The organism is Paraburkholderia sp. NMBU_R16, from assembly GCF_013282575.1.
GTDB lineage: Bacteria > Pseudomonadota > Gammaproteobacteria > Burkholderiales > Burkholderiaceae > Trinickia.
The window spans coordinates 57,314-114,448 of record NZ_JAAAYE010000012.1 but is presented as its reverse complement, the minus strand read 5'-3'; the positions used below and the strand labels follow the sequence as shown (position 1 = coordinate 114,448).

Here is a 57,135-nt window from a genome sequence, read left to right as displayed (position 1 = left end):
TCCAAGTCGATCGGCGCAACCTTGCCGCCCGGCAATCTGCTACGGCGTGCGCTCGAACAGCACGGTTCCGGCGACTTGCGCATGCAGTCGTACATGGACGACCAGGACCGCATCGTCAGCTACCGGAAGCTTGCCGGCTACCCGCTTGCCGTGGCGGTCGGCTACTCCACGCAGGAATTTCTCGCGCCGTGGCGTTTGCGCGGCATGTTCTTGCTGATCGCGGCAGTATTGTTGTCGCTGTTGATCGTTCTCGCCGATCGTCGCACTCGCGGTCTCGTGCGCAGTCTCGCCGCCGCGCATCAGCGCGAGATAGCCAAAGCCGAACAACTGGACCAGGCCCGGTCGGACGCGGAATCGGCCTCGCGCGCAAAAAGCGCGTTCCTTGCAACGATGAGTCATGAAATCCGCACGCCGATGAACGGTGTCATCGGCATGACGGAAGTGCTCGCGCGCTCGCCCCTGACAGCCGATCAAAAGGAAATGGTATTCACGATCCGCGATAGCGCGTCCGCGCTTTTGCAGATCATCGACGACATTCTCGACTTTTCGAAGATCGAAGCCGGCAAGCTCCAGGTCGAGTCGGTGCCGGTTGCGATCGAGGATGTCGTCGATGGGCTGGCCGCTTCCCTTGCCACAGTGGCCGATGCGCGCGGCGTCGCGCTGCGCACCTATGTGTCGCCCGCGCTGCCCGCGCTCGTGCTCTCCGACGATACCCGCCTGCGGGAAATCCTCTACAACCTCGTTGGCAACGCAATCAAATTCTCCGGCGGCCGGGAAGGTGTCGCTGGCCATGTATCGCTGCGGGTGGAGCCCGAGGCTCCGGATGGCGCGACGGTTCGCTTTGCGATTTCGGACAACGGCATCGGCATGTCGCAGGACATGCAAGCCCAACTGTTCCGCCCCTTCAGTCAGGCCGAGAGTTCGACAACACGCCGCTTCGGCGGCACAGGACTTGGACTCGCGATCTGCCGCCGGCTCGCCGCACTGATGGGCGGCGACATCGCGGTGACGAGCGAACTCGGCGCGGGGTCCACGTTCATCGTCAGACTGCCGCTCGAAAGCGTTCCCGATGCACCGGCGCGCCTCCAGCAGGACCTGTCCGGACTCACGTGCGTCGTTGCGCCCTCGACCGAATTCGATGCCGACGATATTGCCACCTACCTGCGCAGCGCCGGGGCCGACGTGCAACTCGCCGAGGATGTCGAGGACGCTCAGCACCGCCTCGCCATCGCCGGCGGCGCCGCACTCCTCGTATGCGGCGAAGCGATGCGGCACAACGCAGCCATCTCGGCGAAGGGCCGCGTCCTGATCTCCTCCGGGCGCAGCCTCGTGCTGCAGTCGGAACCCGATGGCACGGTGGTGGCGGGCGCGCAGGCATTGCGCCGACGCGCACTCGTCGATGCGCTGGCTTTGGCAGCGGGGCGCAGCGCGCCGCAATGCAGCGCCGGCGGCGACGCCGCGGTGACCGAAGGTCAGCATGCGCGGGTGGCGCCGAATGCACCGAAAATACTCGTCGCGGAAGACGACCAGATCAATCGCAAGGTCATCGGGCGACAGCTCGAATTGCTCGGCTACACGGCCGATATGGCAACCGATGGAGAAGAAGCGCTGCAAATGTGGCTCGCGGCACCGTACGGCCTCATTCTCACCGACTTGCACATGCCGAACCGCGACGGCTATGAACTGGCGCAGACGATCCGCGCCCAGGAGGCAAGCGTTGCACGCAAGCGCGTGCCGATCGTCGCGCTGACGGCCAACGCGATTCATGGGGAGGCGAGCCGCGCGAAAGCGCTCGGCATAGACGACTATCTGACGAAGCCGCTCAAGCTCGTACTTCTGCAGCAGGCTATCGAACAATGGCTTGCGCCCCCGCAGCACACTGCGCCGCCCGATAACCCCTCCGCCGAGCCGGCCGGCGCTCGGCAAGACACAGCCGTCATCGAATCGGCGCAAACGTGCGATTTCTCGGCCGTCGTCGACCTGAGCGTCCTGCGTGGGATCGTCGGCGACGATAACGAAACGGTGCAGGCGTTGCTTTCGGAGTACGTCGAATGCTCCGCCGCGCTCGCGCAACAACTGCTCGAGCATCTGAGCGCGCGACGCGCCGCTGAGGCCGCGGCCGTCGCTCATAAGCTGAAATCCTCGTCGCGCTCGATCGGCGCGCTCGCCCTCGGCGAGCTCTGCGCGCGCATCGAAAGCGATGCAAGGGAAGCGGTGGATATGTCTTTTACCGAACTGAGCACTCGATTCGGCGCGGCCTACAGTAAGGTCGTCGAAGCCGCACGCGCGCTCTCGCAAGCCTTGCCGTCCTAGCCACGAGAGTTGGCTGGCAGGGATTGGGGCCGCACCCGCGCTCGACGCGCCGAGGGGTGAGCCCGTTGAGAGACGATCCGCGTATTCTCGTTGCAGCCGATACCGTGCACCACGCCGTGCCCGTCGCGCGGAGGCTGGCCGATACATTCGCGGCAGTGCGCGTCTCGACGAACCCCGCCGACATCGCGTCGGACTTCGAAGCCTATGGCCCAAACGTGCTCGTGCTGGCCTTCGATACGCTCGATGGCGCGAAGCGTTGCTGCGATCGGCTTTACGGCGAGAGCATGCTCGTTCATGAGACCGCTCACAAGACGATCGTGCTGTGCGGCCCTGACGATGTTCGGCGCGTCTACGACGCGTGCAAGGAAGGCACATTCGACGACTACGTCGTCTTCTGGCCCGCGACCCACGACGGCCCGCGCCTCGCGCTGGCCGTCGACCATGCGCTGCACCTGCTGTCGAACGCCGCATCGGACGCGCCGGCCGCGGGCCGGCTGGCTGCATATGCGCGTCATCTGGCAAGCCTCGAGCCCACCTTGGAACGCTACGCCCGCGCCTTCGCCGCACAAGTCGACGTCACGCACACGGTGGCCGCGGCAACGCCTTGCCTCAACAGCGACGCGCTGCGTAGCCACTTCGATCGGCTAGGAGAATCGGTGGACGCGCTTTGCCGCGCCGCCCAGGCGTTGGCGAGCGCGCTCGGGCCGCAATTGCGCGCGGCGCACGCGATGAACGCCATCACGGGCCACCTGCGCCCGCATGTGCTCGCCGTCGACGATGATGGATCGCAGCGCTGCACGCTCGAACGGTTGCTGGCAGGCACGCGTGTCGATCTGAGTTGCGCTGCGAACGGCGCGCAGGCCTTTCGCGCGATCCGGGCTCACCGCCCGGATCTCGTGCTCATGGATGTGGACCTGCCCGACCTGAGCGGAATGGAGTTGACCCGCCGCATCAAATCCGTCGAGCCCCTGGCGCAGATTCCGATCATCATGGTGACCGGCGAAAGCCGGCGCACCGTGGTCCTGGAAAGCGTTCGAGCGGGCGCGGCCGATTTCATGGTGAAGCCGTTTTGCCGCTCGACGCTGATCGACAAACTCGAGGCATTCCTGCCCGGCGCCGTCGTCTGAGCGGCTCCCAGCGAGAGCGGGCTTTAGCGCGAGACGCGGAACTGCTCGGGGTCCTTCCCTTTCAGCCAGCGAGGCCGCGGTCCCCGGCCGCCCCAGGTTTCGCCGGTTTCCGGATCCCGAAATTGCGGCACGCGATTGGTTGGTTTGCCCTTACGGCGCGCACCGAAAACGTCTTCGGGCGTAAAGCCGAATGCCGCAATCGTTTCACGAATCTGTTGCAGGGCATGGTGTGCTTCGGCTCGGCGCGCATCTTCGATTTGCGCATCCAATTCCTGTTTTTTCGCAAGTAGTTCTTTGTAGGTCGACACGGACTCTTTCCTCCAATATCAGAAGCCAAACGGAACGCATTCTAGCGGTGCTTGCGGCAATTGTGGAATGGCGCGGCGAAATATTCATCCATTCGGCCAGGTTCAATTATGCGTTATTGCGCTCGACGCGCACACTAGCAATGCTTGCGCCCGCTCATTCGCACAGAGCCGCGGCGATTATTGCGAATAGTTCGTCGATATCGGAAAAAAAAGCAAAAGAAAAGACAAAACCCCCTGTTCGCGACCGCAAAGGCTCGCAAAAAGGGGGCTCGGCAGACTGGGCAGTACTGCGCTCGAGCAGCCTTACGCCGATGCCGCGGCAGTGGCGACTTCCGTCGCCACCTCGTCGACCGCTTCACGCGCGAGACGCACGATCTCGTCGACGTCGGCACGCGTCGTGACGAGCGGCGGTGCGAAGCCGAGAATGTCGCCGTGGGGCATGGCGCGGGCGATGAGTCCGCGCCGCAGCGCCGCGGCCGATACCCGCGGGCCGACTTTGAGCCCGGCATCGAACGGACGCCGCTCGTCCTTGTCGGCCATGAACTCGAGCGCGGCCAGCATGCCCGCACCACGCACCTCGCCAACGAGGGGATGAGCGTCGAACGCCGCATGCAGCCGTTCGAGCAGATAGGCCCCGCTCGACGCCGCGTTTTCGGCAATGCGCTCGCGCTCGAGAATGTCGAGATTGGCGAGCGCCGCCGCCGCGCAAATTGGATGACCCGAGTAGGTCCACCCATGCCCCATTGCGCCAAACTCACGAGAGGCTTCGTCGATGACTTCCCAAACACGTTCGCCGACGATCACGCCGGAAAGCGGCGCATAGGCACTCGTCAGTCCTTTCGCGACCGTGATCAGATCGGGCTGAATGCCGTAATGCTGGGAGCCCATTTTCGAGCCGAGTCGCCCGAAACCGCATACCACCTCGTCGGCAATCAGCAAAATGTCATGCTTTTTCAAGACTTGCTGGATGGCGGGCCAATAGCCGGCCGGCGGCGGCACGATGCCGCCCGTACCCATTACGGGTTCGCCGATGAATGCGGCGATGGTATCGGCGCCTTCGCGGGCGATGAGCATTTCGAGTTCGTCCACACAGTAGGCGACGAATTGAGCCTCGTTCATGCCGGCCGGCGCCTTGCGGTACCAATGCGGGCAAACGGTATGCTTGACGCGGTCGATCGGCAGATCGAAGCATTGATGAAAGCTCGGTAGACCGGTCAGGCTACCTGTCACGATGCCGGAACCGTGATAACCGCGATCGCGGGAAATGATCTTCTTCTTGTTGGGGCGTCCGAGCACATTGTTGTAGTACCAGACGAGCTTGATCTGCGTTTCGTTCGCGTCCGAGCCGGACATGCCGTAGTAGACCTTCTTCATGCCCTGTGGCGACCAGTCGATGATGCGTGCGGACAGCTCGATCACCGTATCGGTCGAGTGGCCGACGTACGTATGGTAATAAGCAAGCTTTTTAGCCTGTTCGTAAATCGCCTCGGCCACCTCGGTGCGCCCGTAGCCGATGTTCACGCAATACAGGCCCGCGAAGGCGTCGATATACGAGCGCCCCTCGTGGTCCTCGATACGTATTCCCTTTGCCCCGGTGACGATGCGCCCCGGCAGCACGCCGGCGGCGTGATCGTGGGCATGCGTCGACGGGTGCATGAAGTGCGCGCGGTCCGCCGCAAAGAGACGTTCGAATTCATTCATGGGATTCTCCAAAGTGTTCGGGCTGCATCGGGTTTTCAGAATGCGGCGGCTTCGCTCGCCGGGAGGCCCAGTTGGCCCAGGCAGAAATATTTGGTCTCGACGAACGGCTCGAAGCCCTCGCTTCCGCCTTCGCGGCCGAGGCCCGAAGCCTTCATGCCGCCGAACGGAATCGGCGCGCCGGTGAATCGAGCGCCGTTGACCGACACCATCGCGAAGTCGAGCCGGCGAATGAGCTGAAAGATGGTGTTCACATTCGTCGAACAGACATAGGACGCGAGGCCATAGTCGGTGTCGTTCGCCCGTCGTATCGCTTCGTCGAGCGAATCGAACGATGAAACGGCCGAGATCGGCGCGAAGTTTTCTTCGTCGTAGATACGCATGCCGGGCGCCGCATCGGCGATCACGGTCGGCTCGAAGAACCAGCCGCCCAACGGATGCGGCGCGCCGCCCGTCGTAATGCGCGCGCCGCGTTGGCGCGCGTCCGCCACGCGTGCCAGCGTCGCATCGAATGCCGCCTGGTGCATGAGCGGACCGATGTCGACATCGGCTTGGAATGCCGGACCGACGGTCAATGCGCGAACCGCTTGCGTATAACGCTCGACGAATGCGTCGTAGAGCTCGCGCGCGACGAGTATCCGATTCGCCGCGCAGCAATCCTGGCCCGAGGTCTGAAACTTCGCCGCAACGGCGACCGTCACGGCTTGCTCGAGATTCGCATCGGCCGCGACGATGAATGGAGCATTGCCGCCCAGCTCGAGCGCGATCTTTTTGATGCCGGCCCGAGCGGCTGCGCGTGTCACGAGCGCACCGACGCGTGTCGATCCCGTGAAGCTCACGGCTCGCACGCGCGCGTCGCCAACGAGCGTCTCCATTGCCATCTGAGGATCGCCGAGCACCACGTTGAATACGCCGGGCGCGAAGCCGGCCTCCTCGGCGAGCTGCGCGAGCGCCAGGGCAGAGAACGGTGTTTCGTGGGCCGGCTTGACCACGACGGTGCACCCGGCGCCAAGGGCAGCAGCGGCCTTGCGCGTGATCATGGCGACCGGAAAGTTCCACGGCGTGATCAGCGCCGCTACGCCAACCGGCTCGATGACCGTGCCGGGGTGCGCATCGTCGATATGCGTCGCGATGTTGCGTCCGGCCAGGCGCTTGGCCTCGTGAGCGAACCAGTCGATGAAACTCGCCGCGTAGGCGATCTCGCCACGCGCCTCTTTGAGCGGCTTGCCCTGCTCGAGAGAAACGATCGCTGCCAGATCGTCGCGGTGCCGCGCAACCAGCTCATGCCAACGCGAAAGCGCCGCGGCGCGTTCGTTGACGGACGTCCACCGCCAACGCTCGAATGCGCGTTGCGCCGCCGCGATCGCGCTTTCGATCTGCGAGCGCGTCAGCATCGGCACATGACCGAGCAGGCTTTGATCCGCCGGATTCAGCACGGCAACCGTTTGGGCATCGTCGCTATGCACCCACCGTCCGTCGATATAGCAAAGCGACTTCATTAGTACGGGATGACCCAGCAACATGGAAGACTCCTTCATTGATCGATCCATGTCTCTCACTGTATCGGTCGACGCACCGCGACATTTTTGGTTTTACGCTGCTGTACAAACGCTTTTTTTTGTTTGAACGGGTCGTTGCACGAACTTTTCCGAGCGCAGCGAAACCGGCATCAAGTGCCGGGCGACTCGGCGCCCGCCGCCACGACCCACTGCGGCGCGTCGCTTGGCGAAGCCTTGACGACCTTGGTCACGATGTAGGTGAAATAGCGCTCGATTCCAAGCTCGTCGGTGAGCAGTGAATCGATGAAGCGCTGGTAATGATCGATATCGCGCGAAGCGACATGCATGACATAGTCGACCCCGCCTCCCGTCGCATAGCACTGCTCGACCTCGGACGCAGCCGCGATGCGCTCCTCGAAGCGCCGCATATCGTGAGCCGTATGGCGCGCGAGCGTCACTTCGACGACGATCCGGCTGCCCTTGAATACTCCCACCCAATCGATCTCGGCACGATAGCCGCGGATGAGTCCGATGTCCTCCAATCGGCGTACGCGCTCCCATACCGGCGAGATCGAGAGATTCACTTCCTCCGCGAGACGCGACTTCGTGATCCGGCCGTCGCGCGCCAGCACGCGCAGAATGGCGAGATCGTAGCGGTCGAGCTTGTATCCGTTGCCGTTCATCGCGTGCTCTTCGTCGTGAATTCAACGCCTGCTCAGTGCGTCGCGATGCCGCGTTCGACGACTTCGGCCACCACGGCGATCGTATCGCCCACCCGCACCAGACCGGGAAAGTGGCGCGCCGCGAAGATGCCGCCGCGGCGCGCGCGGTACTCCCGGGGCCGCGCACCCGTACGCGTGATGTCGTGGACGCGCGCCAGCACTTCCCCTGCCTCGACGGTATCGCCGAGGTCTTTGCACATCTCGATCAAGCCATCGTGCTCGCTCGTCGTATAGCAATCCCCGTCAGGCATATCGAGCAACGTCGTCGTGCGCGGTGCCGCACGAGCGCCGGCATCGGCATCGCAGATGCCGGCGTGAGCGAGAAATCCACGCACGCCGCGCTCGGCAATGCGAACGCTCGACGCGCTCGCGCTTCCACCGCCGCCGAGTTCGGTCGTGACGAACACTTTGCCCGCCTCTTCCGCCGCCGTATCGAAGAGTCCGACGCTGTCGAGTTCGAGCATACGCATCGAGTAAGGCGCACCGAACGCGCGCATCGCGGCGTCGGCACGGGCCTGCTGTTGCGCATCCGGCAATACGTGAACCGCCGCAAACGGTACGAAGTCGAGTGTCTTGCCGCCCGCGTGAATATCGAGGACGTAATCGGCGAGCGGCAGCAGATGGCGCTGAAAATAGTCGGCGATTTTCTCGGTCACCGTGCCGTCGGGGCGCCCGGGAAAACTGCGATTGAGGTTGCCCTTGTCGATCGGCGAAGTACGGGTGCCCGCGCGAAACGCCGGGTAGTTCATGAACGGCACGACGATCACGCGCCCGGCGATCTCGCTCGCCTTGAGCGTCGAAGCCAGCTTCGATAGCGCAATCGGGCCTTCGTACTCGTCGCCATGATTGCCGCCGGTAATGAGCGCCGTCGGCCCCTCGCCGCGCTTGATCACCGTGATCGGGATCATGACCGCCCCCCACGCGGAGGCATCGTGCGAGTGGGGCAACTTCAGAAAACCATGCTGCTCGCCTTCGGCTTCGAAGTCGATCGTCGGTTGAATCGGGGAAGCACGCATCGTCCCTCACTCCTTCACGAAAAGCCGTCGCGGCGTATTGCAAAACGTCTCGACCCCGTTCGCCGTGATGAGAATGCTCTCCGTGATCTCGAGCCCCCAATCGTCGAGCCACAGCCCCGGCATGAAGTGGAACGTCATGCCGGGCTCAAGCACCGTCTTGTCACCGGGGCGCAGGCTCATCGTGCGCTCACCCCAATCGGGCGGGTAGCTTGCACCGATCGGATAACCGCAGCGGCTGTTCTTCTCGATGCCGAATTTCTTGAGTACGGCGAAGAATGCGTTGGCGATGTCCTCGCAGGTATTACCCGGTTTCGCGGCCTGCAGGCCCGCTTCGATGCCATCGACGACGGCGCGCTCGCCCTCCACGAAATGCTTCGGCGGCTTGCCGAGATAGACGGTGCGCGATTGCGGGCAGTGGTAGCGCCGGTAGCATCCGGCAATCTCGAAGAACGTCCCCGCATCGCGGGCGAACGGCGTGTCGTCCCAGGTCAGATGCGGTGCGGCCGCATCGGCGCCCGTCGGCAAAAGCGGCACGATGGCCGGATAGTCGCCACCGTGTTCTCCCACACCGGTCACGCCCGCCGCAAAAATTTCGGCCACGAGATCGTTCTTGCGCATACCGGGTTCGATACGCTCGACGATATGCGCGTGCATCTTCTCGACGATGCGTGCCGCTATGCGCATGTATTCGATTTCGCGCGGCGACTTGACGGCCCGTTGCCAATTGACGAGCCCTGTCGCATCGACCCACTTCGCGTTCGGCAGATTGCGCGCGAGCGACGCGAAGGCCGCCGCGCTGAAGTAGTAGTTGTCGAGCTCGACGCCGATCCGCAACCCACCCCATCCGCGCGCCTCGATCACCTCGCGCGAGAGGTAGTCCATCGGATGACGCTCGCGCGACTGGACGTAGTGGTCGGGATAGCCGACGATCTGCGCATGCTCCATGAAGACGGTGCGCTTGGCACCGTTCGCGTCCTGTCCGCGCCCGAACCAGATCGGCTCTCCGTCATGGGCCAGCACGACGCATTGATGCACGTAGAACGACCAGCCGTCGTACCCCGTGAGCCAGGCCATGTTGCTCGGATCCGTGACGATCAGCAGATCGATTCCCGAGTTCGCCATCGCGCGGCGCGCCTTGGCGATCCGCGCGTCGTATTCGCTCCGCTCGAACGGCAGACGTACGGCCGCCGCCACAGGTTCGCCTTTCAATTGCTGCAGGATGTCTTCCGCCATATGCTCCTCTCGCATCGATCCCGGTCCGCTGCGCGCCGCGACAGACCGCATTCAAACTCTCATACGTTACGAAACGCGGTACCCGCCCCTGCCGCGCGCACGCGCTCGAGCGCAAGTGCCGCGATCGCCGTGTCCTGCGCACCCGTGCCTGTCAGATCGCATATCGTCACGTCGTCGGCGCTCGTGCGTCCCGCAGCGCGGCCCGCAACGATCGCCCCGAGCTCGGGGAATACCGCATCCCGTTCGCACACGCCCGATTCGATCGCGTGGCGAAGCTCGCCCAACACGCGCGTCTGACTGAGGCGGTCGCAGATATAGCGCGCCTGTGCCAACGCGGCGGGCGCGATCTCGTTCTTGTGCTCGGCGTCCGAGCCCATCGCCGTGATATGGAGGCCGGGGTGCAAATCGCCCGGACCGACGAGCGGCTCGCAGCTCGGCGTCGTCGTGAGGGCGATATCGGCACAACGCAATGCCGCACCGACGTCCGATGCCACCTCGCAAGGCAAGCCGAGCGTCTCGCGCACATCGGCCGCCAACCGCTCGGCCGAGGCCTGCTTGCGCGCCCAGACGGTCACGGCCTCGATATCGCGAACGAGCGTCAGTGCCTGCAGTTGCAGGCGTGCCTGTTCTCCCGCGCCGATGACTGCCGCCCGCTTCGCATCCGGCCGCGAGAGCCAGCGCGCCGCAACGGCGCCGGCTGCGGCCGTTCGCACCGCGGTCAGATAGCCGTTGTCGAGCAGCACCGCCTGCGTGAGGCCCGTCTTCGCCGACAGCACCAGCATGAGCCCGTTCAAGCTGGGTAACCCCAGCGCCGGATTGTCGAAAAAACCAGGACTGACTTTGATCGCGAAGCTGTCGAAACGCGGCAGATAGGCTGTTTTCACGTCGACCTCGCCGCGATGCGCGGGCACGTCCAATCGAAGAACCGGCGGCATGGCGACCGCTTCCGTCGCCAGAGAGACAAACGCCGCCTCCACTTGATCGATGGCCGCACGATCGAGCGGCACGAGTTCGCGAAGCGTTGCTTCGCCCGCAATGAGAATGTCGCTCATGAGAAGATGTGCTCCGATTCGAAACTTGGCGCTTCGAGCAGCAAGCGTCGATGCAGATCCATGTCGATGTTGGCGCCGCTCGCAATGAGAACGATCGGACCGCCGCCCGCCTGCGTCGAAGCCGACACGGCCCCGTCAAGCACGGCGGCTATGCCGACCGCGGCGGCGCCCTCCAGAATCAGCCGCTCGTGCCGATACGCATGGACGACGGCACGTGCGATCGCTTCCTCATCGACCAAAAGCGCGTCGTCGATCAACGATCGCGTCATCGAAAAGGTGTATCGATTCGCAAGACCGATACCGCCGCCCAGGGAATCGGCCAATGTCGCGATTTCGTCGACGCATACCGGTTTGCCGGCTGCAAGGCTGGCATGCATGGCCGCGCCGCGACGCATCGTGACGCCCGTGAGCTTGACTTCGGGACAGCACTGCCGGGCCGCGAATGCAACACCGGAAAAAAGCCCGCCGCCCGACAGCGGCACCACGATCTGTGCGACGGCGGGAAGCGCTTCGACGATTTCGAGCCCGATCGTCGCCTGTCCGGCGATGACGTCGAGGTCGTCGAAGGGCGGCACATAAGCGAGCCCTTCTTGCGCCGCGAGCCGCGCCGCTTCTCGTTCGGCGTCGTCCTGGCTGTTGCCGGCCAGGCATACCTTCGCGCCGAGCGCCCGCACGGCTTGCACTTTGTTCTGAGGGACCCGCGACGAAAGGCAGACCGTGGCCTCGAGACCCAGCGCCTGCGCAGCATGCGCGACCGCCCGGCCGTGATTGCCCGTCGATGCGGTGACGACGCGCGTCACACCGCGCTCGGCCAATTGCGCGAGGGCGTTCGTCGCACCGCGGATCTTGAAGCTGCCCGTCGGCTGCACGGTTTCGAGCTTCAGGTAGACACGGGTACCGGCGAGCTCGGAAAGGCTCGCGGATTCGACGAGCGGCGTATGGGCAACACGGCCCATGAGACGGCGCCGCGCGCGGTAGACATCGGCAAGCGAAATGACGGACATAGACAGTACACCGGTAAAAGTCGAGCGCGGCCCCAGGGAGCATGCGGCTCATCAGTGCTGCCCAGTCTAATGTCCTGAAAAACGAATTCGATTGTCCTAGTTCATTTCGGATTCGGCGCACGCGCTCGATCGTAGCGTCAATCGACCGCGTGGACCTGAGGATATTGTTCGAATACCTCGCGTACGGTCTGCAGCGCCTCGGCGAAGACATCGTCGCTCACTTCCGCTCCCACACACAGCCGCACCGCATTCGGCCGGCTTTCGACACCGCGCACGAGAAACGGATCGGGCGACGTCACGGCGATATGGCGCTTGCGCAGTGCCCGCACGAGATGATCGGCCTGCCAGTGCTCCGGCACGCGCAGCCATACAGAGAGTGCGTGGGGATGGCTGCCCTGCACGTAGCTGCCGAGAATCTGCGCGACGAGCGCCTGCCTGCGCGCGAGGCGCTCGCGTTGTATCTGCACGAGGCGGGCAGCCGTACCGTCGTCGATCCAGCGCGTGGCGATCTCTGCCATCGGCGAAGTCGCCATCCAGCTCGAAACGCGCAACGTACTCTCGGTGCGCAACGCGAGCCGGCGCGGCGTGCTCAGGTAACCGATGCGCAGTCCCGCGAGCACCGATTTCGTCATGCTCGTGCAATAGAACGAGAGCTCGGGAATCATGCTCGAAATCGGCGGCAGCGGCTTCGCGAGCAGCGGACCGTAAACATCGTCTTCGATGACATGAACTCCATATCGCTCCGCGATCCTCGCGATCGCGCGCCGTCGGGATTCAGGCATGAGCGCCACGGTCGGATTGTTCAAATTGGGCGTACAGACCAGTGCCGTCACGCGTTCGCTGTCGCACAGCTCCTCGAAATGCTCCGGATGGATGCCGAACTCGTCGATCTCGAGACCTTTGAGGGTAAACCCAAGTACGTTGGCCGACCCGATCACGCCGTGATCGGTCAGGCTCTCGCAAACGACCGTATCGCCGGGCCGCACGAGCGATGCGAGCGCGAGAAAAATGCCGTGCGCAGCGCCATTCGTGACGAGCAGCGTATCGGTCGATGCCGGCATGCGAAGCGCGTCGAGCCAGGCCACACCCGCGCGTCGATGATGCTCGAAACCAGCGATCGGCCGAAACGCGCGAATCCACGGCTGATCTTCGATTTTTGCGAGCTTGGCGCAGATCTTGCGCCACATCGCATCGTGCTCCGGCGTGTGGATGATGCGTGCGATCGAAAAATCGATGACGGAGCGCTCGGCCGTATCGAGCATATAGTTGGCCATCTTTTCGGTGACGCGCGGGGCGACGAAGCTGCCCCGCCCTACCTCGCAGCGAATGAGCCCCTGGCGCTCAAGCTCCTTGTACGCGTTGGTGACGGTCTGCACGCTGATTTGCAGTTCGCCGGCCACGTCGCGCTGCGGCGGCAGCCGCGTGCCGGCCGTCAGCACCGAGGCTTCGATGTCGGCCGCGATGGCCTTGACGAGCCGTTTGTACTTGGATTCCACGCCGTGGACCGCCCGTACCGCATCGCGCCAATGTCCGATCACTGTCTGCCTCCTCTCGTCCCATTTCGCATGGTGTGACAAAACATATACGGAGAATTATTGTCCTAGAGCAATCGAGAACAAAAAAATGGCTTTGTATCCTGCACTCAGGACAAGGTTTCACGGCTTTGGCATCGATCTCGCCGGCCTGATAGCGGGCCTTGTCTGATCAGGCCGGCGCGCTCGTCGCCGAACGGACTCACCCACTACGCTCGGGAATGTCATGAAAGCCAATCGATTCAGTCAGTTCTCAGGATTCCTCATCGCCGGTTGCCTTGTCGCAGCCGGCTTCGCCATGCTCGTACCGAGCGCGTTCGCGGAAACGACGCTGCAACGCATTCAGCGTACCGGTGAAGTCCGCATCGGCTATGCGAACGAAGCCCCGTTCGCCTACACTGCGCCCGACGGCACCGTCACCGGCGAATCTCCGGAGATTGCGAAGAAGGTCTTTGCCAAGCTTGGGGTCAAGAAAGTCGATGCCGTGCTGACGGAATGGGGCTCGCTGATTCCGGGCCTCAAGGCGGGCCGCTTCGACGTCATCGCCGCGGGTATGTACATCACCCCGGAACGGTGCAAGCAGGTTGCGTTCGCCGATCCGCAATACCAGATCCAGGACACCCTGCTCGTGCAAAAAGGCAACCCGAAGAAGCTGCAAAGCTACAAGGACATCGCGAAACTGCCCGACGCGAAGCTGGCGGTCATGTCCGGTACCGTCGAGGTCGGCTACTCGCAGCAAGAAGGCGTGAAAACCGACCAACTCCTGCAGGTACCGGACACGACCGCGCAACTGCAAGCCGTGCGCGCCCGCCGCGTCGATGCCGCCGTCGGCACCGGTCTCACGATGAAAGCGCTTGCGAAGAAGGATCCGGGGCAGGTCGAAGTCGTCACCAATTTTACCGACGATCCGAAACACACCGGTTACGGCGCGCTGGCTTTTCGTCAGGAGGATACGGACTTGCGCGACGCAGTGGACAAGGTGCTGCACAGCTGGCTCGGCTCGCCCGATCATCTGCAAACGGTTGCACCGTTCGGCTTCGACAAGTCGAATCTGACGACCAAAACCGCGGCCGAGATCTGCAGCGGTAGCTGAGCGGCGGCGTGCCGCCGATTCGCGCGAGCTACCGTCGCCCGCTCCCGAAACATCCGGACACGAGGAAACGTCCCATGTCGGAATTGCTTCCCTTGCTATTGCGCGGCACACTCGTCACGGTGCAGATCGCCGCGCTCGGCACGCTCCTTGCGGTCGTCATGGCCTGCGTCGCGACTGCGGCGAAACTCTCGCCGTTCGCGCCGCTGCGCTGGATCGGCAACGTCTACGTCGAGGTGTTTCGCGGTACATCGTTGCTCGTGCAACTTTTCTGGTTCTTTTTCGTCTTGCCGTTGCCGCCGATCTCCATCAGCATGACGCCGTTCCAGGTGGCAATCATCGGCCTCGGGCTGCACTACGGTGCCTATGGATCCGAAATCCTGCGCGGCGCGCTGCGCTCCGTGCCCGGCGGACAATACGAAGCGGCTCTTGCGCTCAACATGCCCGCACTGACCCGCCTGCGGCGCATCATTTTGCCGCAAGCGATGATCAACGCGCTGCCGCCTGCCACGAACCTGATGATCGAGTTGCTCAAAGGTACCTCGCTCGTTTCGCTCATCACGCTCTCGGATCTCTCGTTCAGGGCTCGCCAGCTGGACCAGGCGACGTTCGAGACCGCCGAGATATTCACGCTGACACTCGTGATCTACTTCGTGCTCGCGCAATTGCTCGCCACCGTCATGCGTCATTTCGAGCGCCGAGTCAGCCATGGCTACGGTATCGCACGGGGAGGCGCCAAATGAACGGCACCGACCGCCTTTTCGATCTCGGCTATGCCGAGCGCATTCTGCCGGCCCTGCTTCACGCGTCGGTCTACACGATTTTCATCACGCTCGTCGGTTTCGCCATTGCGCTGGTGCTGGGGCTCGTTTTCGCCGTACTCCGGCGCAGCCCGATCAAGCCCCTCTCCTATACGGTGACGTTCATCGTCGAATTCATTCGCAGCACACCGTTGCTGATTCAGGTCTATGTCATCTTCTACGTACTGCCCGTCTACGGCATTACGATGTCCGCGTTGACGGCCGGTACGATCGGGATTGCGCTGCACTATGCGTGCTACACGTCCGAGGTCTATCGAGCGGGATTGAACTGCGTCGCGCGCGGGCAATGGGAAGCCGCTTGTGCGCTTTCGCTCTCGCCCTGGCGCACATATCGCAGTGTCGTGCTGCCGCAGGCCATCCGTCCCGTCATCCCGGCGCTCGGCAACTATCTCGTGGCCATGTTCAAGGACACACCCGTGTTGTCGGCGATTACCGTGGTCGAGTTGATGCAGCAGGCTAAGAATATCGGCTCCGAGACGTTCCGCTATCTCGAGCCCATCACGCTCGCCGGCGTTTTCTTTCTGATCATCAGCGTGAGCTTCGCCGCACTCGTGCGTCGCGTCGAACGCGCGGTAAGGCTGCCATGATGAAAACTTCGTCCGACGCGCCGACCAATTCAACCGCCTCTCCCGCAACGCCCGTCATGGAGCAACCGATGAAGCGAGACGACGAACACACCCTGGCCCAGCGCGGCGAGGATGCCGCGCAAATACCGCAACGAGCGCAAGTCGCACCGATGGTGCGCTTTCTCGGTGTCACGAAACGTTATGGCGCCCTGACGGTGCTCGACGAACTCAATCTCGATGTCGCACCGAATGAAAAGGTCGCGATCATCGGGCCCAGCGGCTCGGGTAAATCGACCCTGCTGCGTGTGCTCATGACGCTGGATCCGCTGACGAGCGGCATGATCGAAGTCGATGGGGAACCGCTCACGCATATGCGCAGCGGCGGCAAGCTCGTGCCGGCCTCGCCGCGCCACCTGCGCGCCGTACGCAACAAGATCGGTATGGTGTTTCAAAGCTTCAACCTGTTTCCGCATATGACCGCACTGCAAAACACGATCGAGGCGCCGATCCACTCGCTGGGTCTTTCACGCAACGAAGCGTTGGAACGCGCGCGTGAATTGCTTTCTCTGGTGGGCCTCGCGGACAAATGCAATCATTATCCGTCGCAACTTTCGGGCGGCCAGCAGCAGCGCGTCGCGATCGCTCGCGCACTGGCGATGCGGCCGAAGGTCATGCTGTTCGATGAAGTCACGTCGGCGCTCGATCCGGAGCTGTGCGGGGAGGTGCTGAATGTAATCCGCCGGCTCGGCGAGGAACACAACCTGACGATGCTGATGGTCACGCATCAAATGGGATTCGCGAAGGATTTCGCGGACCGGGTCTGTTTCTTTTCGCAGGGAAAGATCGTTGAACAAGGGCCGCCGCGGGAATTCTTCTCCGCGCCGAAACACGAGCGGACCCAGCAGTTTCTACGAGCGGTGCGCGAAGCGCTTTGAGGGCGCCGCAGCCAATCCATGCCACGCCCTAAAGCACGTTCATCATCGCCAGCGCGGTCTCCTGCAAATAAGGCAGCACGCGCTGCAGCGCGGCTTCCGTCGTTTCCTTGCCGATCGGCATGTTGGTGCTGAGCGCGGCAACCGCAACGCCCTGCCGGTTCTTGAGCGCAACAGCGATGCCACGCACGCCGACTTGCAATTGCTGTTCGACGACGGCAAAGCCTTCCGCGCGCGAGCGCCGGATCGCCTCGCGCAACTGCGCCTTGTCCGTTATCGTGTACGGGGTGAACGGCGCGAGCTCCGTCGTATCGAGCCATTCGTTCATGGCGTCCTGATTCGGCTGATGCGCGAGCAGCACGACACCCGGCGAAGCGAGCGGCGCCGGCACGCGCGCGCCCAGCACGAAACCCGTGGTCATGACACGCGACGCGCCGTTACGCGCGATGAACACCAGTTCCCATTCGTCCAGCACGCTGACATAGACCGATTCCTTCAGCGTCGCGCTCAACTGCTGCAAGTACGGCTGCACGAGACGCGGCAGACGGGCCGAATCGAAGTACGACCAGCCGACTCGCAGCACGCGCGGTGTCAAGCCGTAGAGCTTGCCGTCGGTATAGACATAGCCGAGATGCTCGAGTGTCAGCAGATAGCGGCGCGCGGCGGTACGGGAGAGGCCGGTACGCACCCCGGCTTCGGTCGCCGTCATGCGCGCGTGCTTGTCGTCGAACGCTTCGAGAATGGCGAGCCCCTTCTCGAGCCCGGCGATCCAGTCGCGCTTGTCGAGTGCAGGCGACCGCTTCATCGAGCGGCTCGCAGACAGGATGAATACGAGCGGCCCCTGGGCACGACCGCTCTCCCGGCATTGCGCAACACCGCGCTCAGCGCTTGCCCATCAGCCATGCCACGACGAATGAAAGCAGACAGCCGATGACGAGATATGCGGCAACCGGATGCCACGAACCCCCGGCGAAAGCAACGAGCGCCGCCGCGATGAACGGCGTAAAGCCCCCACCTACGACGCTCGCGACCTGATAACCCACTCCCGCACCGCTATAGCGATAGGACGCGCCGAAAAACTCGGTGAACATCGGTTGTTGCACGCTCACGACCATATCGTGCGAGATATTGGCGAGCAACACGGCGAAGATGACGATCGGCAGCGTCGCGCGCGATTCGAGCGCGAGGAAAAACGGCACGGCCGCCAACGCACCGATCAAGGCGCCGGTCAGATAAACGCGCCGCCGTCCGAAACGGTCGGCCAGCCACGCGAAGCACGGGATCGTGACGCAGCTGACCGAGCCTACGATCAAGCCGATATGCAGGAAAAGATCGCGCGACAAACCGAGGTTTGCCGTCGAGTAACTGAGCGCGAATGTCGTCACGATGTACATCGTGAACAACTCGGCCAGCCGCAGTGCAATGATCAACGCGAAGCCGCCGGGATGGTTGCGCAGCGCTTCGAGCACCGGCAGGCGCGCCTTCTTGTGCCCGATCTCGACTTCCTTGACGAACTCCTGCGACTCTTCCATGCTCGAGCGAATCCACAGCGCCACGCCGACAAGCACGACGCTGAACAGAAACGGCAGGCGCCATCCCCAGGATTTGAACGCCGCATTGTCGATCGATTGGCTGATGATCGAAACGATCCCCGTCGAAAGAATCAGGCCGACACCATAGCCCACCTGCACACCGCTGCTATAGAACGCTTTCTTGCCTTCAGGCGCGCTTTCAACGGCCATCAACGCGGCGCCGCCCCACTCCCCACCCACGGCAAAGCCCTGGATGGCCCGCAGCGCGACGAGCAGCACGGGCGCCCACCAGCCGATGCTGGCAAATGTCGGCAAAAGCCCGATCGATGCGGTGGACAGCCCCATCAGCATGACGGTCAACACGAGCATGCGCTTGCGGCCGAGACGGTCTCCGAAATGCCCGAAAACGACACCGCCCAATGGCCGGAACAGAAAACCCACGCCGAACGTCGCGAACGCGGCGATCACGCCCATCGCGGGTCCCACGCTCGGGAAAAACGCCGAGTTGAACACGAGTGCCGCCACGATGCCGTAAAGCAAAAAATCGTACCAATCGACGACGGCGCCGACGAAGCTGCCGAGCGCGGCTTTTCGCGCGCGGCTTCGCGACGGATCGATCGCGGCCTTGTCGAGTGCGTGAGCTGCTGGAATCATGACGATGTCTCCGGATTGTTCGAATCGGCGCGAACGCGCCTGGCCTGTTCGTTCGAAGCTGCGGTACCTCAAAGCACCGCGCCGTGCGACAGTTGCTCGGAGCATAAGCGGGCGAGCTTGCGCAGACAACGGATTCCCGGCGGCCGGCGTGCGATGATCGCAATTTTCCGTGCGATGATCGCACGCTTTCGGGGTTTGCACCGACCGGCCGCTCGATCGGCAAACGCTGTGCGCGCGGGCAGGCTCGCAGAGAGATGTACTGAATGGTTAAAATTAGGCATCGCGGCAAGCGCTGCATGAGCTCGAGGAGGCTGTCCCAATGATCACCGACTTTCCCGATTCGTCCGCAAAGCCGCTCGTCGGTGACAGCGCGCCGTTCAATCCGCTGGGCATCGCCGGACTCGAATTCGTGGAATTCGCGGCGCCGGCGCCCGACGCGCTTGCGCGGCGTTTCGAGCAACTAGGCTTTACGGCGCGCGCGCGACATGTCAGCAAGGCCGTCACGCTCTACCGTCAGGGCACGATGAACTTTCTGGTCAATGCCGAACCGGACTCGTTCGCAGCCCGTTATGCCGAGGAGTACGGAGCGGGCATTTGTGCGATCGGGGTGCGCGTCAACGATGCGCAACGTGCGTTCGAGCGCGCGACCGAGCGGGGCGCATGGGCCTTCGAAGGCGAAAGCGTCGGTCAGTCCGAACTCGTGATTCCCGCGATTCAAGGCATAGGCAATTCGCACATCTATTTCGTGGATCGCTGGCACGGCCGCGGCGGCGCGACGGGCGACCAGACCATCTTCGATATCGACTTTCGCCCGCTCCCCGCTGCGACCGGCAACGCAACGACCGTCAGCGGTGCCGGCCTGTTGCAGGTCGATCACTTCACGCAGATGGTCGGGGCGGGGCGAATCTCCGAGTGGCTGGACTTTTATCGGGAGATGCTCGATTTTTGCGAGATTCACGAGTTGCACGCCGACTGGCATATCTCGTCCGATTCGCGGGTCATGCAGTCGCCTTGCGGTGGGATCACGATCCCGCTTTATGAAGAAGGCACGCAGCGCACGCGGCTCTTGCACGAGTATCTGCCCGATCATCCCGGCGAAGGCGTGCAGCACATCGCCCTTGCGACGAACGACATTCTGAGCTGCGTGGATACCCTGCGTGCGAACGGACTCGAGTTTCTCGAACCGCCGCCGCGCTACTACGCGGAAATCGATGCCCGATTGCCGGGGCATGGCCTCGATATCGAGGCGCTGCGCAGCCGTAACGTCCTCGTCGACGGCGCGATCGAGGAAAATGGCCCGCCACGGCTTTTCCTGCAAACATTCGTCAAGCGGGGGCCCACCGAAATCTTCTTCGAGGTTGTCGAGCGTCGCGGTCATCATGGTTTCGGCGAAGGCAATCTGCAAGCGCTCGAACATGCCCGCGCGACGCGCTAAGGCCTGCTCGCGCGGCGCGGCCGGGGATCGGGCGCATGCTAGAATGCGCCGTCATAGAGCCGCACCCGCGCAAAATGAAAAAGGCCCCCGTCAAGGCAACCGTGTCCAACGGTAACGAGCAACCCGCCGAAGCCCGCCGCAAATACGATCCCGAAGAAACGAAGCGCAATATCCTCGAAGTCGCCACGCAGGAGTTCTCCGCGATGGGGCTTTCGGGTGCGCGCGTCGACGCGATTGCGGAGCGAACCAATACGACGAAGCGCATGCTCTATTACTACTTCGAGAGCAAGGAAGGGCTTTACGAAGCCGTGCTCGAGAAAGTCTACGGCGATATTCGCACGCTGGAGCAAGCGCTCAACGTCGAAGAACTGGAGCCCGAGGAAGGGATGCGCCGCCTGGTCGAATTCACGTTCGACTATCACGACAAGCACCGCGATTTCGTTCGGCTCATCGCAATCGAGAACGTCCACAGCGCGAAATACATCACGCAGTTGAAGGCATTCAAAAGCCGCAACGTCAGCATCGTCAATACGATCGAAAATTTGCTCGCGCGCGGTGCCGCCGAAGGACGCTTTCGGCCCGATATCGATCCGATCGACCTGCACCTGCTCATCAGTTCGTTCTGCTTTCACCGCGTGTCGAACCGTTATACGTTCGGCGCGGCGTTCGGCCGTGACCCGTCGCATCCGCGGTTGCGGACACGGCATCGGGACATGATCGTCGATGCCGTGCTGCGCTTCGTTCGCGAACCGTGATGCAATCAGCGCAGACGCACCAGCGGCGACGGCGGCATTGCGCCGCCGTAAAGTGAGGTGCCCGGGCCCCGGGCGTGATGAGCGGTTACGATGCCAGTGAAATCCGCTTGATGTCGCCGACGACGAATACGTACGAAAGCGCTCCGATCAGCGCGACCACGCCGATGAAGACGAGCGCGCCGACGAACGATCCCGTTGCCGCGACGATGAAGCCGATCACGAGCGGCGTGACGATGCCCGCGAGGTTCGCCGCGAAGTTGAAGATGCCGCCCGTCAAGCCGAGCAAGCCCTCGGGGGCGATGTCGGAAACGAGCGTCCAGCCCAGCGCGGCCATGCCCTGCGCAAAGAACGCAACCGACATGATCGCAATGACGACCGTGTCGCTCTTCACATAGTTGGCCAGCACGATCGTCGAGGCGAGCAGCAACCCGGTGATGATCGGCAGCTTGCGTGCGACGTTCGCCGACTTCCCGCGCCGCAGCAGCGAGTCGGACAACCAACCGCCAAACATCACGCCGATCGAAGCCGCAATGAACGGCAAAATGGCGAAAAAGCCGATCTTGAGCCAACCCATATGCCGTTCAGTGGCCAGATAGGTCGGGAACCAGGTCAGGAAGAAGACCAGCGTCGAGTTGCCGGCGAACTGGCCGAGGCAAATCCCGGTGAGCTGACGATGCTTGAGCAACTGGCCGATCGTGCTCCACGAAAAGCCGCTCGATGCACGCGCGCGGCTGTGCTCTTCCCGCGTGAGACCACCGCCCGCCTCGATGTATTCGATCTCGGCCGCGTTGGCACGCGGGTGTTCGTGCGGTTCGCGATAAAAGAGCCACCAGATGAAGCCGAAGAGGATACCGGCCACGCCCACCACGAAGAACAATGAACGCCATCCGTAAGCGCCCATCAACGCGAACAGCAATGGACTGAAGCACGCAAGACCGATGTATTCGCCGACCGTATAAGTCCCCGTGGCCAATGCCCGCTCGCGCTGCGGAAACCAGGTTGCCACGACGCGGCTGTTGGTCGGAAAGCAAGGCGATTCCGAAACGCCGAGTCCGAGCCGGCACGCGAGCAGCGATCCCACGCCGTGGACAAGACCTTGCGCAAGCGTGAAGACAGACCAGAACGTCATCGCGAGGTAATACGTGAGCTTGCTGCCGAACCGGTCGAGAAAAATCCCGCCCGGGATTTGCGAGGCGGCATAGGTCCACGAAAAAGCGGAAAACATGATGCCCATCACCGCGGCGCCGATGCCGAGTTCCTTGGTAAGCTGCGGCGCCGCAATGCCCAGCACCGTCCGATCGAGATAGTTGATCATCGTACCGACCGCGAGCAGCGCGAGGATCTCGTAGCGCGCGGACGAACGGCGCATGGTGCGCGAGGCCGTACGTTCGGCGGCCGGCGGCTGCCCCGGCACGCCGGAAGGAATCTGCTGTCGCATGGTTGATGTCTCCTGTCAGTATCGATCGAATAAGTGCGGTGAGAGTGCGGTAAGGCGGCGGCGCGAGGGTTCGATGTTCAGCGCAGCAAGGTTTGGAAGTGCTCGAACATCCGCTCGGCATTCGGCGCTATGCCCGTAAAGATCTCGAATGCCTCGACAGCCTGATAGACAGCCATGCCGCCGCCGGTCAACGTCCGGCACCCCAGCGCTTCGGCCGCGTTCAGCAGCTCGGTCTTGATCGGGAAATAGACGACGTCGGCCACCCACAGGCGCGGATGCAGCAGTTCTGACGGAAGAGGCAGACCGGGATGCTTCGCCATTCCGGTAGGTGTTGCATGGATGAGGCCATCGGCCGACGCAAGCGCATCGCCCAGTATCGCGGGCGAGCCGTCGATCGCATGAACCCGCGCTTGCGGAAAACGCACCTGGAGCTCGGCTGCAAGCGCCCGCGCCCGCGAGGAGTCGACATCGACGAGCGCGAGCTCGCGCGCGCCCATCGTCATCGCGGCGTGCGCCACTGCCGCGCCTGCTCCGCCCGCCCCGAGCTGAACGACGCGCTCGCACGATGCGCCGGGTAGACCGCGCTGGAAAGCGCGGCGAAACCCGGACCAGTCCGTGTTGTGGCCGATCCGGCGCCCGTCTTTGAACTGCACTGTGTTCACGGCCCCGAGCGCGCGTGCGTCGTCGGAAAGCTCATCGAGCAGCTCGATGACGGCTTGCTTGCACGGATATGTCACATTCACGCCATCGAACCCCATCGATTCGGCAGCTTCGAGCAGATTCGGCAATGCGGATACATCGCGGCGCAGCATTTCGAGGTCGATGCGGCGATACACGTACGTAAGCCCGAGGCGGCGGGCCTCCTCCTCGTGCATTGCCGGTGATAGCGATCCGCCTATGCCCGAGCCGATCAAACCGACCAGAAACGAGCGTTCGATTGTCCTTGTCACAACTGACTCCTGGATCCTGATTCCTGTCGAACGCAAGTGTCGCGCTTTTTCCCGTGCTTGTCGGTTGGGGTTTGTACGAATTTGTACCATCTAGTTAGTTCCTAGAATACAATCGATCGAATGCGTGCAGCATGGACATTCCTGCGCATGAGTCTGTGATCAACTCGTACATTTTTTCTTGATCGACCGCTGCGGCAGGCACGCAAACCGCGCGTGTCGGGAGTCATTCATGAAACGCTCCATTGCAACCGTCTCCGTCAGCGGAACGCTGCTCGAAAAGCTGCAGGCTATTCGGCAAGCGGGTTTCGACGGCGTCGAGATCTTCGAGAACGATCTGCTTTATTTCGATGGAACGCCCGGCGATGTCCGGCGCGCGGCGAGCGACCTGGGTCTCGAAATCGTGCTGTTTCAGCCGTTTCGCGACTTCGAGGGCGTGAGCGAAGAGCGCCTCGCACGCAATCTCGAACGTGCGCGGCGCAAGTTCGAACTGATGCATGCGCTCGGTGCGAATCGCCTGCTCGTTTGCAGCAATGTGTCGCCCGATGCGATCGGAGACGAAGCGCTCATCGCCGATCAGTTGGGCGCGCTGGCATGCGCCGCGCAAAGCGCCGGGATCGTGGTGGCATACGAAGCGCTCGCGTGGGGTCGCCACGTCAAGACCTACGGACAAGCCTGGAGGATGGTGGATGCGGTCGACCACCCGAATCTGGGGCTCGCCCTCGACAGCTTCCACACGTTGTCGCTCGGGGATTCGATCGAAGGCATCGCCTCGATCCCGGGGCACCGGATAGCCTTCGTGCAGATTGCCGATGCGCCGAAGCTCGCGATGGACGTGCTCGAATGGAGCCGCCACTACCGCTGCTTTCCCGGCCAGGGGGACTTGGATGTGGCAGGCTTTACCGCGCGCGTCGTCGAATCGGGCTATGCGGGACCGCTTTCGCTCGAGATATTCAACGATGGATTTCGCGCTGCACCGCCGGCCAGTACGGCAATGGACGGCTATCGCTCGCTGCTTTATCTCGAGGACTGCGCACGCACGCTGCTCGAAAAGGCGCACACGCCTGCTGCACCCGGTGTCGACCTGTTCGCGCCGCCGGCAGCGCCTGCGCACGTGGGGTTCCAGTTCCTCGAATTCGCCGTCGACGATGCGGCGGTTGCACAATTGACGGACTGGTTAGGCAAACTTGGTTTTGCGCGTACCGGCCAGCACCGCTCGAAGGACGTCACGCTGTTTCAGCAGGGCTCGGCCGCAATCGTGCTCAATGCCGAACGCGATTCGTTCGCCGGCGCGTTTTACGCGCGGCACGGCCTGTCGCTTTGCGCGTCGGCGTTTCGCGTGGACGATGCCGGCGCTGCGTTCGAGCACGCGGCACGCTTCGGTTACAAGCCGTTCTCGGGACGAGTGGGCCCGAACGAGCGCGTGCTGCCGAGCGTGCTCGCGCCGGATGGCAGCCTTCAATATTTCGTCGACGAGACACCGGGTGCGCCCACGCTGTTCGAATCCGATTTTGTCCTCACGCCCAGCCCGAAGCCACACGAATCGAGGATCACCGGCATCGATCACGTCAGCCTCTCGCTGCCGGGCGATTCGCTCGATACGTGGATTCTCTTTTTCAGGACCGCGTTCGGTTTCGAAGCGGAACCGGCATGGCTCGTTCCCGATCCGTATGGCCTCGTGCGCAGCAAGGCGATGCGCAGCCGCGACGGATCGGTGCGCATCGCGCTGAATGCATCGCTCGACCGGCATACGGCTGCCGCTCGGGCACTCGAAACCTATCGCGGCTCCGGGCTCGACCACGTCGCGTTCAAAACGCCTGACATCTTCGGCGCGCTGGCCGCCTTCCGCGCGAACGGCGTGCCCATGCTGGGGATACCGCGGAACTATTACGACGACCTTTCGGCCCGTTATGCGTTAGCCGACGATTTCGTTGAAACGCTGCGCGAGCATCACGTCTTGTATGACCGCGACGAGCGCGGCGGCGAGTTCTTGCACGCGTACACGGAACAGATCGATGGGCGCTTCTCGATCGAAATCACCGAGCGGCGCGGCGGGTACGACGGCTATGGCGCGGCCAATGCCGCTGTCAGGCTTGCCGCGCAAGCGCGGACGCGGCGTTAGTCAGGCAGATGATGTGCTCGAGAGCCTTTTCGGTGATTGCTCACGAAGACGGGGGGCACTCCGGCGCGCTGGTATGATTTTCCATCGTTTCGGAGATCGTCTATGCAGGCCGTCATTGGAAAGTCCACAGAACGCTACGAAGGCGCGGAACCAGACACGAGACTGGATTTCCGACGGATCGTGCAGGCCAGACACCAAATTTCAAAGGTGTTTCGCGACACGCCCCAATTCGAGTGTCCTGCTCTCGGCGACCTGTTGGACTGCGAACTGATCGTCAAGCTAGAGACCGCCAACCCGATAGGATGCTTCAAGGGGCGCGGGAGCGAGGTCGTCATGGCACGCCTCGCATCGAGCCGAGGGCCGAATGCCGCTGTGTGCGCCAGTGCTGGCAATCTGGGGCAAGCACTCGCCTACAGCGGCCGTGCGCGCGGGGTCCCGGTTACGGTAATCGCGGGCACGAGTGCCAACGCCGCAAAGATCGATCGCATCCGTCGGCTGGGCGCCGCTGTGGAGCTCGTGGACGGAGATATCGAGGATGCGCGCGAACGTGCCCGGGAAATCGCCGCCAACCGCGACGCATTTCTCGTTGAGGACAGCGAGAACCTGGACACCTGTGAAGGCGCAGGCACCATCGGTCTGGAGCTCGTGGAAGGATTCGATCGCATCGATGTCATTGCGCTCGCTCTGGGCGGAGGCGCACTCGCTACGGGCGTGGGCCATGTCTTCAAAACGTTGTCGCCGGCGACGGACGTCGTCTGCATCCAGCCCAAAGGCGCACCCGCGATGGCCATGTCATGGCGCGCAGGATCGATCGTCACCACCGAGCGCACCGATACGATCGCAGACGGTGTCGCGGGCAGGTTTCCCATACCGGCGGTTCTCCACGACCTGCTGGCCGTCGCTGACCACGTCCCGCTGGTCGAGGAAGCGAGCATCATGACGGCCATGCGCATGATCTACCGGCACGCTCGCATCGTCGTCGAACCCTCGGCCGCTCTTGGCATCGCGGCAATCCTCGAAGACCCCTCGCGATACCGAGGTAAACGGGTGGCCGTAGTCCTCTGCGGCGCGAACGTCCTGGTCGATTCATTCAACGCGTGGATGCAAGGGTAATTGCAAGGTTCGTCGGACCGCGCGGGATTATTACGACGTAATGCCTCGTTGCAAAACCAGGGCCGCCACTTTAAGCCCCGCTTAAGCCAGATTGCGCACCATCGATTCGGCTGAATTTTGGGATAAGGGCCCGCCATGCACGACACGACCGACCGCGCCATGCCAAAGCCCCGCACCATGCTGCGGCGCATACTGAGCCACCATGAAATCGCAACACTGCTGTTGCTGCTGCATGCGCCGGTCGATCTTGCTGCGAAGCCGGAGATTCCGTTACTCAGGGAAGCCGGGCTCATCGAACAAGTCAACACCGAACAAGGCGACACGCGCTTTCAGTTGACTGAGGATGGCAATGCCGTGCTGCGGGGGCTCGGCGTCTCCTGACGGTACCCGGCGGGCCGAAACCGAGCCGCTGCGGCGGCGCAGACGGAATTCATGGCTACGGCAATTTCCTCCCAAAAAGTTTCTCCTGCGGCAGCTATAACTAGACCAAGCGCACGACGTGCCAAGCGATGACGATGCGCGAAAAGCAGACGCCGCTTTGCACGGATCGGAGCCCGCGCTCCGCAGGAGACAGCAATGACAGCATCGCAACGCTTTTTGGCCGCGCGCGATTTTCTGCTGCGCCATCGAACCGACTATCGGCGCGCCTACGATGAATTCGCGTGGCCCGTCCTCGACGAATTCAACTGGGCGCTCGACTACTTCGATGTCATGGCACGCGGCAACAGCGCCGCAGCGTTGCGGATCGTCGACGGCGCCCAAGTGGACGTCCGGCTCTCGTTCGCCGAAATGTCGGAGCGATCCGCGCGTATCGCCAACTTCTTGCGGACCGCCGGGGTAGCGCGCGGCGATCGCGTGCTGTTGATGCTCCCCAATTGCGTCGAGCTCTGGGATGCCATGCTGGCGGTCATGAAACTCGGCGCCGTACTGTTGCCGGCGACGACACAACTTTCACCGGCCGACGTGCGCGAGCGCGTAGACATCGCGCAGCCGACGTTCGCCATCGTCGACGCCGCCGAGCGCGCGAAATTCGATGGCCTCGAAAACGGCGGCAGACCGCTCGTGAAGATCGCAGTCGGGCTCGCTTCTCACATGAGCGCCGCGGAGGGATGGCTCGATTTCTCGCAAGGCTATACCTGCAGCGCGGAGTTCACGGCTGACGGCGTCACGCGGGCCGCCGATCCGCTGCTGCTCTACTTCACGTCCGGCACGACGTCGAAACCGAAGCTCGTCGAGCATACCCACCAGAGCTATCCCGTCGGCAGCCTGTCGACGATGTACTGGATCGGCCTGCAACCTGGCGATATGCACTGGAACATCAGCTCGCCGGGCTGGGCCAAGCATGCGTGGAGTTGCTTGTTTGCGCCGTGGAATGCAGGCGCGTGCGTCTTCGCATTGCAATACACCCGCTTCGATCCGCGTGCGGTGCTCGAAGCAGTGGTCGAGCATCGCGTAACGACCTTATGCGCACCGCCGACGGTCTGGCGCATGCTCGTTCAAGAGCCGCTGACGTCCTACGCCGTTTCGTTGCGAGAGATCGTCGGCGCGGGGGAGCCGCTGAACCCCGAGATCATCGAACGGGTAAGACAGGCCTGGGGCATAACGATACGCGACGGCTACGGTCAGACAGAGACCACCTGCGTGATCGGCAACTCGCCCGGCCAGTCCGTGGTTCCCGGATCGATGGGCCGGCCGATGCCGGGTTACCGGGTCACGCTCGTCGATGCAGACGGCATCGTTTGCGACGAAGGCGAGGTCGCGCTCGAGCTTGGCGCCGGGGCGGACCCAGGCGGCACCCGCGCACCTCGCGGCCCGCTCGGGCTCATGACCGGCTATGCGAACAATCCCGATGCCACGCGCCATGTGATGCGCGAGGGGCTCTATCACACGTCCGACATCGCGCTGCGGCGGCCCGATGGCTATTACACCTATATCGGACGCGCCGACGATGTCTTCAAATCGTCCGATTACCGCCTGAGCCCGTTCGAACTCGAGAGCGCGCTGATCGAGCACGAAGCCATCGCCGAAGCCGCCGTCGTGCCGAGCCCCGATCCGTTGCGCCTGTCCGTGCCGAAAGCTTACGTCACGCTGCGTCACGGCTTCACCTACGGCCCGGAACTGGCGCAAAGCGTCTTTCGCTTCTCGCGCGAGCGGCTATCGCCTTACAAGCGCATTCGCCGCCTCGAGCTCTTTGAGCTGCCGAAGACGATTTCGGGCAAGATCCGCCGCGTCGAATTGCGCCGCCGGGAAGAGGCCCGCGGCGACGCAGCCGATCGACTGCCTAACGAGTATCGGGAAGAGGATTTCCCCGAGTTGAACTGAGGAGCGCTTGCGGCAATCGCATTGCGCGGCCGCGGCGAGCCCGAGGTGCGCGCGGGCGGCTATCCGGTCGAGATCAAACCGATTGCGATTGCCTTCACGACCGCCTGAATCTTATTGGTCGCGTTCAATTTCAACAGCACGTTATTGACGTGAAAATTGACCGTGCGCTCGGAAATACTGAGAATCTGTCCGATCTCGTTCGCCGTCTTGCCTTCCCCTGTCCAGCAGAGCACCTCGCATTCGCGCGGAGTCAGCTCGACGCTCGCTTCGGGTGCGAGCTTCGGCACGAGAAACTCGCTCATCAACGCGTGCGAAAGATTAGCGAACCAGCTCGCCTGCAGCGTCAGCCGATCGGTTTCGGCGGGGGTGAGCACCTCGGCGGGCCGCGCCATCGTCAGCAGTCCATAGACGCCGTGCGCCGCCCAGCTCGAATGCGCCACGCCGACCCTCAGGCCGAAATCGTGCGCGTCCTGCCAAAGGCGCGGGGCGCTGACCGTGGCCTCGGGCCAGACGATCAAGCTGCTTTTCGTCATGCCCTCGCGCACGGTGGGATCGATCGCGATGAAGTTGTTTTCCTGATAATGCTTCATCCAGCCCGCGGGGTAGGTGTCGAAAATCGCGACCGATGGGTTCGACACCGGCAACGGGACCCGGATGCCATAACAGCAGTACTCGAACCCCAGTTCCTTGGCGACCGCGGACATCCGCTCGAACAGCTGACGTTCGTCCTTGGCTTCGTTCAGCTTCTCGTAGCCATCATGCCAGCGCAGCAACTCCATCCTGTACCTCGCGGTTCCTACGATACCCACCCGATGCTGTCATAGTTAGCAGGTCTCATGGCCGGGTCCGACTGCTACAGTCCGGCCCATGAGACAAACTAATACCCTGCTCGCCGGCCCATCCCGTGACGGCTACGTGCGCCTTCCCGTACAGGCGTTGGATCACCTGCAGCTCGTCCACGTCGACTCTGGCCTCGACGAAGGCCTGTTGGAGGAACTGCGTGCCGACGCCGTCGATGCCGTGAGCGCCGGCTACACCGAATGGCAGCGTGCGCGCGCCCCCGGGCGCGCCCATGTGACGGTCGGCTGGGACTGGTATGTCGACCGTGCTTCCGGCGCGCTCGTCATCGCCTGGGGCGATGTGCGCAGCAACGTGATGTGCGTCGACACCCGCGGCACCGACATCGGTATGGCGCGAACCGCGCAACTGCTGATGCGCCGTCTTGCCCAGCTCAATTGGCCGAACGCCGTCGCACGCATCGCGCTGTCACCGCCTCCCGGCGTCGATGCACCCGGGCCCGCACTGCAATAAGCGACAAAAGGAACGCGGGCGGCCCGTCGGCCCGACCGCAATCATCTCATCATTCCTCTACAGGACTCATTTATAAGGAAATTACGCCCTCTTTTCAATCTCGATACGAATTTTCATCAGTCAGCGTGGGGAATCCGCCACCCCCTCGCGGGAGAGCTATTGCCTAAAAAACCCTGTCAACGTTGACAGTTACCGGTCCTCGGGGTGCGCGCTGTAATGCGTCCATCAAAAAAGCATATGCGAGGACTCCATGCGGACTTCCGTTCACGGCGATGGGCGCCTCCCCGAAGACCTCGACAACGCACTCGCGCAGTATCGCCACCAGGTCTTCGTCGAGCAGCTCGGCTGGAAGCTGCCGTGCGTTGAAGACCGCTTCGAGCGCGATCAGTACGACCGGCAGGACACCGTCTATATCGTCGCGCACGACGAATCCGGATCGATTTGCGGCTGTGCGCGGCTTTTGCCCACCACCCGCCCCTACCTGCTTCGCGATCTTTTCCCATTCCTGCTCGCCGCGGACATGCCTGCCCCGGTATCCGACGACGTCTGGGAATTATCCCGTTTCGCGGCGAGTGCGGCAAATGTCGATCCCGCCGCGCTGGGCGACGAAAACACGTCGTGGGCCGTGCGGCCGATGCTGGCTTCCGTCGTCGAGTGCGCCGCCAGACTGGGCGCGCGCCAATTGATCGGCGTCACATTCCTGAGTATGGAGCGGCTTTTCCGGCGCATCGGCGTCCATGCTCACCGGGCCGGACCCGCTCAACGCATCGACGGTCGCATGGTCGTCGCGTGCTGGATCGACATCGATTCGCAAACGCTCGCGGCCCTCGGTCTCGATGCGGCGTTGCTGCCGCAGCAGGCGACGGTCTGAATAGCACCTCTGCACCTCTTACAGCAATGCCGCCCGAAGGAGAGTCATCTTGCAAGCCCAGTGCACCTCGCCCGGTTCGTCGTCGATCCACGCCTTCGTCGCGAGAGCCGGGTTGTCCATCGAATTCGCGGGTTCCGATGAGCGTATGCGGCTCGCCGCAATCGACCGGCACGGTTTCACCGTCGGCGTGACGGACGACGCGCAGTTGCCGCCGCTCGGCGTGCCACGCCAGGCCCGCGTCACGTATGACGGCGAGACCCTTTGCGAACCGCGTCTCGTGGCGCGCTGCCCCGTGCACGGGCAAACGCCGGTGCGCGAAATGGTGCTGCAACCGTCGCGAAGCGATGACGACATTGCATTCTGGCAAGCGCTTTATGCTCATCGACTGCGGCAGCGCAGCCCTGCGGGCGGGCAGCCGATTGCGCGCCGAGACTCGCTCGGCAATGAGCGCTACGACGCGCTGCAGGCGGACTCGAATCGGGCGCTGACCGATGGGGAGGCGCTATTCGCGCTGTCCGATGCAGGCGACGCGGCTTTTTTTGCCGCGTGGCTCGAATATCACTTCGCCGAGGCCGTCGCGCACGCACGGGCAGCATCGACACCGGCGGAACTCCGCGATATGGCATGTCGAACTGAAAATGCCGATGTGATCGTCTGCTTCGAATATCGTTTCAACGGAAAAAGCGCACACGCGGCCACGCGCGAGACGTGCGCCTGGATCGCGGGCGAAGTCGAACGCCTGTTCGGCCTCGCCATTCGCTATGATGTCGCGGATACGCGCCAGCAGGCCGGTGCCATGAGCTACCGTCAGCGGCGCTCTGCGCCTTCACGATAGCGCGAAATGTGCAGCCCCTGAAGCTCACCAGCGGCTGAGCTTTTCCACGCGATCACGCGCCACGCAAGTCCGGCGCGATCGCCTCAGTTTTGCCGCTCCGCGCCGATCGCGCGGCAGCTTCCGCGCAAGCGAGGGCCAATACACCATCCGCCAGAGTCACGGCGGCGCGCGATCCCTCCCGCACCGCGTCGACGAAAGCACTCCACTCCGCTTCGTATGCACGCCGATAACGCTCGAGGAAGAAGTAGACCGGCTTGGCCGAGAACGTCCCCGCGTCGCTGATCCTTTCGACGGTATTTTCAAGCAGGTTCTGCGCTGCGAGTAGACCGCCCGAGCCGAGCAGTTCGACGCGCTGGTCGTAGCCGTAGCCGGCTCGGCGCGAATTCTTGATCACGGCGACCCGTCCGTCCGCCCAGGATAACGTCGCAACAGCGGTATCCACATCACCGGCTGAACCAATCCGAGGATCGACGAGCGATGCCCCGCTGGCAAAAATTCGCGCCGGCGCACCGCCCATCAACCAACACGCAGTGTCGAAATCATGGATCATCATGTCCCGATATAGCCCCCCCGAGACCTCGATGTACGAGAGCGGCGGCGGCGCCGGATCGAACGACGTGATCGTCAACAGCTCCGCCTTGCCGATCTCCCCGGCATCCAGCGCGGCTTTCAGCGCACTGAAGTTGGAATCGAAACGTCGGTTGAAGCCGATCATGACCGTTGCGCCGGTGCCGTTCACACTCGCCTCGCACGCCTGCGCGCGTTCGAGCGACAAGTCGACGGGTTTCTCGCACAGCACGGCCTTTCCTGCTGCTGCCGCGCGCTCGATCAGACCGGCATGCGTATCCGTCGAGGTTGCGATCAGCACGGCGTCGATCGTTGAGTCCGCAAGGATATCGTCGACCGAGCGAACCTCGGCGCCGTATTCGGCGGCAAGCTTTCGTGCCGCATCGGCAACGACATCGGCTACGGCAAACGAGGCCGAGCTTGCGGATCGCGCGCAGCGAAGGCACCGCCGACGTCGGGCCGAGCGCGAGCACAGCCTGCGTTTCCGGGCGCGCATGAAGCGCCGCGAATACCTTGTTTTCGACCTCGGTCGGATCGTTGCCGGAATCGAGGGTGGCTTTTTTGAAGTCCGCACCGATTGCGTCGGCGAAGCCGCGACACCGTTCGAACGAAACCGGATTGGTCGCGTTGTTGTTGACGCAAAGGAAGCTCTTCACACCCGCGGCCTTGGCGCGCTCGCCAGCCTCTTTACCGGCTTCATACTCGGGCTGCCCGACGTGCAGTAGCGCACCGAGCTGGCGGCTCTGTTGGCCTGTTCCGGAGTTGAATGTGATGACCGGATCGCCCTTCTCCACGATCGTCTTGACCGGCCGCTGGATCACGTCGAAGTCGGCGATCGTCGTCGCGACGCCGTCATAGTGACGTGCTCCGGCCTGTTCGAGCAAACGCGTCATGTCGGCGAGATCGCCGTTGGACGGGTTGCGGTAGTCGACCTTCACGCCAAAATCCTGCTGCGCGTCGGCAATACCATTCTTCACGACGTTCCAGAACGGATCCGCGTCGGGGGCATGGGTCACCACTAACTGGCATCCCGAAACACCGCATTACGGCCCGTTGCAGAGGGTTCCTGAAAACCGCGTTTACGTTTCGCCCGATAGCGCGGACAAGCTGATCCAAAAGTTCACCGGGTTCTCGCAAGGTTGGATCGTTTCCGACGTACGCAACGCGCCCGGTATCGAAATCGGTCGCCCGAACGACACCTATCGCCGTGTTCGCCTGGAATCCGGCTTCGGCAAGATGACGGTGATCGTGACGGATGGACACTTGCCGTATCCATTCGGATGTGAATTGACGGGCTACGAAGTGGCCGATCTCGCCGAGACACTGCGCAAAGCACAGGCCGCGGGCACGTCCCGGTCAAGCTCAAGCTCTTCGTCGATTGGCTGGCGGCCATCTGTGCTGCTGCCCCCGCGCTTCAGGGCCAACGGCAAGAAGCGGGTTGCCAACGAAAAACTAGCCTGCCCCCACGAAGCCTCGTCCGAGATGACTGCTCGCATGTGAAGGCGATTAAGAACATTTCAGGGCCCGCTCATGACGTTTATCGCAAAGCTAGGCAATGATGTGTCACATTCCCCTCTTTCAGCGCGATAGATATGCAATGATCCATGTAGACCGTCGGCCCGCCTGCTGGGCGGTTGTACAGTCACTGTTGTTCACATGAACGACGCACGGACCGCGGACAATCGTGGGCGCCGGCCGCGAGCAAGTTCCTCCTACCATGAGATACCGATGACAAACGAATCCAAGTGCCCCTTTCACCATGTTGGTGGTGCCAGTGCTGGCACCACCAACAACGATTGGTGGCCGAATCAACTGCGTGTGGACCTGCTGAACCAGCATTCGACCAGATCCAATCCACTCGGCGAGCAATTCGATTACGCGGAGGAATTCAAGACGCTCGACTACGGTGCGCTGAAAGCGGACTTGGTCAGACTCATGACTGACAGCCAGGAGTGGTGGCCAGCCGACTTCGGGCACTACGGTCCGCAGATGGTCCGCATGGCATGGCACGCCGCCGGCACATACCGGATGTCGGACGGGCGAGGCGGCGGTGGGCGCGGACAACAGCGTTTCGCACCACTGAACTCCTGGCCCGACAACGTCAACATCGACAAGACGCGTCGGCTGCTTTGGCCGATCAAGCAGAAATACGGCCAAAAGATCTCTTGGGCCGACCTCTTCATTCTCGCCGGTAACGTGGCGCTGGAATCGATGGGCTTTCGCACATTCGGCTTTGCGGGCGGGCGCGCGGACGTGTGGGAGCCGGATATGGATGTCAACTGGGGCTCAGAGAAGACATGGCTCGCCGACGATAAGCGCTTCACCGGAGAGCGCGATCTCGATCGCGAACTGGGCGCGACCCATATGGGCCTGATCTACGTCAATCCGGAAGGCCCTAACGGCAGCGGCGACTACTTGGCAGCCGCCAAGGACATCCGTGCGACGTTCAACAACATGGCCATGAACGACGAGGAGATCGTGGCCTTGATCGCCGGCGGCCACACGTTCGGCAAGACACATGGCGCAGCGCCTGAATCGCACAAGGGCCCGGCCCCCGAGGCCGCACCGATCGACGCGCAAGGGCTCGGATGGGTGAGCAGCTACGGACAAGGCCACGGCAAGGACACCATCTCGAGCGGCCTCGAAGTGACGTGGACCAAAACGCCGGCCTTGTGGAGCAATAACTTCTTTGAAAACTTGTTCAAGTACGAGTGGGAGCTCACGACATCGCCGGCCGGCGCGAAGCAATGGGTGGCCAAGGACGCACCGGAAATCATTCCGGATGCCCATGTCACGGGCAAGTTCCACAGGCCCACGATGCTCACGACTGACCTGACGCTGCGCTTCGATCCCGAGTTCGGTAAGATCTCGCGGCGCTTCTACGAGGACCCGCAGGCATTTGCCGATGCCTTCGCGCGTGCCTGGTTCAAGCTGACGCACCGCGATATGGGTCCCAAGGCGCGTTATCTTGGTCCGGAAGTTCCGGCCGAGGATTTGATCTGGCAGGATCCGCTGCCCGCGCCGGAACACGATCCGACTCAGGCCGACATTGCGGATCTCAAAGCGAAGATCGTTGCGGCGAATCTTTCCACCGGCGAGCTGGTATCGGCCGCTTGGGCTTCGGCTTCCACGTTCCGCGGCGGCGACAAGCGTGGCGGTAGCGACGGCGCACGGCTCGCACTCGCGCCGCAGAAGGATTGGGAGGTCAACGCGCGCGCTGTTGCGGTATTGCCGAAGCTGGCCGAAATTCAAAGGGCGTCGGGCAGAGCTTCGCTCGCGGACGTGATTGTGCTGGCAGGATGCGTCGGTATCGAGTTGGCCGCGCAGGAAGCCGGCGTCAAGATCGAGGTGCCTTTCACGCCGGGTCGTGTCGACGCCAGGCAGGATCAAACCGATGTCGATTCATTTGCCGTGCTCGAGCCGTTTGCCGACGGTTTCCGCAACTACCGCAAGAATCGCGGAGGCGCACCGACCGAGGTACTGCTGATCGATCGCGCGCAGTTGTTGACGTTGACCTTGCCCGAGTTGACCGCGCTGATTGGCGGCTTGCGTGTGCTCGATGCCAACTTCGACGGCAGCGAGCATGGCGTGCTCACCGATAAGCCAGGTGTTCTCAGCAACGACTTCTTCGTCAATCTGCTTGACATGAGTACGGTGTGGTCGCCTGTCGACGGCGACGCCGAAATATTCGAAGGCCGGGACCGCAAGACGGGTGCCGTGAAGTACACGGGCACGCGCAGCGACCTCATCTTCGGATCGAACTCCGTGCTGCGTGCATACGCCGAGGTCTACGCCAGTGAGGATGGCCGGGCACGATTCGTCACGGACTTCGTCGCTGCTTGGAACAAGGTGATGAACCTTGGCCGATTCGATCTCGCTTGATTGACAGGCGCCCCGCGCGCGCGGCATTCGTCGTTCGCTTGGTTTCACCGTCGCCGCCGCGGGGGGGCAAATGTGTCGCGTCCTACCGGGCGATTTTCTCGAGGCTGCCTGGCGTAGGTTTCTCTCAACGAGAACACCTACGCTACACAGCCGGTTCGGAGAGAGGAAGGCTTCTTGCGTAGACAGTTCGAATTGCACGCGACGCCGTATGGACGGATTCGTCATCGCTGCCTCGGCCAACAACGTCGCCAGGCGTTTCATTCCGATGCCCGCCAGGACGTTGACATCGATTGGATTCTCCTCATCCGACATCGCTCCTCCAGCCAGCATTTATCGAGCTAAGACAAACTGCTACTCGTTCTCGTCGAAGTAATGCCCGAACTTGACCTGCTTCGTCCGGATATAGCGCTCGTTTTCGTCGCGCGCCGGGATAGCCAGCGCGACGCGCTCGCAAACGGGAATGCCGTGTTTCGCGAGCGTATCGAACTTCTTCGGGTTGTTGCTCATGAGCCTCACGGACGTGACTTTGAGCATCCGCAAAATCGCAGCGGCCGAATCGTACTCGCGGGCATCGTCGGGCAGCCCGAGCTCCAGGTTGGCTTCGACGGTATCGAGGCCCTGCTCCTGCAGCGCATACGCCCGAATCTTGTTCGACAAGCCAATGCCCCGTCCTTCGTGCCCTCGCAGATAAAGCAAGACACCATGCCCCTCTGCCGCGATGTAGCGTAGCGCCAGGTCGAGCTGCTCGCCGCAATCACAGCGGTAAGAGCCGAGCACGTCGCCCGTCAGGCACTCGGAATGCAGCCGGGTCAACACGGATTGCCGGTTCGCCACATCGCCCATGACAAGGGCCAGGTGTTCGGCATTTTCCGCGTCCGCATGGAATGCATATGACGTGAAGGTCCCGTAGCGGGTCGGAAGCGTCGCCGTCGCGGCGAGCGTGACACATCGATTTTCACTGCCGTCGCCCTCGGGCAGCGGCTCAGAATGCGTGGGCATGACTTTCGAATCGGGTGGAATGCGACTAAACGTCCGGTGCCGCCGATGGCGCGCACAAAACGCGAGTGTACCGCTATTCGCCCGCTGTGGCCCGGCGGGCGGCCGATTCGGGCGGTCGCCGTCTCCACCGCCTATACTGCACTCTGTCAGCCGCGTTCGTGGGCGCTCGATCCGCCAACGGGGCCCGGCTGCCATTGAACGAGAGCGGAGACCCCGGCCATGACGAGCGTTGCGCAAATCCTCAAATCGAAAACCGAACCCCAACCCGGCCAAGATCGGCCCGTCGTCACCATCGACGTCGATGCTTCGGTCTACGAAGCGGTCCAGATGATGGCGGCGTATCGCATCGGCGCGCTCGTCGTCCTGGACGGCACCGAGATCGCAGGCATCGTCACCGAACGCGATTACGCCCGGAAAATCGTCCTGATGGACCGTTCGTCGAAGTCCACGCCGGTGCGCGACATCATGACCCGCCAGGTCCGCTACGTCACGCCAGCCGATTCCGCGGAGCAGTGCATGGCGCTGATGACGACGCATCGCATGCGTCACCTGCCCGTGCTCGACAACGAGCAGCTGGTCGGCATGATTTCGATCGGAGACCTCGTGAAAACAATTATCTCGGATCAGCAATTCACCATTCAGCAGCTCGAACACTACATCACCGGCGTCCGTTACTGAGCGCCGAACGCGACGCGCCCTCACGCGCTTGCGAACCGCGGCAACTTCGACCGGCAGACCGCGCCGACGGCTGCGCTGTGCCAATGCCGGCAGCGCCGGCGTGACTCTTTCCGCTCGCTGTCGCGAGCCATCCAAGATCGATTTCAGCCCGCTTTGCGACGCCCCGCGCCGGTGCTCATCCGGACGCAATTCCAATTATCGCAATGGAATTCTCTTTTTAGTCGAAAATCTAATTCACAGACTACATAAAATTAATTCCTACGAAATACCGGAAATGAAGTGAGTCAATTTGAAATCGATACCGCGTATCCCTGCGTCGAGACCCTACTCAAACGCGCTATTTTTGATATACCCTTGCACCTCATCAATAAGGCGATAGCCATCCCGATTCCCCGGCAAGCGAAAATACTTGACGGACGGAGAATAAAATGCCGACCTATGCGGGTGAAACAGCAGTAACATTTTCGTCATCGAGGACATATGCCGCGTCAATTTATCGAGCCCATGGCGCCGTTATGGCGGGCAACCGATGAGCAATCCTGGTTTGATGCGCTCGCGGTCCTGGGCAAGCGATGCGGCTTCGACCAGACGTTGTTCGCCGTCATCCCTCGGCCCGGCATGCGCTTCAGCGATGTCTATCTACGCAGCGATTACGCCTCCGCCTGGCGCGAAACCTATGACGAACGAGCCTTCGTGCGGATCGATCCCACGGTTTCGCACTGCATGACTCAGACGGCACCGCTGATTTGGTCGTCATCGCTCTTCAGCGACCGCCGGCAACAGGAAATGTACGAAGAAGCGCGGCGCCACGGACTGTGCACCGGCATCTCGTTGCCGATTCACGGACCGAAACAGGAAGTCGGCATGCTGTGCTTCGTATGCGGCGACCAGTCGGCCCGCGAACTCGACAACCAGGTGCGACGGTACCTGCCGATGCTCACGTTGCTACGCGATGTGGCGTTCGATACCGCTCAACGTTTCGTCGCAAGCCACACGGCGTCGCTGATACCGAAACTGACGCCGCGCGAATACGAATGCCTGCAATGGACCGCGCAGGGCAAATCGACCTGGGAAATTGCGAAGATCTTCGGCTGCTCGGAAGCCACCGTCAACTTCCATATGGCGAACATCCGAACGAAGTTCGGTGTGAGTTCGCGAAGCGCAGCGGCGGTCAAAGCGACCCGAATGGGTTTGATAGATCCCGATTGAACATCGGCGGACGATGCGCAGCTGGGCGACGAAGGCCGACGCTCGCGATATCGTCGTCCGTGATCCGCCCGTCGAAGTAAAGCCTCAATAACATCATGACGGGCTTCGGGATATTCGCACCGAGCTCGAATCGACTGCCTCTCGATTGCGTTACACCGAAACGAGACCAGAAGACCTTCTGGCTCTCGCGGATTTTTCGTCGATACGCCTGAATAAAGTTGCTGTCGATTTCGGTGCGAACGGGGCGCGCAAATTCGTCCGATTCCATTGGATAGCTGCCAATCGTCGTCATGGGTTTCACCTTGTTCCGTACGTGGTGCGCGAATCATCCCAATTATCGGCGCGCATTTGTACCTATCTTGCTTGACAGTTACGCACTGCACGCAAAGTGCATATCGTCTATGCGCATTAGGTAGGGCCAACCCATGGAGACGACATGAACGCAAAAATCACGATTGGGTCGCAACAGAGCTTCGGTCTCGATGCACTTGCGCAGATGTACCGCCTGCGCGCCAAGGTGTTCGGCGAACGCATGGGATGGGAAGTCGCCATCCTCTCGGGCATGGAGATCGACGGCTACGATGCGCTCTCGCCACACTACATGCTCGTGCAGGACGAGAGCGACACCTTATGCGGTTGCTGGCGGATCATGCCGACTGTCGGACCTTACATGCTGCGCGACACATTCGGGCAGTTGCTTCACGGTCAGCCCGCGCCGTCCTCGCATGACGTCTGGGAGTTGAGCCGCTTTGCAATCGTCGCGCCGGAAACACCCGGGTTCGGCTTCGCAGGGCTGGCACTCGATGCCATGCGCGAAGTCGTGAAGTTTGCAGATCGGATGGGTATTTCCAGCTATGTGACGGTCACGACGACGGCGATCGAACGGTTGCTGCGGAAAACAGGCGTCGAGACGCGTCGCTTCGGACCGCCGATGAGAATCGGTGTCGAAAACGCAGTCGGACTCACGATCGAACTTGGAGAGCAAACGCACCAAGCGCTCTTCGAGCACTGCGCCGAAGCCGCTTGAACGATGGCTGGCAACGTCGGATATCGCTTCACGTTGCCAGCAATCGTTTCGGACCGCTGACGAACGGACTGCCGCACTCGTAAAAACGCAGCAACGCATGCATCTCCCGCGAAAGTCCGATTCGTTTCGTCGCGGCGACGCGCTGGCTGCCGACGTCGTCGGGCGACGCCCCGGCATCACGGCCAATCCATAGCGCGGCGCCGCCGCACAGATCGGCTCCGTCCCATTCCGGCCCGATTGCGAACGCAGCGGTAAGCCGCCCCGGCCCGCGTGCAAGGTCCACATGCCGGGCACCGGGGCGCCGCACCTGCATGAGCGCGATGCCCTCGATGGGTTCGACCGCGCGAAGGAGCACCGCTGCGCCCACCCCCTCGACTTCGCTCGACATATTGATCATGTACGACGCACCGTAGACGAGCCGCACATAGGCGTGCCCAGGCGCACGAAAGAGCGTGCCATTGTATGGCCGTTGCCCACGGTAGGCGTGGCTCGTGGAGTCGCCGACGGGATAGGCTTCGGTTTCGACGATCCTGCCGCTCACGCGCCCCTCTCGCGAATCGTGCACGAGGTACTTGCCGACCATGAAGCGGGCGAGCGCCACCGTATCGACGGGCAGTTCCTCGCGCTCGAGCCGGGTCACCGCTGCAATCGCCGCTGACGGGGCGCATACCTCATGCGCGGGCTGTGGGGCGTCCAGGAAACGATCGTTCGTTTGCATGTTCGGGTCGTATCTACGGATGAGGCATGTTAGTTCATGTATAAACGGACGTGCACCGTGCCCAACCCTCGACAAGAAAGGAATGACGATGTCGCGTTCGCCCAACGCCTTGCCGTATTGGACCTTGATTCTTCCGCCGCTCGCCTGGCTCGTACTCGGCGTCTCGGGCTTCGCCGACGGACACCCGCTCGTGCTCGCCATCGTCGCACTGGCGCTCGCCGGCGCCGTGTTCGCCGCGGTGCATCACGCAGAGGTGGTCGCCCACCGGATCGGCGAACCGTTCGGCACGCTCGTGCTGGCCATCGCCGTCACGATCATCGAGGTCGCCCTGATCGTTTCGGTCATGCTTTCAGCCGGCGCCGAAAAATCGGGGCTCGCCCGCGACACTGTCTTCGCGGCCGTCATGATCGTCTGCAACGGTATCGTCGGGACCTGTCTGCTAGTCGGCGGCCTGCGCCATGGCGAGCAGGATTTCCGCGTAAGCGGTGCGAATACCGCGCTGACGGTACTCGCCGCTCTCGCCATTCTCACGCTCGTCATGCCGAACTACCTCAGCGCCGCGCCGGGGCCTGTCCTGTCGACGTCGCAACTCGCCTTCGCAGGGGTCACGTCGCTGGCGCTCTACGGGGTGTTCGTCTTTATACAGACCGTCCGGCATCGTGATTACTTTCTGAGCGGCGAAGCGCCGCAAGATGAATCGGTCCATGCGGAGGTGCCCGGCACGCGCACGACGTTCACGAGCGCGATCGCGCTCGTCGTCTGTCTCGTTGCGGTGGTGCTGCTCGCGAAGCGGCTGTCTCCCGCCGTGGAACGTGCCGTCGAGGCGGCAGGTGCGCCGGAAGCCGTCGTCGGGATCGTGATCGCCGCCCTCGTGCTGCTGCCCGAGGGCGTGGCTGCCACGCGAGCGGCGCACGCCAATAGATTGCAAACGAGTCTCAATCTCGCCCTGGGCTCCGCGCTGGCGAGCATTGGACTGACCATTCCGACTGTGGCTGCGGTGTTTGTCTGGAACGACATGCCGCTGGCGCTCGGCATTGGCGGGATGGAAACGGTCCTGCTGAGCCTCACGCTCTTGGTGAGTACGCTGACGCTCGCTACCGGGCGAACGACGATCCTTCAGGGCGCGGTTCATCTCGTGCTGTTCGCCGCATATCTCTTTCTCTCGGTCACGCACTGACCGTCGCGCCCGCGCTTACCCCGACCCGCAGCATAAAGTCACGCCGCAATGCGCAAGAAAAGTCCCACAAATGTATCGAATTGCAGTGCAACGACCGGTGCGGGCCGCGGCGCTGCAGCCCGCAGGCCAAGCTGGGAATGCGGCTGCACCGGGTCGAACGAAAAAACTTCGGATTACTACACAAGTACTTTGCAGCCGATGGTTGCAGACGTAACCTGTAGAAACACATTTGACGAAAAAACGGGGCGCGTTGCCCGTTAAAATACGGCCCGCCTAGTGCATCTTCGCCGCCACGCAGCGTTCGTCTGCGGTGGCACCCATTGGCCCCATTGGCCCCGTTATCGCCATCGGACGACCCAGCGCCCCAGCAGCATGACGAACGACGCAACCTCAACGGACTCACTGGCCGTCGCTGAGCGCGTACGCGCATTGATGAGCCGGCACGGCATCGCGAAACGGCAGCAGACGACGGAGCTGTGCCGCATCCTTGCGTTGAGCTTTTCCCAAGGGCACCGCAAGTTGCGCGGCAGCAGCCCCTGGACGCTTGCGCAGATCCGAAAGGTCGCCGATGCGTTCGACGAGCCGGCCGCCCAGCTCGTCGGCGCGGCATCGGCGGACGGCACTGGGCTGGGCGACGCCCACCCGCGCGAAGCGGTCTTCAGCGTCGGTGCGGCCCAATGGCCTTGCACCGCCTGGATCGCCGGCACGCTCAACGCTCATCGGCGCAGCGAATTCGTCGCCTATCCCGAAGGCAACCGCTGGCGCGTGGTGCACTGCGAGGGCACGCCGGAGCCGCACGCTTGCGAAGTCGTCAAGATCGAGATCCGCCCGCAGCGTGCCGAGCTCATCCGACCCACCGTCGCCGTTGTCGATAGCGATAACGCGGCGGCCGAAGCGCTGCGCGGCTATCTCGAGCAGAACGGTTTCGCGGTCGCTGTACTCGATCGGCTGGAGATGCTCGAAATCGCCCTGCGTGCGCAAACGTTTGACGCCGTCATAACCGATTGGCGCTTCGGGCATCAGACGGCCGCGGTGACGATCGAAGCGATCCGACGCTCGCCAAGACCCGACGTGCCCATCTTCCTGCTGACCGGGGATTTGCTGACGGGGAAAGCCAGCGAGAGCGAGATCAGCGAGGTCATTCGCCGTTTCGACGTGGCCTGCTACGAGAAGCCCGCTCGGCTGGCCATTCTCGTCGCCGATTTGTCGAAGCGGCTCGGTCGCGATTAAGGGCGCTTCAGGGCTTAACCGCGCGCCGTTGCGCGCTCACCATGACGACGCCGATCGTTCGACGATCCAATTCGTGAAGGCCTGCATGGCCGGCGTCACGCGTTTGGACTTCAGCCAGGTGAGCCAATAGCTGCCGGTATCGACCTCGATATCGAACGCGCGCACGAGGCGGCCGGAGTTCAACTCGTGCTCGAACATCCGCACGGGTGCAAGCGCGACGCCCGCGCCTTGCATCGCCGCTTCGACCATCAGCCGCGAGGAGTCGAATACCGGACCGCGGAGCGCCCGCGCCTCCATACCCGCTGCTTCGAACCACCGTGCCCACTCGTCGGCCCGGTACGACCTCAGCAACGTCTCGTTGGCGAGGTCTTCCGGCGTGCACAGCCGGGCCGCGAGTTCTGGCGTGCAAAGCACACCGAGCGGCGCGGGCACCAGCTCGGTCGTCTGCATGCCCGGCCAGGTGCCGTCGCCGAAACGAATCGCGCAATCGAAGCCCTCCGCGGCCACGTCGACCAGATTGTTGTGCGTCAATAACCGCAACTCGACGAACGGATGCGCCGCACGAAAGTGCGTGAGGCGCGGCATGAGCCAACCGACCGCGAATGTGCCGACCACCCCCACGGTCAACACCTCGTGGAAATGGCCCCCTTCGAACTGTCTGAGCACGGCATCGATGCGACCGAATGCATCGCTTAGCACAGGCAACAGCGCCAAGCCCTCATCCGTCATCCCGAGGCCGCGCGGCAGCCGCTTGAACAACGCGGTGCCGAGCCGCGCCTCGAGCATACGCACCTGCTGACTCACGGCTGCCTGCGTGACATTGAGCTCGCGCGCCGCGCGCGTGAAGCTCAGATGACGCGCCGACGACTCGAAAGCACGCAGCGCATTCAACGGCAAATAACGTCCCATTTGGATCGACCCACAAGTATTTCTATCGTCTGCAAAAAAATAACGTCGATTGTGGCCGCCTGCCTCATCGGCGATATTGTCGCCTCCAACCCAAGGAGGCAAGGAATGCAAAGACGACAGTTTATCGGCACGGTAGCGAGCGGCCTGATAGCTGGGCTTGTGACTGTACCCGGAGCGGCGCGCGCGGCAGACGCGAAATCGACGGCTCGCGCCGGCGACGATTCGCCGAACGAACTCGCGCGATCGATCGAAGCGCGGCTCGCGGCAATCGAAACGCGCGTTGCCGGCCGGCTCGGCGTATCGATCCTCGATACGGATTCCGGATTCGCGGCAGGCCATCGCGAAAACGAGCGCTTTCCCATGTGCAGCACCTTCAAGGCGCTGGCTGCGGCAGCCGTGCTGGAACGCGTCGATCGCCAGCTCGACGATCTGTCGCGACGTATCGTGTTCAGCCGCGAGGACCTCGTGCCTTATTCGCCCGAAACCGGCAAGCACGCCGGCGGCACAGGCATGACGCTCTCCGAACTCTGCGAAGCGGCCGTCACGCTCAGCGACAACACCGCCGGCAATTTGCTGCTGGCCAGCATCGGCGGACCTGCCGGGCTCACTGCATTCGCGCGGCACTTGGGCGATACTGTCACGCGTCTCGATCGCAACGAACCAACGCTCAATGAAGCGCTACCTGGCGATCCGCGCGATACGACCTCGCCCGCGGCCATGCGGGCGACATTGCGGACTTTGTTGCTCGGCAACCGGCTTTCGCCGAACTCGCGCGACCGATGGCTCGCGTGGCTGGAAGCGAACCAAACGGGCGGCGAGCGCATTCGCGCAGGATTGCCGACAGGTTGGCGCGTGGGCGACAAAACGGGTACGGGCGAGCGCGGTACGGCGAACGATATCGCGATCGTCTGGCCACCCGGGCGCGGACCGATCATCGTGACCGCTTATTTGACCGCGACGACGGCCGCAGCGGCACAACGCAACGCGGCGCTCGCCGAGGTAGGCCGGCTCGCGGCGTCGATCGTCGGATAAGGACCGCGGCCGTATGAATGACCGTTAAAAACAGACCCTGATGCAACGGACCGATACCGCACACCCGCTCCCATCGAGCTACTACGAAGCGACGGTCACGCGTCCCGCATTGCCGCCGCTCGGTGCGCGGACCGAGCCAGCCCAGGTATGTATCGTCGGGGGCGGCTTTGCCGGCCTTGCCACGGCGCTCGGCCTCGTCGAAAGAGGCCTCTCCAATATCGTGGTCCTCGAAGCCGAACGAGTCGGTTTCGGCGCGTCGGGCCGCAACGGTGGCTTCGTCTTCGGCGGCTACAGCCTCGAGAACGCAGAACTGTTGCGGCACCTCGGGGAGCGCGATGCGAATGCGCTCTACGCCCTGACGACGGCCGCCGTCGAGCTGATTCGAAGGCGCATTACCCGGTACGACATCGATTGCGACGCCGTGCATGCGGGCGTCATCCTGGCCGACTGGTTCGGCCGGCCCGCGCGGCTTGCGACGTTGCGCGAAACGATGCGTGAGCGTTTCGGGGTCGACTGGCTACCGATCGGCGCAATCGAACTGCGGCAGCGGCTCAAGTCGGACCGCTACCACGGAGGGTTGCTCGAACCGCACGGATTTCATTTTCATCCGCTCAAGTATTTGCTCGGTCTCGTTCGCGTGCTCACCGCCGCCGGTGTCCGGATTTACGAAGGCAGCCCCGCCGTCTCGATCCAGCATCGAAAGGATGGCGTGCGCGTCCACACGCAGGTAGGGTCGATCGAGGCACGCGAGGTCGTGATAGCGGCTGGCGGCTATTCGAGCGGTGTCTCCCGCGCGATCGAGCGCGCCATTTTACCGATCGCCACCTATGTCGTTGCGACGGAGCCGCTCGGCGAACGACTCAAAACAGCGATCGAATGTGTATCGGCCGTCTACGACACGCGTTTCGCTTTCGACTATTACCGCCCACTGCCCGACACGAGGCTCCTCTGGGGAGGCCGCATCTCTGTCTTCGACCGTTCGCCCAGGCGGATCGCGCAGCTATTGCAACGCGACATGCTGCGCGTCTATCCGCAATTGAGTGGAGTCGAGATCGAATACGCCTGGAGCGGCTTGATGAGTTATGCGCGGCACAAGATGCCCCAGATCGGGCGGACGCCCGACGGAATCTGGCATGCGATCGGGTTCGGCGGTCACGGTGTCGCGCCGACTACGGTCGCCGGCGAATTGCTCGCGGCCGCCATCGCCAACCGCGCGGCCATTGCACCGGCGTTCGCGCGGTTCGGACTCGTTCCGACGTACGGCTGGCTCGGCCTGGCCGCCGCCGAACTCCACTACCTCACGAAGATCGGCATCGACGTAGCGGCCGAGCACGTCGCGCGCTTGCGCATCGGCAGGCAGGCGCGCTGAGCCCGCGCCGGCGAGCGCGCGGGGCTCACCGTCATTGCGCCAGTAGCGGAACGTCGGGGCCATCGGCCCCCGGACCCGGCGGGCGGAACGCCGCACCCGATTCGATCATTGCGCGTTGCACGAGCGCCTTCGCTTCGACACTGCCCGCATCGATCGACAACGCGCTGCCGGCTTGGTGCCACGCACAGTTCCATTCCTGCTGCACAGCGCAGACGCGCGCCGAGTTCAAAGCGGAATCGCGTGCCCTTTCGCGCGAAACGAGGTCTTGCTGAAGCATGAACGCCTCGCTGTTGCCCGGCTGCGCAGCCCGTGCCGCGTCGAGCGCGCGGCGCGCCGCCGCGAGGTTGGCCTTTGCAAGACTCGCCTGTGCGAGCGCGATCGAGCGCTCGACCGAGGCCTGGTGCGGCTCGCGCTGTGCGTTTGCGCTCCGGACCGCTGGGGCGTCGTTGAGGGAATACGACGAGTTGCCGATGCTGGCCCGAGGTGTGTCGCTAGGCGAGGCGGTGCCGGGCAGCATCGGTACCGCGGGCTGCGGGGGTATCGCGGCGTCGGTATACGCGTTCACGCTGCGGCGCGCCGCCTCCTTCGGTGCAGTCGACGCATAGCGGTTGCGTTCCTGGCGTCGCGCAACGGCAGGCGCCTCTTTCGATTGTCCGCGTTCAGGTGCCGCATCGACTTTCGACGAAGCGCTCTGCGCATTGTCCTTGGCGGGCGTCGCCGGGGCGACGGAGGTTCGAGCCGGATCCGGGCGAACGTTCACGGCCGCCACGGATTGTTCCGGCGCCGGCGAAGCAGCAGGCGGCGGCGCAGCGGGCACCGGCTTGGGCGGCACGCGCGCGGCGGCTACGGCGGGCGGCGTTGGGGCCACGGCCGGCGCGTCATTGGCATGACCCGAAGGTTTGCCACCCACCGATGCACCGGGCTGCACGCTGCCTTCGACCGTCCGCACAGGCGCTTGCTCGTCTTGTGGTGAAGGTGCAGCATCGTCGTGACGATGCAGCAACACGATGGATCCGAAGAGCGCGACAAACGCGGCCAGCGTGATGGCTGTGCTCGCTTTCACGCCCCATCGGCGGCCGCCCTCGGCGCCGAAGTCACGAATGGGTGCCGCGATGCCTGCAAACGGCTCGGCCTCGCCGGCTGCGGCGAACAGCGGTTGCGGACGCGCGCTCCACGGTGGAACGCCGCCTTCGCGCGCCGCCGTAGGCTCTTTCCGTTCTTGCGCGGGTGCGCCTTGGGCTGGCGCACGGGAGCTTTGCGTCTCGCGCAGGCTCTTGGCGAACGCGAGTCGAGCGTGCGTTCCGCAATGCGGGCAGAACGATACGCGCTCCGCGACGCGGACTCCGCACCGCGCGCAGGTCGCGGGAAATTGAATCTCAGCGGCAGTCTCGCTCAACATCGTCAACTCCTACTCCTTATAACTAACGAGCAACGAACGTTCAGGCTCGAAGACGCGCTCTTGAATCAGCGCCGGACAACAATTCAGGGTGGCTACCAAGGGCATCTTTCCGAGTTCGTGAAGCTGGGGATAGCCCACTATCGGGCAGCGGCCGGGCCAGCGTCAAGAGACGGTGCCGAATAGCATCAGCGCCGATCCGTCAGAAGTTAGCGGCTCGCCGCAATACGGATCCGACTCCTTTTCTTTTTTCACATTACGGTGCGAATATTGCGTGAAACGACAACCGCGCCGGCGCTCTCGGTCAACCTTCGCCACCGCTCATGAGCAGTGTCCGATATTCGCTGGGCGTGACGCCCACGGTGGCCTTGAACTGCCGCGTGAACGCACTATGGTCCGTGTAGCCGCACAGCGCGGCCACGTCGGTCACTTTGTCGTTGGAAACCAGCAGCGCGGTAGCGGCGTCGAGCCGGGTCTTCAGCAGGACCTGCCGCGGCGTGAGATGAAACACCTTGTGAAAGTAGCGCTCCAGTTGCGCCACCGACATGCCGGCCATCTCGGCGAGATACGTCAGGTTCAACGGCTGAACGTAGTTGTCCTGAATATGTTGAACGACCGCCGCAAGGCGTGAATAAGCCGGATGCGTTTTCTCGTTTGCCTTCAGGTCCCGCGATATGCCGGCCAAGCCGACGATCGCGCCGGCGCTGTTGCGCAATGGAACCTTCGAACTCAGACACCAACCCGGTTGACGGCCCGGATAGAGATGCAGTTCGAGCTGATCCATCATCGGCGGACCGCCTTCGAGAACCGCACGGTCCTGGGCCATATAGGTACTGGCGAAGCGGCTCGGGAACACCTCTTCCGTCGTCTTCCCGATCAGCGCGCGCTTTTCCTTGCAGCCGCAACGCGAGGCCAGGGTCCGATTCACGAGCGCATAGCGGGTTCGTTCGTCCTTGACGAAGAACACGACATCGGGAAGTGCATCGAAGACAGGCTCCAATTGCGCAAAGAACGGCAACATGTCCGCTAGCGTCGCGGCGGCGGGCATCTCGGGAAGGGAAAGCATCGGCGGCAACGTCCATTTCGGGCGAATCGCTTACGCGTCGCGTGCGGCAATCGAAGATCGCCCGATTATAGGGTGCGCGCGCGATCTGCCGGCGCGGCTTGGAGCAGCGTGCCGATGCGCGCGGGAATGAAGGGCGGTCGCGGCGGCGCGCTGTCCCAGCCGAAATAGACTTGAGCCGCCGTGCCGCAAATGCGTCCTTGGCACGGCCCCATCCCGCACCGGGTATGCAACTTGGCATCGCGCCAATTCGCGTACCCGGCAACGGCGCCGAGCGGCACATCCTCGCAACGGCACAAGAGCGTATCGTTCGAGGGCCGCTCGCGCGCCGCTTCGCCAAGCGCGAATGCTTCGTCGAGACGTGCCGCAAAGCGGCGCCATCGTTCGCGCGCCCGAACGAGTGCGGGCGGTATTGGCGCACCGCTCGCGGCCAGGCCCGCGATGCGCCCTTCCACGCAGGCAAGCTCGGCGCCGCCGATACCCGTGCATTCGCCGGCAGCCCAGATGTGCGCCATGCTGGTACGCTGGCACTTGTCGACGGCGATCGCGCCGGCTCGAATATCGCACTCGAGCGCCAATGCCAACGTCAGATTCGGCACGAGCCCATAGCCATAAGCGAGCCGATCGCACTCGAGCACGACATCGCGCATGCCCCGGCGCACGACGACGCTTTCGACACGGCCTTCTCCGCGTACTTCGCGCACCACACTGCCCGTCCAATAGGCGAGGCCCGCAAAGCCGCGCGTCAATCGCATGGCCTGCCAAAGTTTCGAGGGCGTAGTGGCAAGCGACAGCCCAAAGCGCAGAACCGAAGCGAGCGGCGCCTGTTCGACCACTGCGACGACGTTCGCACCGGCCGCGCGCGCGGTTGCGAGGGCAGCCATGAGAAGCGGGCCCGTGCCGGCGATCACGACGCGTTCTCCCCGCACCGGCATCCCCCCTTTGATGAGCGCCTGCAGGCCACCCGCCCCCGTGACGCCCGGCAACGTCCAGCCCACGCAAGGCAGCAACCGCTCGCGTGCGCCCGTGGCCAATATCAGTTCGGAGTACGAAACATACCGCGCAGTACCGTCGTTTGACTCCAATAGCAGCGCCTGCGGCACCGGCGCCGCAACGACACGCGTCGCCGCGAGTATCGTTGCGTTCTCTGCCGTATCCAATGCGCCCGACATTCGACGCATGGGCGGCGAAGCCTGCGTGCGCGGTCCCTGACGCCAGATCTGGCCGCCGGGGCGGGGGTTGTCGTCGACGATAGCCACCCGCTTGCCCAGCCGCACCGCTTCGCAGGCCGCCGCGAGCCCCGCCGGTCCCGCGCCGATCACGACGATATCGAAGTCCAATTTCATCGAGGCGCGTACTCCGTCTCGACCCGCATGCCGTCGCGGCAAACCGTCTGGCATGCCAGCACGTACGCGCGCCCATCGACCGTGACGCGGCACTCCTGACATACGCCCATCCCGCAAAACGGTGCACGTGCCATGCCCCCGACCGACACACGCGTGGCTCCGATGCCTTGCGCAATGCTCAGCGCGGCCGCGACCGTCGTGTACTGTGCGACGCCGACCTTCACGCCATCGATCGTGACGTTCAGCTCGGCCATCCCGCCGTCGCGCGCATGCGCGGTACGGGATAGCTTGTCACGGATGAACATATGCACTCTCCCCAAAGCGTTCGGGCCGGTACGGGTGCGAATCGATTGCGGGCTCCGTACCGAGTATTTGCGCAGCCAGGAGCTTGGCCGTGGCAAGCGAAGTCGTCACACCCAACCCTTCGTGCCCCGCCGCGATCCAGACACCAGGCGCACCCGGGCCCGCGTTTCCGATGAGCGGCAGTCCGTCGGGTGTAGCTGCCCGAAAACCGGTCCACGCGCGTAACCCGTTCAATTGCGTCAGCCCGGGCAGATAGCGCGCGCATCGGGCAAGCATCTGCGCGAGCACGTCCAACTCGACATCAGGACTCGTTGTCGAAAACTGACGCGACGAGCCCAGCAGTAATTGCCCCGTGGGCCGCGGCTGGGCGTTGAATGCGACCGAGGTACCGCTCGCCTGATGCGCGCTGTCGATATAGCCGAGCTCGAGTAACTGATGCGTGATGAATCCCGGATAACGATCCGTGACGAGCAAGTGGCCTTTCTTCGGTTCGATCGGCAACGACGGTACGAGGCGCCGCGCCTGCATGCCATTGGCTACGACAACGCAGGCCGCGCTCAAGCGCTCGCCGTTCGCAAGCGAGACCGTTTGGGCGCTGACGCCGATCGCCTCCGCGCCCGTGCGCACGCCGATAGTTCGTGCTCCTGACGATTGCGTCAGCAACCACTGAGCCGCGCGTGGCGCGTAGACGATGCTGTCGTCCTCGACGAGCAAGCCGCCTGCCATCGCGGGCGACAAGGCAGGCTCGCACTGGCGCAACGCATGGCGATCGAGCAGTTCGGCGCTCACGCCGTGCTGCTCGAGCGTCGCCTGCAGCGCACATGCGGCTTGCCACTCATGCTCGTCGGCCGCGACCCAGAGGGTGCCGCAGCGGCGAAACGCGTCGAGCTCGCGCAGCTGCGGTGCGAGCTCGAGCCACAAACCGCGCGAATAGCGCGAAAGCGCAAGCTCCTCCGCAGAATCGTTCATGACGACGATGTGGCCCATGCCGGCCGCGGTCGCGCCGCCACCGATGCCGGCCGCATCGAGCACCTCTACCGTCATTCCTCGCGCCGCCAGCTCCGCGGCGCACGCGGCGCCGACGATGCCCGCGCCGACGACGATCGCGTCGGCGCTCATACGCCTTGAGTCAACGCAATGCCGGCCGCGAACGGATCGTCGTCTTCAAAACAGAGCTTGCCGTCCGCCATGATGTGCGCGCGTCCCGTGATCGTCGGCACGATCGAGCCGGGCGCCTCGCGGCTGCCGCTCTCGCCTTCACTTTCGTCATTCGCGCCGAGCGCATAGGACGCCTCGAACACGCTGCCGATAATGCTTTCCTGCCGCCAGCGTGCACCGGGCGCGAGCTTGCCCTCCGCCGCAAGGCACGCGAGCTTGGCGCTCGTACCCGTGCCGCAGGGCGAACGGTCGTAGGCGTCGCCCGGACAGAGCACGAAGTTACGGCTGTCGATACCTTCGCGCGAACCCGGTCCGAAAAGCTCGATGTGGTCGATATAGGCCCCGTTCGCGCCGGCGATGCCCGCGGCGGCGAGCGCTTCGCGAATCTCGTGCGTGAATGCAGTCAGCTCCGCGATACGTGCCGGTTCGAGTTCGTGGCCGTGATCGGACACGAGGAAGAACCAATTGCCGCCCCACGCGATATCGCCGGTCAACCGGCCGTAGCCGGCCACATCGACACTTACCGCATGGCGGTATCGGTAAGCGGGCACATTGCGCACCGACACGCTGCGATCGGCGTTGAGCGTGGCCTCCACGATTCCGACCGGCGTCTCGATGCGGTGCGCGCCCGGTGCGATCCGCTGCATATAGGCGAGCGATGCAACGAGTCCGATCGTGCCGTGCCCGCACATGCCGAGATAGCCGACGTTATTGAAAAAGATGACGCCAGCCGTACAACTCGGGTCGTGGGGCTCGCATAGCAGTGCGCCGACGACGACGTCGGACCCGCGCGGCTCCGTCACGACGCTCGTGCGCCAGCCGTCGTGATGGCTGCGCAGCCGCTCGAGCCGCTCGCGAAGCGGGCCGTTGCCGAGATCCGGGCCGTCCGACACGACGAGGCGCGTGGGCTCGCCACCGGTATGGGAATCGATGATATGTAGGGTCTTCATGCAGCAAATGGTAGGAACCTGCACGGCAGTCCGTCTTGGTACCGTTGCGCGTGCCGGATGCCGATTTCGGCACACCCTGCGTTCGCGCGGCCTTGTGCCGAAATCGGCATCGCGAATGCGCGATCCGCGCAAGACGCGGTGGCGAGCGCTGCTTACACTGCCGGAATGATTTCGGTGTATCGGCCTCGCTCTGGAGAGAAAAGATGGCACAAGGATGGAAGGGTGTATTACCGGCGGTGACGACCAAGTTTCACGAGGATTTCAGCATAGACGGTGCTTGGACCGCGAAGAATATCGAGGCGCAGATCGACGCCGGTGTCGACGGCATCATCGTCTGCGGCTCGCTCGGCGAAGCCTCGACGCTCTCGCTGGACGAGAAGCTCGAAGTGCTCGATATCGCGGTTCAGGCCGCACGCGGCCGCGTGCCGGTCTTGCTGACGATCGCCGAAAACAGCACCCTCGACGGCTGCCGGCAGGTCGAGCGGGCCGCCGCGCATGGTGCCGCCGGCTATATGGTCTTGCCCGGCCTGCGTTACCTCTCCGACCGGCGGGAGACGCTGCATCATTTCCGCAGCATCGCGAAGGCGAGCCCTTTGCCCCTCATGATCTATAACAACCCGCTCGCCTACGGGGTCGACATGACCCCCGAAATGTTCGCGGAGATCGCCGACGAGCCGAAGATCGTGGCGATCAAGGAATCGTGCGGCGACGTGCGCCGCGTGACCGATCTCATCAACGAAGTGGGCCAGCGCTACTCGATTCTGTGCGGTGTCGACAATCTGGCGATGGAAGCGATGCTGATGGGCGCGCATGGGTGGGTAGCCGGACTCGTCTGTGCCTTTCCGCATGAGACCGTGGCGATTTATCGCCTCGTTCAGCAAGGGCGTATCGAAGAAGCGCTCAAGATTTATCGCTGGTTCGCCCCGTTGCTCGCGCTCGACGTCTCGGTCAAGCTCGTGCAAAACATCAAATTGGCCGAAACGATCGTTGGGCTGGGGACCGAGCCCGTGCGCCCGCCGCGGTTGCCGCTCGCCGGCGACGAGCGGGCCAGCGTCGAAGCCCTGATCCGCAAGTCGCTCGAAACGCGGCCGCCACTGCCCGCCTTCTGATCGACGGGAACCGGCAACGGCCGGCTATCGCGTGCTTCGCCCGGCGCCAGCCGCCGGCGCGAAGCGCGGCATCGAGGCAGGTGGCGTGCATCCGACGTTTCAGGCAACCCCGAAACGTCGCCCGGATCGCTTCGCTAACATCGGCCTCATGGACACGACCACTACTTCCCCTTCCTTCACGAAGACGATCGCGCTCGTTTTGGCCACGGTCAGCGTCGCCTTCGTCGTCACGCAACTCGACGTGACGATCGTCAACGTCGCCTTACCGGACATCGGCAGCCGGCTGCATGCGCCGGTTTCGGAACTGCAATGGATCGTCGATGCCTACACGCTGGCCTTCGCCGTACTGATGCTTTCGGCCGGCGTGTTCGGCGACCGCTTCGGTCCGCGGCGGCTGTTCGCCTGGGGACTGGCGCTTTTCGCGCTTTCGTCGGCCGCCTGTGGGCTCGCCCCCTGGGCGGGAGCGCTGATTGCAGCGCGCGCGGTGCAAGGCGTGGGTGCGGCGGCGATGCTGCCCAATTCCCTGGCACTGCTCAACCAGGCTTGCAGTCACGACCCCGGCCTACGCGCACGTGCCGTCGGCCTTTGGACCGCATCGGGCGCGATTTCGATCGCAGCCGGGCCGGTACTCGGCGGTATATTGATCGCGGCGTGGGGATGGCGCAGCATCTTTCTCGTCAATCTGCCCATCTGCGTCGCGGGCTTGCTGGCCATCCATTTCTGGATACCTCGCAGCTTCGATGCCTCCGCGCGTCGGCACAAAGGCGAGAAAATCGGCATCGATCTGCCCGGCCAACTGCTTTCGGTCGTCGCGCTGACGGCTTTCACCGCCGCGGTGATCGAATTGCGTCCGTTGGGCCTTGCGCATCCGCTCGTCATCGCCGGTTTCGCGACGGCAGTACTCGCCGCCCTTGCACTGCTCTTCGTGGAAGCACGGACCGCCGCACCCATGCTGCCGCTTTTCCTGTTTCGCGATGCCACGTTCAGCGCCGCAGTCGTTTTTGGCATTTGCGTCAATATGGCGTACTACGGCACGGTATTCGTGATCAGCCTGTACCTGCAGCGCGTGCGAGGCGATACGCCGCTCGAGGCCGGGCTGGCCTTTTTGCCGCTGACCGGAGGGTTTCTGTTCTCGAACGTCGTGAGCGGCTGGGTCGTCGCCAGGCGTGGCCCCCGCTTTCCGATGATGCTCGGGGCCGCACTGGGTGCGCTGGGCTATGCACTGCTCCATGCTACGCAGCCCAACACACCGTTTGCGCTACTGCTTGCACCGTTCTTGCTGATTCCTGGCGGGATGGGCTTGGCCGTTCCGGCCATGACGACAGCCATTCTCGCTTCCGTCGATCCGAAACGGGCCGCAACCGCATCCGCGCTGCTCAATACCGCGCGCCAGGCGGGCGGCGCACTCGGCGTGGCGGCATTCGGTGCGCTGGCCGGAGGGGCGGGATCAGACGGTGTCGTGCACGGTTTGCAGGTTTCAGCTGCGATCGCGACAGGCTTGCTCGTCGTCGGGGTGGTGCTCGGCCGCTTCATCCACCCCGATGCACATGCTCGCGAACGTTCGGCTGCTCGCGTAACCGGCGAGGCCCGCGTTGAGGGCGGCCGCTGATAACCGCGGCCGGGGCCATCAAAGCGAAGCGTTCTGGATCGTGCCGGTGTCGAGTGCGCGCTCGATGAGACCTTCATCGAGCGCCTTGCGAATGGCATGGGCGATCAACTTGTCAGGCGGAGCGATATCGGCCTTCAGCGCGCCCAGCATGCCCGCGGCATCGAACACGACCAGCGTTTCGGCGGAATCGTCGCGGCTGATGATCACTCGGTGGTGAGCCCCCTCGTCTTCGCCGAGGCTCGCGCAAAACCGCATCGGCTGGCCGTCGATCATCTGCTCGAAGTTCTCGATCATCGCAATGCCCTCCTCATGGCGCCACAGCGGACGTTATGTTCTATGCAGCAATTTCCGTGCGCGAACACCGTACGCCCTGGGCGGCGTTGGACCGCCGAGGCACTACGTCAGAGCAAATGCCGTTTAGGCGCACGCGCCGCATCCACGCTGATGCCGCCCGCCCCGGTCACGAACAGCAACAGGAAGCCGCCCGCGATGCAGACGTTTTTCCAGAAGTGGATGACCATATCGTGCTGAATCGTCGGATCGACGACGTTCCAGAAATCGTGTCCCAGCACGGCCGACAAAATGGTGTAGGCAGCCATACCGAGCGCCAGCGGCCGCGTCCAGAGTCCGAGCACGAGCATCAGCCCGCCGAGCGCCTCGACCGCCGTCGCGATCGGCGCTGCAATCTGGACGAAAGGAACGCCTTTGGTGTGCAAGTAGCCCACGAAGCCGGAATAGCCGAGCAATTTCATCACGCCGCCCCACAGGAACAGCACGGCAAGTGCGAGACGAGCGATGAAAATGACGCCGGAATCGACGGGACGCGTCATGAATACCTTCTCCTTCTTCGATCGAGCAAATGAAAAAGCGGGCGTCGCTGCCCGCGTCGTTGGACAGGATATGCGGTGCGCCGGGGTTTTCCAAGCGCCGCGCGTTCCTGAAGCGGTAAAGACCGAAAGAAAATGTAAAAGCGGGGTCATGAACAGGCCCCGCGTGTTAGGGCCTGTCCACGCTGATTACAGGTTGGCGAACGTGCCCTAAGCGACGTGCTGGCTATGCCCTGCCTCGCCTTCCTCGGTGTGAACCGCGCCGAATACGCCTAGAGGACGAATGAGGGGGCCTTCCGAGCGCAGCCCCATCGCGTTGAGCAACCGGT

53 protein-coding genes and 2 pseudogenes (2 of these 55 only partly in view) are annotated in these 57,135 nt (G+C 63.4%); 26 read left to right on the top strand and 29 right to left on the bottom strand.

Annotation, left to right across the window (positions count from 1 at the left end; all coding sequences use genetic code 11):
* Nucleotides 1-2,313, top strand: partial view of a hybrid sensor histidine kinase/response regulator gene (locus GWC77_RS08595; RefSeq protein ID WP_173256475.1) — the 3' portion only. The gene continues 702 nt to the left of window position 1, outside the view; 2,313 of the gene's 3,015 nt are visible here — the last part of the coding sequence; its start codon lies beyond the left edge, outside the window; its stop codon occupies nt 2,311-2,313.
* Between the two features lie 56 nt (nt 2,314-2,369).
* Nucleotides 2,370-3,440 (top strand): response regulator, encoded by a 1,071-nt coding sequence (locus GWC77_RS08590; protein WP_173256474.1) that lies wholly within the window; start codon nt 2,370-2,372, stop codon nt 3,438-3,440.
* Between the two features lie 23 nt (nt 3,441-3,463).
* Here the strand turns inward: GWC77_RS08590 and GWC77_RS08585 are convergent, their stop codons facing one another.
* The 9 genes from GWC77_RS08585 to GWC77_RS08545 all read right to left on the bottom strand — a co-directional run bounded on the left by GWC77_RS08585 (nt 3,464) and on the right by GWC77_RS08545 (nt 13,510).
* Nucleotides 3,464-3,748: an H-NS histone family protein gene (locus GWC77_RS08585; protein ID WP_173256473.1), complete on the bottom strand. Its 285-nt coding sequence runs from the start codon at nt 3,746-3,748 to the stop codon at nt 3,464-3,466.
* Between the two features lie 303 nt (nt 3,749-4,051).
* A complete protein-coding gene (locus tag GWC77_RS08580) occupies nt 4,052-5,449 on the bottom strand; it encodes an aspartate aminotransferase family protein (protein ID WP_173256472.1) in 1,398 nt (465 codons plus the stop codon).
* 35 nt (nt 5,450-5,484) lie between these two features.
* Nucleotides 5,485-6,969: an NAD-dependent succinate-semialdehyde dehydrogenase gene (locus GWC77_RS08575; RefSeq protein WP_173256493.1), complete on the bottom strand. Its 1,485-nt coding sequence runs from the start codon at nt 6,967-6,969 to the stop codon at nt 5,485-5,487.
* A 146-nt stretch (nt 6,970-7,115) separates the two neighbouring features.
* Nucleotides 7,116-7,628: an Lrp/AsnC family transcriptional regulator gene (locus GWC77_RS08570; protein ID WP_173256471.1), complete on the bottom strand. Its 513-nt coding sequence runs from the start codon at nt 7,626-7,628 to the stop codon at nt 7,116-7,118.
* 32 nt (nt 7,629-7,660) lie between these two features.
* Nucleotides 7,661-8,683, bottom strand: a complete 1,023-nt coding sequence (gene doeB, locus GWC77_RS08565) for a N(2)-acetyl-L-2,4-diaminobutanoate deacetylase DoeB (protein WP_173256470.1) — start codon at nt 8,681-8,683, stop codon at nt 7,661-7,663.
* A 6-nt stretch (nt 8,684-8,689) separates the two neighbouring features.
* Entirely contained in the window at nt 8,690-9,916 is a 1,227-nt protein-coding gene (doeA, locus tag GWC77_RS08560) for an ectoine hydrolase DoeA (protein ID WP_173256492.1), read from the bottom strand.
* A gap of 59 nt (nt 9,917-9,975) precedes the next feature.
* Nucleotides 9,976-10,968: a cyclodeaminase gene (locus GWC77_RS08555; protein WP_173256469.1), complete on the bottom strand. Its 993-nt coding sequence runs from the start codon at nt 10,966-10,968 to the stop codon at nt 9,976-9,978.
* Entirely contained in the window at nt 10,965-11,972 is a 1,008-nt protein-coding gene (gene eutB / locus GWC77_RS08550) for a hydroxyectoine utilization dehydratase EutB (protein WP_173256468.1), read from the bottom strand. The genes GWC77_RS08555 and eutB overlap by 4 nt, the downstream gene beginning before the upstream one ends.
* Before the next feature lie 137 nt (nt 11,973-12,109).
* Nucleotides 12,110-13,510, bottom strand: coding sequence for a PLP-dependent aminotransferase family protein (locus GWC77_RS08545; RefSeq protein WP_173256467.1), 1,401 nt, complete (start codon nt 13,508-13,510; stop codon nt 12,110-12,112).
* Between the two features lie 220 nt (nt 13,511-13,730).
* On the opposite strand from GWC77_RS08545, the gene ehuB reads away from it, so the two are divergent.
* The 4 genes from ehuB (at nt 13,731) to ehuA (ending at nt 16,916) form a co-directional block, all read left to right on the top strand.
* Complete coding sequence (gene ehuB / locus GWC77_RS08540; RefSeq protein ID WP_173256466.1) at nt 13,731-14,597, top strand: ectoine/hydroxyectoine ABC transporter substrate-binding protein EhuB; 867 nt, start codon at nt 13,731-13,733, stop codon at nt 14,595-14,597.
* A gap of 74 nt (nt 14,598-14,671) precedes the next feature.
* On the top strand, nt 14,672-15,337 hold the full coding sequence (gene ehuC / locus GWC77_RS08535; RefSeq protein ID WP_173256465.1) for an ectoine/hydroxyectoine ABC transporter permease subunit EhuC: 666 nt from the start codon (nt 14,672-14,674) through the stop codon (nt 15,335-15,337).
* Nucleotides 15,334-16,002 (top strand): ectoine/hydroxyectoine ABC transporter permease subunit EhuD, encoded by a 669-nt coding sequence (gene ehuD / locus GWC77_RS08530; RefSeq protein ID WP_173256464.1) that lies wholly within the window; start codon nt 15,334-15,336, stop codon nt 16,000-16,002. Before ehuC ends, ehuD begins: the two co-directional genes overlap by 4 nt.
* Complete coding sequence (gene ehuA, locus GWC77_RS08525; RefSeq protein WP_302181349.1) at nt 16,002-16,916, top strand: ectoine/hydroxyectoine ABC transporter ATP-binding protein EhuA; 915 nt, start codon at nt 16,002-16,004, stop codon at nt 16,914-16,916. Before ehuD ends, ehuA begins: the two co-directional genes overlap by 1 nt.
* 28 nt (nt 16,917-16,944) lie before the next feature.
* On the opposite strand, the gene GWC77_RS08520 is transcribed toward ehuA, so the two are convergent.
* Together GWC77_RS08520 and shiA are read right to left on the bottom strand one after the other, a co-directional pair.
* Nucleotides 16,945-17,718, bottom strand: a complete 774-nt coding sequence (locus GWC77_RS08520; RefSeq protein WP_173256463.1) for an IclR family transcriptional regulator C-terminal domain-containing protein — start codon at nt 17,716-17,718, stop codon at nt 16,945-16,947.
* A 76-nt stretch (nt 17,719-17,794) separates the two neighbouring features.
* A complete protein-coding gene (shiA, locus tag GWC77_RS08515; protein ID WP_173256462.1) occupies nt 17,795-19,099 on the bottom strand; it encodes a shikimate transporter in 1,305 nt (434 codons plus the stop codon).
* Between the two features lie 319 nt (nt 19,100-19,418).
* Between shiA and GWC77_RS08510 the strand changes: the two genes are divergently transcribed.
* Together GWC77_RS08510 and GWC77_RS08505 are read left to right on the top strand one after the other, a co-directional pair.
* Entirely contained in the window at nt 19,419-20,534 is a 1,116-nt protein-coding gene (locus tag GWC77_RS08510; protein ID WP_173256461.1) for a 4-hydroxyphenylpyruvate dioxygenase family protein, read from the top strand.
* 74 nt (nt 20,535-20,608) lie between these two features.
* Entirely contained in the window at nt 20,609-21,289 is a 681-nt protein-coding gene (locus tag GWC77_RS08505) for a TetR/AcrR family transcriptional regulator (protein ID WP_173256460.1), read from the top strand.
* Between the two features lie 85 nt (nt 21,290-21,374).
* Here the strand turns inward: GWC77_RS08505 and GWC77_RS08500 are convergent, their stop codons facing one another.
* Entirely contained in the window at nt 21,375-22,727 is a 1,353-nt protein-coding gene (locus tag GWC77_RS08500; RefSeq protein ID WP_173256459.1) for an MFS transporter, read from the bottom strand.
* A 77-nt stretch (nt 22,728-22,804) separates the two neighbouring features.
* Nucleotides 22,805-23,677 (bottom strand): shikimate dehydrogenase, encoded by an 873-nt coding sequence (locus tag GWC77_RS08495; protein ID WP_367949022.1) that lies wholly within the window; start codon nt 23,675-23,677, stop codon nt 22,805-22,807.
* Between the two features lie 229 nt (nt 23,678-23,906).
* On the opposite strand from GWC77_RS08495, the gene GWC77_RS08490 reads away from it, so the two are divergent.
* The 4 genes from GWC77_RS08490 (at nt 23,907) to GWC77_RS08475 (ending at nt 29,231) form a co-directional block, all read left to right on the top strand.
* Nucleotides 23,907-25,796 (top strand): bifunctional sugar phosphate isomerase/epimerase/4-hydroxyphenylpyruvate dioxygenase family protein, encoded by a 1,890-nt coding sequence (locus GWC77_RS08490; protein WP_173256457.1) that lies wholly within the window; start codon nt 23,907-23,909, stop codon nt 25,794-25,796.
* A gap of 102 nt (nt 25,797-25,898) precedes the next feature.
* The gene (locus GWC77_RS08485; RefSeq protein WP_173256456.1) at nt 25,899-26,909 is read left to right on the top strand and encodes a threonine/serine dehydratase; all 1,011 of its coding nucleotides are present in this window, start codon (nt 25,899-25,901) and stop codon (nt 26,907-26,909) included.
* Nucleotides 26,910-27,044: 135 nt separating this feature from the next.
* Entirely contained in the window at nt 27,045-27,290 is a 246-nt protein-coding gene (locus tag GWC77_RS08480; RefSeq protein ID WP_173256455.1) for a hypothetical protein, read from the top strand.
* A 195-nt stretch (nt 27,291-27,485) separates the two neighbouring features.
* On the top strand, nt 27,486-29,231 hold the full coding sequence (locus GWC77_RS08475; RefSeq protein WP_173256454.1) for an AMP-binding protein: 1,746 nt from the start codon (nt 27,486-27,488) through the stop codon (nt 29,229-29,231).
* A gap of 59 nt (nt 29,232-29,290) precedes the next feature.
* Here the strand turns inward: GWC77_RS08475 and GWC77_RS08470 are convergent, their stop codons facing one another.
* On the bottom strand, nt 29,291-30,010 hold the full coding sequence (locus GWC77_RS08470) for an autoinducer binding domain-containing protein (protein WP_173256453.1): 720 nt from the start codon (nt 30,008-30,010) through the stop codon (nt 29,291-29,293).
* A gap of 88 nt (nt 30,011-30,098) precedes the next feature.
* Here GWC77_RS08470 and GWC77_RS08465 point away from each other — a divergent pair, with 88 nt between their 5' ends.
* From GWC77_RS08465 to GWC77_RS08455, 3 genes are all read left to right on the top strand, one after another.
* On the top strand, nt 30,099-30,542 hold the full coding sequence (locus tag GWC77_RS08465; protein ID WP_173256452.1) for a DUF4902 domain-containing protein: 444 nt from the start codon (nt 30,099-30,101) through the stop codon (nt 30,540-30,542).
* Nucleotides 30,543-30,792: 250 nt separating this feature from the next.
* Nucleotides 30,793-31,413 carry an acyl-homoserine-lactone synthase gene (locus GWC77_RS08460; RefSeq protein WP_173256451.1) on the top strand — a complete coding sequence of 207 codons (621 nt, stop codon included), beginning with the start codon at nt 30,793-30,795 and terminating at the stop codon, nt 31,411-31,413.
* Between the two features lie 49 nt (nt 31,414-31,462).
* On the top strand, nt 31,463-32,248 hold the full coding sequence (locus tag GWC77_RS08455; RefSeq protein WP_173256450.1) for a hypothetical protein: 786 nt from the start codon (nt 31,463-31,465) through the stop codon (nt 32,246-32,248).
* Between the two features lie 52 nt (nt 32,249-32,300).
* Here the strand turns inward: GWC77_RS08455 and iolG are convergent, their stop codons facing one another.
* Both iolG and GWC77_RS29560 read right to left on the bottom strand, forming a co-directional pair.
* Nucleotides 32,301-33,311, bottom strand: a complete 1,011-nt coding sequence (gene iolG, locus GWC77_RS29565) for an inositol 2-dehydrogenase (RefSeq protein ID WP_254366877.1) — start codon at nt 33,309-33,311, stop codon at nt 32,301-32,303.
* A pseudogene (locus GWC77_RS29560) lies at nt 33,226-33,837 on the bottom strand (substrate-binding domain-containing protein); the annotation flags it as partial. The gene iolG and the pseudogene GWC77_RS29560, both read right to left, overlap by 86 nt.
* A gap of 1 nt (nt 33,838) precedes the next feature.
* Here GWC77_RS29560 and GWC77_RS08440 point away from each other — a divergent pair.
* A pseudogene (locus GWC77_RS08440) lies at nt 33,839-34,315 on the top strand (hypothetical protein); the annotation flags it as partial.
* A gap of 228 nt (nt 34,316-34,543) precedes the next feature.
* On the top strand, nt 34,544-36,697 hold the full coding sequence (katG, locus tag GWC77_RS08435) for a catalase/peroxidase HPI (RefSeq protein WP_173256447.1): 2,154 nt from the start codon (nt 34,544-34,546) through the stop codon (nt 36,695-36,697).
* 351 nt (nt 36,698-37,048) lie between these two features.
* Here katG and ribA read toward each other — a convergent pair whose 3' ends face one another.
* Nucleotides 37,049-37,696 (bottom strand): GTP cyclohydrolase II, encoded by a 648-nt coding sequence (ribA, locus tag GWC77_RS08430; RefSeq protein ID WP_173256446.1) that lies wholly within the window; start codon nt 37,694-37,696, stop codon nt 37,049-37,051.
* Between the two features lie 219 nt (nt 37,697-37,915).
* On the opposite strand from ribA, the gene GWC77_RS08425 reads away from it, so the two are divergent.
* Both GWC77_RS08425 and GWC77_RS08420 read left to right on the top strand, forming a co-directional pair.
* Entirely contained in the window at nt 37,916-38,374 is a 459-nt protein-coding gene (locus GWC77_RS08425) for a CBS domain-containing protein (protein ID WP_173256445.1), read from the top strand.
* 504 nt (nt 38,375-38,878) lie between these two features.
* On the top strand, nt 38,879-39,583 hold the full coding sequence (locus tag GWC77_RS08420; protein WP_173256490.1) for an autoinducer binding domain-containing protein: 705 nt from the start codon (nt 38,879-38,881) through the stop codon (nt 39,581-39,583).
* Here the strand turns inward: GWC77_RS08420 and GWC77_RS08415 are convergent.
* The gene (locus GWC77_RS08415) at nt 39,546-39,851 is read right to left on the bottom strand and encodes a hypothetical protein (RefSeq protein ID WP_367949025.1); all 306 of its coding nucleotides are present in this window, start codon (nt 39,849-39,851) and stop codon (nt 39,546-39,548) included. The two genes, GWC77_RS08420 and GWC77_RS08415, sit on opposite strands and share 38 nt — an antisense overlap.
* 168 nt (nt 39,852-40,019) lie before the next feature.
* Here GWC77_RS08415 and GWC77_RS08410 point away from each other — a divergent pair, with 168 nt between their 5' ends.
* A complete protein-coding gene (locus GWC77_RS08410; RefSeq protein ID WP_173256443.1) occupies nt 40,020-40,610 on the top strand; it encodes an acyl-homoserine-lactone synthase in 591 nt (196 codons plus the stop codon).
* Between the two features lie 28 nt (nt 40,611-40,638).
* On the opposite strand, the gene GWC77_RS08405 is transcribed toward GWC77_RS08410, so the two are convergent.
* A complete protein-coding gene (locus GWC77_RS08405; RefSeq protein ID WP_173256442.1) occupies nt 40,639-41,328 on the bottom strand; it encodes a DNA-3-methyladenine glycosylase in 690 nt (229 codons plus the stop codon).
* 88 nt (nt 41,329-41,416) lie between these two features.
* Between GWC77_RS08405 and GWC77_RS08400 the strand changes: the two genes are divergently transcribed.
* Complete coding sequence (locus GWC77_RS08400; protein ID WP_173256441.1) at nt 41,417-42,505, top strand: calcium:proton antiporter; 1,089 nt, start codon at nt 41,417-41,419, stop codon at nt 42,503-42,505.
* Nucleotides 42,506-42,877: 372 nt separating this feature from the next.
* Entirely contained in the window at nt 42,878-43,735 is an 858-nt protein-coding gene (locus GWC77_RS08395) for a helix-turn-helix domain-containing protein (RefSeq protein WP_173256440.1), read from the top strand.
* Nucleotides 43,736-43,771: 36 nt separating this feature from the next.
* Here the strand turns inward: GWC77_RS08395 and GWC77_RS08390 are convergent, their stop codons facing one another.
* The gene (locus GWC77_RS08390) at nt 43,772-44,644 is read right to left on the bottom strand and encodes a LysR family transcriptional regulator (protein ID WP_173256439.1); all 873 of its coding nucleotides are present in this window, start codon (nt 44,642-44,644) and stop codon (nt 43,772-43,774) included.
* Nucleotides 44,645-44,749: 105 nt separating this feature from the next.
* Between GWC77_RS08390 and bla the strand changes: the two genes are divergently transcribed.
* Nucleotides 44,750-45,676, top strand: a complete 927-nt coding sequence (bla, locus tag GWC77_RS08385) for a class A beta-lactamase (RefSeq protein ID WP_173256438.1) — start codon at nt 44,750-44,752, stop codon at nt 45,674-45,676.
* Between the two features lie 40 nt (nt 45,677-45,716).
* Nucleotides 45,717-47,045, top strand: coding sequence for an FAD-binding oxidoreductase (locus GWC77_RS08380; RefSeq protein ID WP_173256437.1), 1,329 nt, complete (start codon nt 45,717-45,719; stop codon nt 47,043-47,045).
* 31 nt (nt 47,046-47,076) lie between these two features.
* Here GWC77_RS08380 and GWC77_RS08375 read toward each other — a convergent pair whose 3' ends face one another.
* The 6 genes from GWC77_RS08375 to GWC77_RS08350 all read right to left on the bottom strand — a co-directional run bounded on the left by GWC77_RS08375 (nt 47,077) and on the right by GWC77_RS08350 (nt 53,270).
* Nucleotides 47,077-48,444, bottom strand: a complete 1,368-nt coding sequence (locus tag GWC77_RS08375) for a zinc ribbon domain-containing protein (RefSeq protein WP_173256436.1) — start codon at nt 48,442-48,444, stop codon at nt 47,077-47,079.
* A 301-nt stretch (nt 48,445-48,745) separates the two neighbouring features.
* The gene (locus GWC77_RS08370; protein ID WP_254366881.1) at nt 48,746-49,489 is read right to left on the bottom strand and encodes an AraC family transcriptional regulator; all 744 of its coding nucleotides are present in this window, start codon (nt 49,487-49,489) and stop codon (nt 48,746-48,748) included.
* Between the two features lie 83 nt (nt 49,490-49,572).
* A complete protein-coding gene (locus tag GWC77_RS08365; RefSeq protein ID WP_173256434.1) occupies nt 49,573-50,850 on the bottom strand; it encodes an FAD/NAD(P)-binding oxidoreductase in 1,278 nt (425 codons plus the stop codon).
* Entirely contained in the window at nt 50,847-51,104 is a 258-nt protein-coding gene (locus GWC77_RS08360) for a (2Fe-2S)-binding protein (protein ID WP_173256489.1), read from the bottom strand. The genes GWC77_RS08365 and GWC77_RS08360 overlap by 4 nt, the downstream gene beginning before the upstream one ends.
* A 37-nt stretch (nt 51,105-51,141) precedes the next feature.
* A complete protein-coding gene (locus tag GWC77_RS08355) occupies nt 51,142-52,272 on the bottom strand; it encodes an FAD-binding oxidoreductase (protein WP_173256433.1) in 1,131 nt (376 codons plus the stop codon).
* Complete coding sequence (locus tag GWC77_RS08350) at nt 52,269-53,270, bottom strand: 4-hydroxyproline epimerase (RefSeq protein ID WP_367949024.1); 1,002 nt, start codon at nt 53,268-53,270, stop codon at nt 52,269-52,271. The genes GWC77_RS08355 and GWC77_RS08350 overlap by 4 nt, the downstream gene beginning before the upstream one ends.
* A 194-nt stretch (nt 53,271-53,464) precedes the next feature.
* On the opposite strand from GWC77_RS08350, the gene GWC77_RS08345 reads away from it, so the two are divergent.
* The gene (locus tag GWC77_RS08345) at nt 53,465-54,370 is read left to right on the top strand and encodes a dihydrodipicolinate synthase family protein (protein ID WP_173256431.1); all 906 of its coding nucleotides are present in this window, start codon (nt 53,465-53,467) and stop codon (nt 54,368-54,370) included.
* A 148-nt stretch (nt 54,371-54,518) separates the two neighbouring features.
* Nucleotides 54,519-55,979, top strand: a complete 1,461-nt coding sequence (locus GWC77_RS08340) for an MFS transporter (protein ID WP_173256430.1) — start codon at nt 54,519-54,521, stop codon at nt 55,977-55,979.
* An 18-nt stretch (nt 55,980-55,997) separates the two neighbouring features.
* Here GWC77_RS08340 and GWC77_RS08335 read toward each other — a convergent pair whose 3' ends face one another.
* The 3 genes from GWC77_RS08335 to GWC77_RS08325 all read right to left on the bottom strand — a co-directional run.
* Nucleotides 55,998-56,273, bottom strand: coding sequence for a hypothetical protein (locus tag GWC77_RS08335; protein WP_173256429.1), 276 nt, complete (start codon nt 56,271-56,273; stop codon nt 55,998-56,000).
* Nucleotides 56,274-56,380: 107 nt separating this feature from the next.
* The gene (locus GWC77_RS08330; protein ID WP_173256428.1) at nt 56,381-56,809 is read right to left on the bottom strand and encodes a DoxX family protein; all 429 of its coding nucleotides are present in this window, start codon (nt 56,807-56,809) and stop codon (nt 56,381-56,383) included.
* Between the two features lie 207 nt (nt 56,810-57,016).
* A protein-coding gene (locus tag GWC77_RS08325) for a sigma-54 dependent transcriptional regulator (RefSeq protein WP_173256427.1) crosses the window boundary here: on the bottom strand, nt 57,017-57,135 show its final stretch. Its footprint extends 1,318 nt past the window's final position; the window shows 119 of its 1,437 coding nt (coding positions 1,319-1,437); its start codon lies off the right edge, out of view; the stop codon is at nt 57,017-57,019.

Coding starts and splice junctions, on each gene's coding strand:
- GWC77_RS08580 (WP_173256472.1), bottom strand. CDS start 5,449: ATGAATGAATTCGAACGTCTCTTTGCGGCGGACCGCGCGCACTTCATG.
- GWC77_RS08575 (WP_173256493.1), bottom strand. CDS start 6,969: ATGTTGCTGGGTCATCCCGTACTAATGAAGTCGCTTTGCTATATCGAC.
- GWC77_RS08570 (WP_173256471.1), bottom strand. CDS start 7,628: ATGAACGGCAACGGATACAAGCTCGACCGCTACGATCTCGCCATTCTG.
- doeB (WP_173256470.1), bottom strand. CDS start 8,683: ATGCGTGCTTCCCCGATTCAACCGACGATCGACTTCGAAGCCGAAGGC.
- doeA (WP_173256492.1), bottom strand. CDS start 9,916: ATGGCGGAAGACATCCTGCAGCAATTGAAAGGCGAACCTGTGGCGGCG.
- GWC77_RS08555 (WP_173256469.1), bottom strand. CDS start 10,968: ATGAGCGACATTCTCATTGCGGGCGAAGCAACGCTTCGCGAACTCGTG.
- eutB (WP_173256468.1), bottom strand. CDS start 11,972: ATGTCCGTCATTTCGCTTGCCGATGTCTACCGCGCGCGGCGCCGTCTC.
- ehuB (WP_173256466.1), top strand. CDS start 13,731: ATGAAAGCCAATCGATTCAGTCAGTTCTCAGGATTCCTCATCGCCGGT.
- ehuC (WP_173256465.1), top strand. CDS start 14,672: ATGTCGGAATTGCTTCCCTTGCTATTGCGCGGCACACTCGTCACGGTG.
- ehuD (WP_173256464.1), top strand. CDS start 15,334: ATGAACGGCACCGACCGCCTTTTCGATCTCGGCTATGCCGAGCGCATT.
- ehuA (WP_302181349.1), top strand. CDS start 16,002: ATGAAAACTTCGTCCGACGCGCCGACCAATTCAACCGCCTCTCCCGCA.
- GWC77_RS08520 (WP_173256463.1), bottom strand. CDS start 17,718: ATGAAGCGGTCGCCTGCACTCGACAAGCGCGACTGGATCGCCGGGCTC.
- shiA (WP_173256462.1), bottom strand. CDS start 19,099: ATGATTCCAGCAGCTCACGCACTCGACAAGGCCGCGATCGATCCGTCG.
- GWC77_RS08510 (WP_173256461.1), top strand. CDS start 19,419: ATGATCACCGACTTTCCCGATTCGTCCGCAAAGCCGCTCGTCGGTGAC.
- GWC77_RS08505 (WP_173256460.1), top strand. CDS start 20,609: ATGAAAAAGGCCCCCGTCAAGGCAACCGTGTCCAACGGTAACGAGCAA.
- GWC77_RS08500 (WP_173256459.1), bottom strand. CDS start 22,727: ATGCGACAGCAGATTCCTTCCGGCGTGCCGGGGCAGCCGCCGGCCGCC.
- GWC77_RS08490 (WP_173256457.1), top strand. CDS start 23,907: ATGAAACGCTCCATTGCAACCGTCTCCGTCAGCGGAACGCTGCTCGAA.
- GWC77_RS08485 (WP_173256456.1), top strand. CDS start 25,899: ATGCAGGCCGTCATTGGAAAGTCCACAGAACGCTACGAAGGCGCGGAA.
- GWC77_RS08480 (WP_173256455.1), top strand. CDS start 27,045: ATGCACGACACGACCGACCGCGCCATGCCAAAGCCCCGCACCATGCTG.
- GWC77_RS08475 (WP_173256454.1), top strand. CDS start 27,486: ATGACAGCATCGCAACGCTTTTTGGCCGCGCGCGATTTTCTGCTGCGC.
- GWC77_RS08470 (WP_173256453.1), bottom strand. CDS start 30,010: ATGGAGTTGCTGCGCTGGCATGATGGCTACGAGAAGCTGAACGAAGCC.
- GWC77_RS08465 (WP_173256452.1), top strand. CDS start 30,099: ATGAGACAAACTAATACCCTGCTCGCCGGCCCATCCCGTGACGGCTAC.
- GWC77_RS08460 (WP_173256451.1), top strand. CDS start 30,793: ATGCGGACTTCCGTTCACGGCGATGGGCGCCTCCCCGAAGACCTCGAC.
- iolG (WP_254366877.1), bottom strand. CDS start 33,311: ATGCGCGCCCGGAAACGCAGGCTGTGCTCGCGCTCGGCCCGACGTCGG.
- katG (WP_173256447.1), top strand. CDS start 34,544: ATGACAAACGAATCCAAGTGCCCCTTTCACCATGTTGGTGGTGCCAGT.
- ribA (WP_173256446.1), bottom strand. CDS start 37,696: ATGCCCACGCATTCTGAGCCGCTGCCCGAGGGCGACGGCAGTGAAAAT.
- GWC77_RS08425 (WP_173256445.1), top strand. CDS start 37,916: ATGACGAGCGTTGCGCAAATCCTCAAATCGAAAACCGAACCCCAACCC.
- GWC77_RS08420 (WP_173256490.1), top strand. CDS start 38,879: ATGGCGCCGTTATGGCGGGCAACCGATGAGCAATCCTGGTTTGATGCG.
- GWC77_RS08415 (WP_367949025.1), bottom strand. CDS start 39,851: ATGGAATCGGACGAATTTGCGCGCCCCGTTCGCACCGAAATCGACAGC.
- GWC77_RS08410 (WP_173256443.1), top strand. CDS start 40,020: ATGAACGCAAAAATCACGATTGGGTCGCAACAGAGCTTCGGTCTCGAT.
- GWC77_RS08405 (WP_173256442.1), bottom strand. CDS start 41,328: ATGCAAACGAACGATCGTTTCCTGGACGCCCCACAGCCCGCGCATGAG.
- GWC77_RS08400 (WP_173256441.1), top strand. CDS start 41,417: ATGTCGCGTTCGCCCAACGCCTTGCCGTATTGGACCTTGATTCTTCCG.
- GWC77_RS08395 (WP_173256440.1), top strand. CDS start 42,878: ATGACGAACGACGCAACCTCAACGGACTCACTGGCCGTCGCTGAGCGC.
- GWC77_RS08390 (WP_173256439.1), bottom strand. CDS start 44,644: ATGGGACGTTATTTGCCGTTGAATGCGCTGCGTGCTTTCGAGTCGTCG.
- bla (WP_173256438.1), top strand. CDS start 44,750: ATGCAAAGACGACAGTTTATCGGCACGGTAGCGAGCGGCCTGATAGCT.
- GWC77_RS08380 (WP_173256437.1), top strand. CDS start 45,717: ATGCAACGGACCGATACCGCACACCCGCTCCCATCGAGCTACTACGAA.
- GWC77_RS08375 (WP_173256436.1), bottom strand. CDS start 48,444: ATGTTGAGCGAGACTGCCGCTGAGATTCAATTTCCCGCGACCTGCGCG.
- GWC77_RS08370 (WP_254366881.1), bottom strand. CDS start 49,489: ATGCCCGCCGCCGCGACGCTAGCGGACATGTTGCCGTTCTTTGCGCAA.
- GWC77_RS08365 (WP_173256434.1), bottom strand. CDS start 50,850: ATGAAATTGGACTTCGATATCGTCGTGATCGGCGCGGGACCGGCGGGG.
- GWC77_RS08360 (WP_173256489.1), bottom strand. CDS start 51,104: ATGGCCGAGCTGAACGTCACGATCGATGGCGTGAAGGTCGGCGTCGCA.
- GWC77_RS08355 (WP_173256433.1), bottom strand. CDS start 52,272: ATGAGCGCCGACGCGATCGTCGTCGGCGCGGGCATCGTCGGCGCCGCG.
- GWC77_RS08345 (WP_173256431.1), top strand. CDS start 53,465: ATGGCACAAGGATGGAAGGGTGTATTACCGGCGGTGACGACCAAGTTT.
- GWC77_RS08340 (WP_173256430.1), top strand. CDS start 54,519: ATGGACACGACCACTACTTCCCCTTCCTTCACGAAGACGATCGCGCTC.
- GWC77_RS08335 (WP_173256429.1), bottom strand. CDS start 56,273: ATGATCGAGAACTTCGAGCAGATGATCGACGGCCAGCCGATGCGGTTT.
- GWC77_RS08330 (WP_173256428.1), bottom strand. CDS start 56,809: ATGACGCGTCCCGTCGATTCCGGCGTCATTTTCATCGCTCGTCTCGCA.